Annotated in this window: 56 protein-coding genes, 3 pseudogenes and 1 riboswitch (2 of these 60 running past the window's edge); of the genes and pseudogenes, 31 read left to right on the top strand and 28 right to left on the bottom strand. The window is 63.2% G+C overall.

The window, feature by feature from the left end; all coding sequences use genetic code 11:
* From ACWTU7_RS09690 to ACWTU7_RS09680, 3 genes are all read left to right on the top strand, one after another.
* On the top strand, positions 1–982 hold the 3' portion of the coding sequence (locus tag ACWTU7_RS09690) for an ABC transporter ATP-binding protein (protein ID WP_455839651.1). Its footprint begins 671 nt before the window's first position; only the last 982 of its 1,653 coding nucleotides appear in the window; its start codon lies beyond the left edge, outside the window; its stop codon occupies positions 980–982.
* An 8-nt stretch (positions 983–990) separates the two neighbouring features.
* Positions 991–1,830, top strand: coding sequence for an alkaline phosphatase family protein (locus ACWTU7_RS09685; protein ID WP_029347542.1), 840 nt, complete (start codon positions 991–993; stop codon positions 1,828–1,830).
* 102 nt (positions 1,831–1,932) lie between these two features.
* The gene (locus tag ACWTU7_RS09680; RefSeq protein WP_455839652.1) at positions 1,933–2,061 is read left to right on the top strand and encodes a hypothetical protein; all 129 of its coding nucleotides are present in this window, start codon (positions 1,933–1,935) and stop codon (positions 2,059–2,061) included.
* A 55-nt stretch (positions 2,062–2,116) separates the two neighbouring features.
* On the opposite strand, the gene ACWTU7_RS09675 is transcribed toward ACWTU7_RS09680, so the two are convergent.
* A complete protein-coding gene (locus ACWTU7_RS09675) occupies positions 2,117–3,139 on the bottom strand; it encodes a substrate-binding domain-containing protein (RefSeq protein ID WP_455839653.1) in 1,023 nt (340 codons plus the stop codon).
* A 362-nt stretch (positions 3,140–3,501) separates the two neighbouring features.
* On the opposite strand from ACWTU7_RS09675, the gene ACWTU7_RS09670 reads away from it, so the two are divergent.
* The 5 genes from ACWTU7_RS09670 to ACWTU7_RS09650 all read left to right on the top strand — a co-directional run bounded on the left by ACWTU7_RS09670 (position 3,502) and on the right by ACWTU7_RS09650 (position 10,073).
* Positions 3,502–4,857: an ABC transporter substrate-binding protein gene (locus ACWTU7_RS09670; protein WP_029347540.1), complete on the top strand. Its 1,356-nt coding sequence runs from the start codon at positions 3,502–3,504 to the stop codon at positions 4,855–4,857.
* A 240-nt stretch (positions 4,858–5,097) separates the two neighbouring features.
* A complete protein-coding gene (locus ACWTU7_RS09665; RefSeq protein ID WP_455839654.1) occupies positions 5,098–6,111 on the top strand; it encodes a carbohydrate ABC transporter permease in 1,014 nt (337 codons plus the stop codon).
* A gap of 1 nt (position 6,112) precedes the next feature.
* Entirely contained in the window at positions 6,113–7,267 is a 1,155-nt protein-coding gene (locus tag ACWTU7_RS09660; RefSeq protein WP_127208617.1) for a carbohydrate ABC transporter permease, read from the top strand.
* A 4-nt stretch (positions 7,268–7,271) separates the two neighbouring features.
* A complete protein-coding gene (gene bglA / locus ACWTU7_RS09655) occupies positions 7,272–8,936 on the top strand; it encodes a beta-galactosidase BglA (RefSeq protein ID WP_455839655.1) in 1,665 nt (554 codons plus the stop codon).
* Between the two features lie 24 nt (positions 8,937–8,960).
* Entirely contained in the window at positions 8,961–10,073 is a 1,113-nt protein-coding gene (locus tag ACWTU7_RS09650) for an ABC transporter ATP-binding protein (protein WP_455839656.1), read from the top strand.
* 96 nt (positions 10,074–10,169) lie between these two features.
* Here the strand turns inward: ACWTU7_RS09650 and ACWTU7_RS09645 are convergent, their stop codons facing one another.
* The 3 genes from ACWTU7_RS09645 to ACWTU7_RS09635 all read right to left on the bottom strand — a co-directional run bounded on the left by ACWTU7_RS09645 (position 10,170) and on the right by ACWTU7_RS09635 (position 10,982).
* The gene (locus ACWTU7_RS09645; protein WP_095517407.1) at positions 10,170–10,388 is read right to left on the bottom strand and encodes a DUF680 domain-containing protein; all 219 of its coding nucleotides are present in this window, start codon (positions 10,386–10,388) and stop codon (positions 10,170–10,172) included.
* 72 nt (positions 10,389–10,460) lie between these two features.
* Positions 10,461–10,685, bottom strand: coding sequence for a DUF680 domain-containing protein (locus ACWTU7_RS09640; RefSeq protein WP_029347531.1), 225 nt, complete (start codon positions 10,683–10,685; stop codon positions 10,461–10,463).
* A gap of 90 nt (positions 10,686–10,775) precedes the next feature.
* Positions 10,776–10,982: a DUF680 domain-containing protein gene (locus ACWTU7_RS09635; RefSeq protein WP_455839657.1), complete on the bottom strand. Its 207-nt coding sequence runs from the start codon at positions 10,980–10,982 to the stop codon at positions 10,776–10,778.
* A 519-nt stretch (positions 10,983–11,501) separates the two neighbouring features.
* Positions 11,502–11,704: riboswitch (cobalamin riboswitch) on the top strand.
* Between the two features lie 214 nt (positions 11,705–11,918).
* Between ACWTU7_RS09635 and ACWTU7_RS09630 the strand changes: the two genes are divergently transcribed.
* Positions 11,919–13,166, top strand: coding sequence for an aromatic ring-hydroxylating oxygenase subunit alpha (locus tag ACWTU7_RS09630; RefSeq protein WP_455839658.1), 1,248 nt, complete (start codon positions 11,919–11,921; stop codon positions 13,164–13,166).
* A gap of 23 nt (positions 13,167–13,189) precedes the next feature.
* Positions 13,190–14,320 (top strand): hybrid-cluster NAD(P)-dependent oxidoreductase, encoded by a 1,131-nt coding sequence (locus ACWTU7_RS09625; protein WP_029347525.1) that lies wholly within the window; start codon positions 13,190–13,192, stop codon positions 14,318–14,320.
* A gap of 117 nt (positions 14,321–14,437) precedes the next feature.
* Here ACWTU7_RS09625 and ACWTU7_RS09620 read toward each other — a convergent pair whose 3' ends face one another.
* From ACWTU7_RS09620 to ACWTU7_RS09595, 6 genes are all read right to left on the bottom strand, one after another.
* Entirely contained in the window at positions 14,438–15,184 is a 747-nt protein-coding gene (locus tag ACWTU7_RS09620; protein WP_029347524.1) for an FAD-binding oxidoreductase, read from the bottom strand.
* Positions 15,181–15,792 carry a molybdopterin-dependent oxidoreductase gene (locus tag ACWTU7_RS09615; protein ID WP_095517706.1) on the bottom strand — a complete coding sequence of 204 codons (612 nt, stop codon included), beginning with the start codon at positions 15,790–15,792 and terminating at the stop codon, positions 15,181–15,183. Before ACWTU7_RS09615 ends, ACWTU7_RS09620 begins: the two co-directional genes overlap by 4 nt.
* A 108-nt stretch (positions 15,793–15,900) precedes the next feature.
* Positions 15,901–17,439 (bottom strand): DegQ family serine endoprotease, encoded by a 1,539-nt coding sequence (locus ACWTU7_RS09610; protein WP_455839659.1) that lies wholly within the window; start codon positions 17,437–17,439, stop codon positions 15,901–15,903.
* Between the two features lie 410 nt (positions 17,440–17,849).
* A complete protein-coding gene (locus ACWTU7_RS09605; RefSeq protein WP_455839660.1) occupies positions 17,850–18,575 on the bottom strand; it encodes an MBL fold metallo-hydrolase in 726 nt (241 codons plus the stop codon).
* A 32-nt stretch (positions 18,576–18,607) separates the two neighbouring features.
* Complete coding sequence (locus tag ACWTU7_RS09600) at positions 18,608–19,774, bottom strand: diphosphate--fructose-6-phosphate 1-phosphotransferase (RefSeq protein ID WP_455839661.1); 1,167 nt, start codon at positions 19,772–19,774, stop codon at positions 18,608–18,610.
* 120 nt (positions 19,775–19,894) lie between these two features.
* Complete coding sequence (locus ACWTU7_RS09595) at positions 19,895–20,668, bottom strand: L,D-transpeptidase (RefSeq protein ID WP_029347516.1); 774 nt, start codon at positions 20,666–20,668, stop codon at positions 19,895–19,897.
* A gap of 206 nt (positions 20,669–20,874) precedes the next feature.
* Between ACWTU7_RS09595 and ACWTU7_RS09590 the strand changes: the two genes are divergently transcribed.
* The 3 genes from ACWTU7_RS09590 to xylB all read left to right on the top strand — a co-directional run bounded on the left by ACWTU7_RS09590 (position 20,875) and on the right by xylB (position 24,362).
* Positions 20,875–21,498, top strand: coding sequence for a LysE family translocator (locus tag ACWTU7_RS09590; RefSeq protein ID WP_455839662.1), 624 nt, complete (start codon positions 20,875–20,877; stop codon positions 21,496–21,498).
* Positions 21,499–21,503: 5 nt separating this feature from the next.
* Positions 21,504–22,826: a tetratricopeptide repeat protein gene (locus ACWTU7_RS09585; RefSeq protein ID WP_455839663.1), complete on the top strand. Its 1,323-nt coding sequence runs from the start codon at positions 21,504–21,506 to the stop codon at positions 22,824–22,826.
* Between the two features lie 81 nt (positions 22,827–22,907).
* Complete coding sequence (gene xylB / locus ACWTU7_RS09580; protein ID WP_455839664.1) at positions 22,908–24,362, top strand: xylulokinase; 1,455 nt, start codon at positions 22,908–22,910, stop codon at positions 24,360–24,362.
* A 35-nt stretch (positions 24,363–24,397) separates the two neighbouring features.
* On the opposite strand, the gene ACWTU7_RS09575 is transcribed toward xylB, so the two are convergent.
* Positions 24,398–24,760: a nuclear transport factor 2 family protein gene (locus tag ACWTU7_RS09575; protein ID WP_095517416.1), complete on the bottom strand. Its 363-nt coding sequence runs from the start codon at positions 24,758–24,760 to the stop codon at positions 24,398–24,400.
* 113 nt (positions 24,761–24,873) lie between these two features.
* On the opposite strand from ACWTU7_RS09575, the gene xylA reads away from it, so the two are divergent.
* Together xylA and ACWTU7_RS09565 are read left to right on the top strand one after the other, a co-directional pair.
* Positions 24,874–26,199 carry a xylose isomerase gene (gene xylA / locus ACWTU7_RS09570; protein ID WP_455839665.1) on the top strand — a complete coding sequence of 442 codons (1,326 nt, stop codon included), beginning with the start codon at positions 24,874–24,876 and terminating at the stop codon, positions 26,197–26,199.
* Between the two features lie 184 nt (positions 26,200–26,383).
* On the top strand, positions 26,384–26,593 hold the full coding sequence (locus tag ACWTU7_RS09565) for a hypothetical protein (protein ID WP_029347507.1): 210 nt from the start codon (positions 26,384–26,386) through the stop codon (positions 26,591–26,593).
* A 6-nt stretch (positions 26,594–26,599) separates the two neighbouring features.
* Here the strand turns inward: ACWTU7_RS09565 and ACWTU7_RS09560 are convergent, their stop codons facing one another.
* Positions 26,600–27,580 (bottom strand): GlxA family transcriptional regulator, encoded by a 981-nt coding sequence (locus ACWTU7_RS09560; RefSeq protein WP_455839666.1) that lies wholly within the window; start codon positions 27,578–27,580, stop codon positions 26,600–26,602.
* A 110-nt stretch (positions 27,581–27,690) separates the two neighbouring features.
* Between ACWTU7_RS09560 and ACWTU7_RS09555 the strand changes: the two genes are divergently transcribed.
* The 7 genes from ACWTU7_RS09555 to ACWTU7_RS09525 all read left to right on the top strand — a co-directional run bounded on the left by ACWTU7_RS09555 (position 27,691) and on the right by ACWTU7_RS09525 (position 35,516).
* Positions 27,691–28,602: a BKACE family enzyme gene (locus ACWTU7_RS09555; RefSeq protein WP_029347504.1), complete on the top strand. Its 912-nt coding sequence runs from the start codon at positions 27,691–27,693 to the stop codon at positions 28,600–28,602.
* 28 nt (positions 28,603–28,630) lie between these two features.
* Complete coding sequence (locus ACWTU7_RS09550; RefSeq protein WP_455839667.1) at positions 28,631–29,260, top strand: HD domain-containing protein; 630 nt, start codon at positions 28,631–28,633, stop codon at positions 29,258–29,260.
* Positions 29,257–30,330, top strand: coding sequence for a 3-hydroxyacyl-CoA dehydrogenase NAD-binding domain-containing protein (locus tag ACWTU7_RS09545; protein WP_455839668.1), 1,074 nt, complete (start codon positions 29,257–29,259; stop codon positions 30,328–30,330). Before ACWTU7_RS09550 ends, ACWTU7_RS09545 begins: the two co-directional genes overlap by 4 nt.
* 4 nt (positions 30,331–30,334) lie before the next feature.
* On the top strand, positions 30,335–31,498 hold the full coding sequence (locus ACWTU7_RS09540; RefSeq protein ID WP_065011040.1) for an acyl-CoA dehydrogenase family protein: 1,164 nt from the start codon (positions 30,335–30,337) through the stop codon (positions 31,496–31,498).
* A 3-nt stretch (positions 31,499–31,501) separates the two neighbouring features.
* Positions 31,502–33,580, top strand: a complete 2,079-nt coding sequence (locus ACWTU7_RS09535; protein WP_455839669.1) for an acetate--CoA ligase family protein — start codon at positions 31,502–31,504, stop codon at positions 33,578–33,580.
* A complete protein-coding gene (locus ACWTU7_RS09530; RefSeq protein WP_029347500.1) occupies positions 33,573–34,355 on the top strand; it encodes a carnitinyl-CoA dehydratase in 783 nt (260 codons plus the stop codon). Before ACWTU7_RS09535 ends, ACWTU7_RS09530 begins: the two co-directional genes overlap by 8 nt.
* 219 nt (positions 34,356–34,574) lie before the next feature.
* Complete coding sequence (locus ACWTU7_RS09525; protein ID WP_455839670.1) at positions 34,575–35,516, top strand: alpha/beta hydrolase; 942 nt, start codon at positions 34,575–34,577, stop codon at positions 35,514–35,516.
* A gap of 52 nt (positions 35,517–35,568) precedes the next feature.
* On the opposite strand, the pseudogene ACWTU7_RS09520 reads toward ACWTU7_RS09525, so the two are convergent.
* The 13 genes and pseudogenes from ACWTU7_RS09520 to infC all read right to left on the bottom strand — a co-directional run.
* A pseudogene (locus ACWTU7_RS09520) lies at positions 35,569–35,763 on the bottom strand (FAD-dependent oxidoreductase); the annotation flags it as partial.
* A 40-nt stretch (positions 35,764–35,803) separates the two neighbouring features.
* On the bottom strand, positions 35,804–36,790 hold the full coding sequence (locus ACWTU7_RS09515; protein ID WP_455839671.1) for a Gfo/Idh/MocA family protein: 987 nt from the start codon (positions 36,788–36,790) through the stop codon (positions 35,804–35,806).
* 183 nt (positions 36,791–36,973) lie between these two features.
* On the bottom strand, positions 36,974–37,549 hold the full coding sequence (locus tag ACWTU7_RS09510; protein ID WP_455839672.1) for a YceI family protein: 576 nt from the start codon (positions 37,547–37,549) through the stop codon (positions 36,974–36,976).
* Between the two features lie 68 nt (positions 37,550–37,617).
* Positions 37,618–38,196 (bottom strand): cytochrome b, encoded by a 579-nt coding sequence (locus ACWTU7_RS09505; RefSeq protein WP_455839673.1) that lies wholly within the window; start codon positions 38,194–38,196, stop codon positions 37,618–37,620.
* Positions 38,197–38,388: 192 nt separating this feature from the next.
* Positions 38,389–38,583 (bottom strand): annotated as a pseudogene (locus ACWTU7_RS09500) (LysR substrate-binding domain-containing protein); the annotation flags it as partial.
* Positions 38,584–38,737: 154 nt separating this feature from the next.
* On the bottom strand, positions 38,738–41,146 hold the full coding sequence (gene pheT, locus ACWTU7_RS09495; RefSeq protein ID WP_455839674.1) for a phenylalanine--tRNA ligase subunit beta: 2,409 nt from the start codon (positions 41,144–41,146) through the stop codon (positions 38,738–38,740).
* Complete coding sequence (locus ACWTU7_RS09490; RefSeq protein WP_455839675.1) at positions 41,143–41,568, bottom strand: GFA family protein; 426 nt, start codon at positions 41,566–41,568, stop codon at positions 41,143–41,145. Before ACWTU7_RS09490 ends, pheT begins: the two co-directional genes overlap by 4 nt.
* Positions 41,565–42,650 (bottom strand): phenylalanine--tRNA ligase subunit alpha, encoded by a 1,086-nt coding sequence (pheS, locus tag ACWTU7_RS09485; RefSeq protein ID WP_095517428.1) that lies wholly within the window; start codon positions 42,648–42,650, stop codon positions 41,565–41,567. Before pheS ends, ACWTU7_RS09490 begins: the two co-directional genes overlap by 4 nt.
* 95 nt (positions 42,651–42,745) lie before the next feature.
* Positions 42,746–43,147 (bottom strand): 50S ribosomal protein L20, encoded by a 402-nt coding sequence (gene rplT / locus ACWTU7_RS09480; protein ID WP_455839676.1) that lies wholly within the window; start codon positions 43,145–43,147, stop codon positions 42,746–42,748.
* Between the two features lie 38 nt (positions 43,148–43,185).
* Entirely contained in the window at positions 43,186–43,389 is a 204-nt protein-coding gene (gene rpmI, locus ACWTU7_RS09475; RefSeq protein WP_006201248.1) for a 50S ribosomal protein L35, read from the bottom strand.
* A gap of 160 nt (positions 43,390–43,549) precedes the next feature.
* A complete protein-coding gene (locus ACWTU7_RS09470) occupies positions 43,550–44,206 on the bottom strand; it encodes a methyltransferase family protein (protein WP_455839677.1) in 657 nt (218 codons plus the stop codon).
* 144 nt (positions 44,207–44,350) lie between these two features.
* Complete coding sequence (locus ACWTU7_RS09465) at positions 44,351–44,995, bottom strand: methyltransferase family protein (protein WP_455839678.1); 645 nt, start codon at positions 44,993–44,995, stop codon at positions 44,351–44,353.
* Positions 44,996–45,121: 126 nt separating this feature from the next.
* Entirely contained in the window at positions 45,122–45,658 is a 537-nt protein-coding gene (gene infC, locus ACWTU7_RS09460; protein WP_077374810.1) for a translation initiation factor IF-3, read from the bottom strand.
* A 209-nt stretch (positions 45,659–45,867) separates the two neighbouring features.
* On the opposite strand from infC, the gene ACWTU7_RS09455 reads away from it, so the two are divergent.
* From ACWTU7_RS09455 to ACWTU7_RS09440, 4 genes are all read left to right on the top strand, one after another.
* Entirely contained in the window at positions 45,868–46,644 is a 777-nt protein-coding gene (locus ACWTU7_RS09455; protein WP_455839679.1) for an alpha/beta hydrolase, read from the top strand.
* Between the two features lie 4 nt (positions 46,645–46,648).
* Complete coding sequence (locus tag ACWTU7_RS09450; protein WP_455839680.1) at positions 46,649–47,791, top strand: benzoate/H(+) symporter BenE family transporter; 1,143 nt, start codon at positions 46,649–46,651, stop codon at positions 47,789–47,791.
* Between the two features lie 117 nt (positions 47,792–47,908).
* The gene (locus ACWTU7_RS09445; RefSeq protein ID WP_455839681.1) at positions 47,909–48,394 is read left to right on the top strand and encodes a DUF2852 domain-containing protein; all 486 of its coding nucleotides are present in this window, start codon (positions 47,909–47,911) and stop codon (positions 48,392–48,394) included.
* Between the two features lie 99 nt (positions 48,395–48,493).
* Positions 48,494–49,252 carry a M48 family metallopeptidase gene (locus ACWTU7_RS09440; RefSeq protein ID WP_455839682.1) on the top strand — a complete coding sequence of 253 codons (759 nt, stop codon included), beginning with the start codon at positions 48,494–48,496 and terminating at the stop codon, positions 49,250–49,252.
* A 9-nt stretch (positions 49,253–49,261) separates the two neighbouring features.
* Here the strand turns inward: ACWTU7_RS09440 and ACWTU7_RS09435 are convergent, their stop codons facing one another.
* Positions 49,262–49,480, bottom strand: coding sequence for a hypothetical protein (locus tag ACWTU7_RS09435; protein WP_065011512.1), 219 nt, complete (start codon positions 49,478–49,480; stop codon positions 49,262–49,264).
* 141 nt (positions 49,481–49,621) lie between these two features.
* Between ACWTU7_RS09435 and ACWTU7_RS09430 the strand changes: the two genes are divergently transcribed.
* The 5 genes from ACWTU7_RS09430 to ACWTU7_RS09410 all read left to right on the top strand — a co-directional run bounded on the left by ACWTU7_RS09430 (position 49,622) and on the right by ACWTU7_RS09410 (position 54,878).
* A complete protein-coding gene (locus ACWTU7_RS09430; protein WP_455839683.1) occupies positions 49,622–50,281 on the top strand; it encodes a phosphoribosylanthranilate isomerase in 660 nt (219 codons plus the stop codon).
* Between the two features lie 33 nt (positions 50,282–50,314).
* A complete protein-coding gene (gene trpB / locus ACWTU7_RS09425) occupies positions 50,315–51,565 on the top strand; it encodes a tryptophan synthase subunit beta (protein ID WP_065011514.1) in 1,251 nt (416 codons plus the stop codon).
* A gap of 2 nt (positions 51,566–51,567) precedes the next feature.
* Complete coding sequence (gene trpA, locus ACWTU7_RS09420; protein ID WP_127208923.1) at positions 51,568–52,407, top strand: tryptophan synthase subunit alpha; 840 nt, start codon at positions 51,568–51,570, stop codon at positions 52,405–52,407.
* A 95-nt stretch (positions 52,408–52,502) separates the two neighbouring features.
* Entirely contained in the window at positions 52,503–53,429 is a 927-nt protein-coding gene (gene accD, locus ACWTU7_RS09415) for an acetyl-CoA carboxylase, carboxyltransferase subunit beta (protein ID WP_455839684.1), read from the top strand.
* Positions 53,430–53,552: 123 nt separating this feature from the next.
* Positions 53,553–54,878, top strand: coding sequence for a bifunctional folylpolyglutamate synthase/dihydrofolate synthase (locus ACWTU7_RS09410; RefSeq protein ID WP_029347454.1), 1,326 nt, complete (start codon positions 53,553–53,555; stop codon positions 54,876–54,878).
* 153 nt (positions 54,879–55,031) lie between these two features.
* Here the strand turns inward: ACWTU7_RS09410 and ACWTU7_RS09405 are convergent.
* Positions 55,032–55,238, bottom strand: a pseudogene (locus ACWTU7_RS09405) (RES domain-containing protein); the annotation flags it as partial.
* A gap of 36 nt (positions 55,239–55,274) precedes the next feature.
* Positions 55,275–55,463, bottom strand: the 3' portion of a protein-coding gene (locus ACWTU7_RS09400) for a cupin domain-containing protein (RefSeq protein ID WP_065011517.1). It continues 93 nt past the right edge of the window; 189 of the gene's 282 nt are visible here — the last part of the coding sequence; its start codon lies off the right edge, out of view — the gene reads right to left on this strand; it ends in the stop codon at positions 55,275–55,277.

Below are 55,463 nucleotides of genomic sequence, written 5' to 3'. Positions count from 1 at the left end.
CGACCTTGCCGTCGTCGCGCAGGTCTCGGACGAGATCATGGTGCTGCGCCATGGCCGGCTGGTCGAATGGGGCGGCACCCGCCAGATCATCAAGGAGCCGCGCCAGGAGTACACCAATGCGCTGGTCTCGGTGCATGAGATCGAGCACCAGGAGCAGAAGCCCGGCACGACGCCGTTCCTGTCGGTCAAGAACATCACCGCCGCCTATGGCCGCAGCCATATCAAGGTGCTGAAGAACGTCTCGGTCGACATCTATCCGGGCCAGACGCTGGCCGTGGTCGGGGAGTCCGGGTCCGGCAAGTCGACACTGGCGCGCGCCATCACCGGCCTCCTGCCACCCGAAGAGGGCACCGTCACCTTCGATGGACGTCCGCTCGCCAACCGGCTCGCCGACCGGCCCAAGGAGGATCTGCGCCAGTTACAGATGATCTATCAGATGGCCGACGTGGCGATGAACCCGCGCCAGACCGTCGGCACCATCATCGGCCGGCCGCTCGAATTCTATTTCGGTCTGCGTGGAAGGCAACGTGACGCCCGCGTCGCCGAGCTGCTCGACAAGATCGAAATGGGCAAGGGTTTCATCGACCGCTACCCGGCCGAGCTTTCCGGCGGCCAGAAGCAGCGCGTCTGCATCGCCCGCTCGCTTGCGGCCAAGCCGAAGCTGATCATCTGCGACGAGGTGACCTCGGCGCTCGACCCGCTGGTGGCCAATGGCATCCTGAAGCTGCTGCTCGAGCTGCAGAAAGAGGAAAACGTCGCCTATCTGTTCATCACCCACGACCTCGCTACGGTGAAGTCGATCGCCGATTCGATCGCGGTGATGTATCGCGGCGAGGTGGTGCGCTACGGCGCGAAAAGCCAGGTGCTGGCGCCGCCGTTCGATGCCTACACCGACCTTCTCTTGTCCTCAGTCCCCGAAATGGAAATCGGCTGGCTGGAAAAGGCGATCAAGGGACGGCGCATGGCCAGCGCGGGCAATTAGACACCCCCGTGGCGCTGACGACAAAACTTCTGCTGATCATCCTCGACGGCGTGCCTTACCGCAACTGGCGCCGGCTGATGGGCAATCTCGAAGGCTGGGTGCAATCGGGCGAAGCGCGCATCTGGAAGATGCGTTCCGTGCTGCCGTCGACCTCGGCCTGCTGCTATGCCTCGATCCACACCGGCGTGGCGCCGCAGGTGCATGGTATCCTGACCAACGAGAACCGGTTTCGCGTCGAGCAACCGGATATCTTCTCCGAGGTCAGCAAGGCCGGTGGCAAGACCGGCGCGGTCACCCATTCCTACTGGTCCGAATTCTTCCGGGCCTATCCTTTCGATCTGGTCGAGGATATGGAATTCGACGAGCCGGGCGGGCCGATCACGTATGGCCGTTTCCACACGATGACCGGCTACAACGCCCGCAACCAGATGACGCCGAGCGACATCGACCTGTTCGCGACGCTGACCATGCTGACCAGGCGCCACGGCATCGACTACGGCATCCTGCATACCTGCACACTGGACTCGATGGGCCACCGCTTCGGCCACGACTGCCACGAGATGGACCATGCCGTTTATGCGATGGACGGCATGCTGGCCACCTTCCTGCCGCGCTGGCGGGAAGCCGGCTACGAGGTGATCGTCACCGCCGATCACGGCCAGACCGATCGCGGCCATCATGGCGGCCATGACGACGATATGCAGGATTTTGCTCTGTATTATTTCGGACAGGGCAAGGGTCCGGAGGCCGATACGCTGCTCGACCAGCTGCAGCTTGCGCCGACGGTGCTTGCGCGCCTTGGCGTACCGGTGCCCGCGACAATGAAGGCCAAGCCGTTCCTCGACTGATGCGCGTCTCCACTTCTCCCCCTTGTGCGAAAAGGAATCTGCGCGTCTTTGGCAAGGTTGCCGCTCTTCGGCTAGGCTCCGGAAAAATCCTGGGCGGAAGTGGTGAACCGTTTTGCCCCGATCAGCGCAGACAGAAGCGCCACGGCCGTGAATTTCGGCCCCAAGGGCAGGGACAAAGATTTCGACTACGGCCTGCTGGTCACCAAGTTGGCCGAGGCTGCGATGGTATAGCTCTGGCGCTTTGGGGTTGTGTTGGTTCAGGTCAGGTCGAGCCGAAACCAGTGCGCTAGGCCCGGGCTCCGGCGACCGATCCCCTTACCACCAGATCAACCGGCCAGACTTCGCCGCGGGCGCCCTCCTCCAATCCGGAAATCCGCGCCGCCAGCCGCTCGGCGACGCGCGCGCCGGCCAAACGGATCGACGAACGCGTCGTCGACAACGGCACCGAAAAATTTTCCGGCTTCAGCCAGGGGAAGACGTCGTCATGGGCGATCAGCGACAGGTCGCCGGGGATGGTCAGGCCGAGATCGCGCGCCGCCCGCACGACGCCGAGCGCCATGATCAGGCTGGAGCAGGCGATCGCGGTCGGCGCATCGCTGCGCTCGAGCAGCCGTCTGGCGGCGCGGTAGCCGTTCTCCTCGGTCATGGCGAGGGAACAGACATGGCCTTCGCCTAGGGCCAGACCGCTCGCCGCCAGCGCCCGGCGCACGCCACGCTCGCGGTGAATGGCGAAGGTCTCGCGGTGGTCGCCGTTGATCAGCGCCAGCCGCCGGTGACCGAGCTGGACGAGCAGCCGAGCCGCCTCGTGGAAGGCGCCCTCATTGTCGATGTCGGTGTAGGGGTAGTCGAAATCGAGCCCTTCGCTGCGGCCATGGACGATGAAGGGGATGCCGAGCGTGCTGACCAGCGCCACCCGCCGGTCGGCCGGCCTCGGCGACGAGATGTAGACGGCGTCGACCTGCCGGTTGGCGACGATGCGCCGGTAGGTCGTCTCCTGGTCGTCGGCATCGGCCGGGGACAGCACCAGGTCGAGTTCGTGCGAACGGGCGTAGTCGCCGAGACCGGACAGGAATTCGACGAAATGCGGGTCGATGTCGACGGTCGTCCCGGTCGGCAAGACATAACCGATCATCCCGGTCTTGCCGGTCGCCAGCCGGCGCGCGCTCGGGTTGGGGCGGTAGCCGTGGCGCTTGGCGGCGTCGATCACCCGCCGGCGCGTTTCCTCGTTGACTTCCGGGTAGCCGTTGAGCGCACGGCTTACCGTTGTCTGCGAAAGCGCCAGCATGTGGGAAAGCTGTTTGAGGTTCACCGGAGGCCTCCAAGCCTCAAAGCGCTTTTAACTATGGATTGTCGGCCCGGCCACGGCAGCGCTGCTGCATCTAAGACCATAAGCACTGTTTCCGACCGGTTTGAAGCAAAATTTGCTGCTGCTGCGCCAAAAAACCTACTGCATCGCATTTAGTTGCTCCTTATGTCGGCAGAATTAAATCGATTAGCTTATCTCCCTCTTGACTCCTGATCCATTCAGTGGCGTGATCGACAAGAACCAAAGCGCTTTGGAAGACTCTTCGAAAGGTTGCGGTTCCTTTCCGACTGAGTCACAGTCCTGCGGCGTCGGCGGACGGAATGGAGGTTCCGTCCAGTGTTTGTCACCACTGGGAGGGAATACCTATGACGAAAATGCTTCTGCTGAGCGCCGCTTTTGTCACGCTCGCCCTGGGCGCACCGGCGCAAGCCGAACTGAAGTTCAAGCCGGGTGAGGACCCCCGCTTCAACTGGGCGAACTACGAAGAGCTCAAGAAGGTCGACCTCAAGGGCGAGACGCTATCGATCTTCGGGCCATGGCGCGGCGAGGACGAGGGCCTTGTGCGCACCGTTCTCGACTATTTCTCGGAGGCCACCGGCGCTGAGATCAAATACTCGTCGTCGGAAAATTACGAGCAGCAGATCGTCATCGACACGCAGGCCGGCAGCCCGCCCAACATCGCGGTGCTGCCGCAGCCGGGCCTAATCCAGGATCTGGCGTCCAAGGGCCTGCTGACGCCGCTCGGCGACGACACCGCCAACTGGATCAAGGACAATTACGGCGCCGGCCAGTCATGGGTCGATCTCGGCACCTTCAACGACAAGGACGGCAAGCCGGGCTTCTTCGCCTTCCCCTACAAGGCCGACGTGAAATCGCTGGTCTGGTACTCGCCGGACAATTTCGAGGAAGCCGATTACGAGGTGCCGAGGACGCAGGAAGAGCTCGCCGAGCTTGAAAAGAAGATCATCGCCGACGGCGGCACGCCATGGTGCATCGGGCTCGGTTCGGGCGGCGCCACCGGCTGGCCGGCGACCGACTGGGTCGAGGACATCATGCTGCGCACGCAGACGCCCGAGACCTACGACAAGTGGGTGAAGAACGAGATCCCATTCAACGATCCCGCGGTGGTCAACGCCATCGACATTTTCGGCAAGATCGCGACCGATGACAAGATGGTCGACGGCGGCGCCAAGGCGGTGGCGGCGACCGACTTCCGCGACAGCCCGAAAGGCCTGTTCTCGGTGCCGCCGAAATGCTATTTGCACCATCAGGCGTCGTTCATCCCGACCTTCTTCCCGGAAGGCACTGAGATCGGCCAGGACGCCGACTTCTTCTACTTCCCACCTTATGCTTCCAAGCCCGACCTCGGCACCCCGGTGCTCGGCGCCGGCACGCTGGCCATGATCACCAAGGATAGCAAGAGTGCCCGCGCGTTCATCGAATTCCTGAAGATGCCGCTCGCCCATGAGATCTGGATGGCCCAGGGCGGTTTCGTGACGCCGTTCAAGTCGGTCAACAAGGAGGCCTATGCCAGCGACGCGCTGAAGAAGCAGGGCGAAATCCTTGCCGAGGCCTCGACCTTCCGCTTCGACGGGTCCGACCTGATGCCGGGCAAGATCGGCGCCGGCGCCTTCTGGACCGGCATGATCGATCTCGTCGGCGGCAAGTCCGCCCAGGATGTCGCCACTGACATCCAGAAGAGCTGGGACGCGATCAAGTAGGCGGTCCCGGCTGACGTGCGGACTGCCGATCCTGAATGGATCCGGGGCTCAGTGGCCCGGATCCGACCGGCGGCCCGCGCCGCAGCAATCTTTGTTATGAGCACATTCCGGCATGTCGCGCGACCAGCAAGACTAGAACCCCGCCTTGCATCCGGTCGCGTTCCAAACAACTGAATCGGCGCATGATCCGGTCGCCAAAGCCATTCTCGACTGGCGGATCATGCGCAGAGGGAGGGACCCGTGGCGGCTCAGATTTTCTCGGCCATATTCGTCATCATCGTCGGCGTCGGCGGCTGCGTCGCCTATTTCTGGGGCGCCAACAAGCTGGTGGACATCATCTTCCCGTCGCGCGGCGTTGCAGGTGCTGCGGCCATCGACAATCTGCGCCGGCAGGGGATGATCCGGCCGTGGCTGTTCGTCGGCCCGGCCATGATCATCCTCACCATCTACCTGATCTACCCGGTCGTGGAGACGCTCAGGCTGTCGTTCCTCGATCGCGGTGGCGCCAACTTCGTCGGCTTCGCCAATTATCAATGGGCGTTCGGCGACCGCGAGTTCCGCACCTCCATCCTCAACAACATCATGTGGCTGGCGGTGGTGCCGGCCGCCTGCACGTTCCTCGGGCTGATCATCGCCGTCCTCACCGACAAGATCTGGTGGGGCACCATCGCCAAGAGCCTAATCTTCCTGCCGCTGGCCATCTCCTTCGTCGGTGCCAGCGTCATCTGGAAATTCATCTACGAGTATCGCGGCGCCGGCCAGACGCAGATCGGCCTGCTCAACGCCATCATCCAGTATTTCGGCGGCCAGCCGCAGGTCTGGATATCGCTGCCGTTCTGGAACAATTTTTTCCTGATGATCATCCTGATCTGGATCCAGACCGGCTTTGCCATGGTCATCCTGTCCTCGGCCTTGCGGGGTATTCCCGAAGAGACGCTGGAAGCCGCCGTCATCGACGGCGCCAATCCGTTCCAGATCTTCTGGAAGATCATGGTGCCGCAGATCTGGGGCACGATCGCCGTCGTCTGGACCACCATCACCATCCTGGTGCTGAAGGTGTTCGACATCGTGCTGACCATGACCAACGGCCAATGGAACAGCCAGGTGCTGGCCAATCTGATGTTCGACTGGATGTTCCGCGGCGGCGGCGATTTCGGCCGCGGCGCCACCATCGCCATCATCATCATGATCGCGGTCATTCCGATCATGGTCTGGAACATCCGCCAGGCGAACAAAGAGACGGGAGGACATTGAGATGGCCGTGGCGACCGGAAAGTCCTTTGCCAGCCGTTTCGGCGTCCATATCGCTGTCTTCATCTTCGTCGCGATCTGGACCGTGCCGACGCTCGGCATTCTCGTCTCGTCGCTGCGCGACAAGGATCAGATCATCGCATCGGGCTGGTGGAACTCGTTCGCCAGTTCCACCCAGACGGAAGCGGGCCGGCTGCCACCCGCCTCGGCGCAAGTCGAGAAGGACGGCAAGTTCGTCCTCGAGGGCAACATCTTCGGCGACGATCCGGCCCGCGACATCAGCGCCTTCGGCGTCAAGTCGTCGGCGCCGACGCAATATCCCGCCGGCACGACAGCCGATCTCGGCGACGGCGAGACCTTGCAGCTCAACGCCGACGGCAGTTTCGTCATGACCTCAACGAAGCCCTTTGAGGGCGAGCGCGGCCAGCGCGTCTACTACGCCTCGTCGGCGCCGCCGAAATTCACCACCGAAAATTACAATACGGTGCTGTTTTCGGAAGGTATCGGCCGCTCCTTCATGAATTCGCTGACCGTCACCATTCCGGCGACGGTCATCCCGATCCTGATCGCGGCGTTCGCGGCCTATGCGCTGGCCTGGATGCGCTTTCCCGGCCGGGCGTTGCTCATCGCGGTGATCATCGGCCTCTTGGTCGTGCCGCTGCAGATGTCGCTGATCCCGCTGCTGAAGCTTTACAACGGCGTCGGCAGCTTCTTCGGCGTGCCGTCGAAAACCTATCTCGGCATCTGGCTGGCGCATACCGGCTTCGGCCTGCCCTTCGCCATCTATCTCCTCAGAAGCTACATTGCCGGCCTGCCGCGCGAAATCATGGAGTCGGCGCGCATCGACGGCGCCAGCGATTTCGAGATCTTCGTCAAGATCGTGCTGCCGCTGTCGTTCCCGGTGCTGGCCTCCTTCGCCATCTTCCAGTTCCTGTGGGTGTGGAACGATCTGCTGGTCGCGATGGTTTTCCTCGGCACCGAGGGCGACCAGATCGTGCTGACCGCCAAGCTCAACGCGTTGCTCGGCTCGCGCGGCGGCGACTGGGAGATCCTGACGACATCGGCTTTCATCACCATTGTCGTGCCGCTGATCGTGTTCTTTTCGCTGCAGCGCTATTTCGTCCGCGGGCTGCTCGCCGGCTCGGTCAAAGGGGGTTGAGATCATGCAATCCGCTGTGAAAGCAACGTTGAGCCCCGACCTCGCCGTCGACCGCGACTGGTGGCGAGGTGCCGTGATCTACCAGATCTATCCGCGCAGCTATCAGGACTCGAACGGCGACGGCATCGGCGACCTCAGGGGCATCATCCGCAGGCTGCCCTATATCGCGGCGCTCGGCGTCGATGCCATCTGGATCTCGCCGTTCTTCAAGTCGCCGATGAAGGATTTCGGCTACGACGTATCAGACTATTGCGACGTCGATCCGATGTTCGGCACGCTGGCCGATTTTGATGCCCTGACCGCCGAGGCGCACAGGCTCGGGCTCAAGGTGATGATCGACGAGGTGCTGTCGCATACCGCCGACATCCATCCGTGGTTTAGGGAAAGCCGCTCGAGCCGCACCAACCCGAAGGCGGACTGGTATGTCTGGGCCGACGCCAAGCCCGACGGCACGCCACCCAACAACTGGCTGTCGATCTTCGGCGGCTCGGCCTGGCAGTGGGACACCAGCCGCCAGCAATATTACCTGCATAATTTCCTGGCCGAGCAGCCCGATCTCAACTTCCACAGCCGCGCGGTCCAGGATGCGCTGCTCGATGTCACCCGCTTCTGGCTGGAGCGCGGCGTCGACGGCTTCCGCCTCGACACAATCAATTTCTACTTCCACAGCCAGGGCCTGGAGGACAATCCGCCGCTGCCGCCCGAAGAGCGCAACGACCAGACCGCTCCTTCCGTCAACCCTTACAACTACCAGGACCATCTCTACGACAAGAGCCGCCCCGAAAATCTCGGCTTCCTCGAACGCTTCCGCGCGCTACTCGACGAATATCCGGCGACGGCGGCGGTCGGCGAAGTCGGCGATTCGCAGCGCGGGCTCGAGGTGGTGGCGGCCTATACCGCCGGCAGCAAGCGCGTGCACATGTGCTATTCGTTCGACTTCCTGGCGCCCGAAAAGATCAGCGCGGCAAAGGTGCGTTCGGTGCTGGAAGCCTTCGGCAAGGTTGCCAGCGACGGCTGGTCGTGCTGGGCCTTCTCCAACCATGACGTGATGCGCACTGCCTCGCGCTGGGCGGCGGGCGAGGCCGACCAGACCGCTTATCTCAAGGTGATCTCGGCGCTGCTGATGTCGCTGCGCGGTTCGGTCTGCATCTATCAGGGCGAGGAACTTGGCCTTGGCGAAGCGGAATTGCAATTCGAGGACCTGCAGGACCCCTACGGCATCCGCTTCTGGCCGGAGTTCAAGGGCCGCGACGGCTGCCGCACGCCGATGGTCTGGAATGGCGCGGACGGCAATGGCGGCTTCTCCAAGGCGAGGCCTTGGCTGCCCGTGCCCGCCAAGCACCTTTCGCAAGCGGTCGATGTGCAGCAGGGCGACGACAGCTCGCTGCTCGAACACTACCGGCGCTTTCTCGCTTTCCGCCGTTTGCATCCGGCGCTGGCCAAGGGCGAAATAGACTTCATCGAAAGCCAGGGCGATACGGTCGCCTTCACGCGCCGCGAGGGCAACGAGCAGATCGTCTGCGCCTTCAATCTCGGCAGCCGACCGGCCGAAATCGATCTCGGCGGGCGCTCGCTGCAGCCCTTGCCGGGGCACGGGTTTTCGGGACAGACTGGCGTCGGCTCTATCCGCCTCGGTGGCTACGGCGCCTGGTTCGGGCGTGTCAACTGAATTTGCAATTCACTGGAGGGAATCATGGCCGATGTCACGCTAAGGCAAGTGAAGAAATCATACGGCAATCTTAACATTCTCCACGGCATCGACCTCGACATAAAGTCGGGCGAGTTTATCGTCTTTGTCGGCCCTTCCGGCTGTGGCAAGTCGACCTTGCTGCGGTCCATCGCCGGGCTTGAGGAAATCACCTCCGGGGAGCTCAGGATCGACGGCGAGGTGGTCAACGACGTGCCGCCCTCGAAGCGGGGCATCGCCATGGTGTTCCAGTCCTATGCGCTCTATCCGCACATGACCGTCTACGACAACATGGCGTTCTCTATGAAGATCGGCAAGGAGAGCAAGGCAGAGATCGACAAGCGAGTGCGCCAGGCCGCGGAAATCCTGCAGCTGACAAATTATCTCGACCGCCTGCCCAAGGCGATGTCGGGCGGCCAGCGCCAGCGCGTCGCCATCGGCCGCGCCATCGTGCGCAACCCGAAAGTTTTCCTGTTCGACGAGCCGCTGTCGAACCTCGACGCGGCACTGCGCGTCGCCACCCGCATCGAGATCGCCAAGCTCAAGGAGTCGATGCCGGCTACAACGATGATCTACGTCACCCACGACCAGGTGGAGGCGATGACGCTGGCGGACCGCATCGTGGTGCTCAAGGAGGGCCATATCGAGCAGGTCGGCACGCCGATGGATCTCTACAAGAAACCCGGCAATCTGTTCGTTGCTCAGTTCATCGGCTCGCCGGCAATGAACATCCTGCCGGCGACGATCGACAAATCAGGCGACCCGACCGTCGTCAGTCATGTCGGCGGGCGCAAGGCGACGGTGCCGATCGCCACGCCAGCGTCAGTGAAGGGCGCTTCGGTGAGCTTCGGCGTGCGGCCGGAGGATCTGATGATCGCAACCGGGACGGATTATCTTTTCGAGGGAACGGTGGACTATGTCGAGCAGCTCGGCGAGGTTCAGCTCGTCTATGTCGACATCGGCCGCTCCGAACTTCCGCTGGTGACCAAGCTGCCCGGCAATGTCGAGGTCAAGCGGGGTGCTGCGCTGCGGTTGAATGCCGATGCCGGCGACCTGCATATTTTCGATGCCGACGGACATTCCTTTACACTCCACAAAGCGGAAGCAAGGGCAGCCTGAGGCTGGCGGCCTAACTGCTGGATGCAGGCAGTTTGGCGAAGGCAAAAAACAAGATCGGCGGGCAAAGCCCGCCGCTCTTGTGCGTTCAGGTCGCTGTTAGCGGCCGAACAGGTTGCGGTCGCTGCCGTGGACAGGCTTCTCGTCAGCCGGAACCGGATTCTGCGCCGGGGCCGAATTCTGGGTCGAAGCCGTGTACGAGCTGTCGACCGCAACGGCCGGTTGGTTGGCGCCGTTCGATCCATAATTGTCGCTACCGGCAAATGCGCTGCCGGCGACGGCCAGAACGGCGGCGGTCGCAAGAACAATCTTCGTCATTTCAGTACTCCTGGATTTTTCGTGTTCCACCAGCGCGGCGGGCAAATGCCGCCGCTGCTGTTGGGATCGACACTAGTTGTTGCCGAAGAGGTTACGGTCGCTGCCGTGGACGGGCTTCTCGTCAGCCGGAACCGGCTTCTGCGCCGAAGCCGAATTCTGAATCGAAGCCGTGTACGAGCTGTTGTCGACCGCAGCGGCCGGCTGGTTGGCGCCGTTCGATCCAAAATTGTCGCTGCCGGCAAAAGCGCTGCCGGAGACGGCCAGAATGGCGGCGGCGGCAAGAATGATCTTCTTCATTTCTAGTACTCCTGAAGTGTCGTATCCCCTCAGCGCGGCGGCCACGGTCTTTATGAGAGACAACGCCGCTCTGCTGTTTGGGATCAGCTGTTAATTGTTGCCGAAAAGGTTGCGGTCAGCGCCCTGGACAACGGGCTTTTCAGCGTGAGGCGGCTTCTGAATGGAAGCCGTGTACGAGCTGTTGTCGACCGCAGCGGCCGGCTGGTTGGCGCCGTTGGACCCATAATGGTCGCTGCCAGCAAAGGCGCTGCCGGTGATGGCCAGAACGGCGACGGCAGTAAGAGCAATCTTTTTCATTTTTGGTACTCCAGTATCTTAATTTTCCGTCCGTCTAGCGGCGTGTCTTGGGAGGAATTCGCGTCGTTCGGACAGCCCCGATGTGGGAAGGCCATTCGGCGGATTCCAATCACTAAGTTGTTCCGTGTGGACCAAGAATCTACACCTTGAAATTGTACCAGATGCTTCCAATAGTGTTATTTTATGTTTTGTTTCAGAGGTTTATGCCAAAGGCGCCATTCGACCATTTGACGAATTGCCGGACCTGCGTTCACAGCGTCATGCACGCATTGTCAACAGAACGAACCGTTCGGTTCGATTTTAGAAGCGGCTTAAAAAGCCGGTGCTGAGTTGTTGTCGAATCGTTAACCATTTAGGCGCCCTGCAATGGTTAAATCCGGCGTGCTTTCAGAACCGGCAGCGCTCGCAGCCAGGTGCAAATTCATCCCCCTCAAATCCCGGCCCACAGGGTTTCGCCGCCGTGTCGCGCCGCATGGATACGATGTCGCTTTCATGCCGACAGTCGGCCAGCCGTCATGATTAGATCACGCCAACTCAGGTGCCGCTTGGTGACGACGAAGCGGAGAATTGGGAAGCCGGTCAGAACCCGGCGCTGCCCCCGCAACGGTGGTGGAGTTCAAGTCGCAACGGGAGACCACTGGGCCACAAGCCTGGGAAGGTGTCGCGATGAGTCCGCAAGGACACTCCAGAGCCCGGAAACCAGCCCGAGATTTCTAGACACGACTGATCGCGGTGGGCGGTCAAGAGGTGGATGATGCATGTCTGGCCTGTCGCCGGCCTGCGAGCGATCCTTCCTCCATCACCACCAGTTCAGTCTTTGGAGCGACGTGCGTCCATTTGGACGCACAAAACACGCTCCAAGACTTTGAATTGCGCATCGTGCTTTCCGAAATCGATTCCGATTTCGGGCCGATGCGACGGCTATAAGGACAGGACATGGATGCGCGCAACGACATGCTGAGGCTCTTGCACGGCCGCAGGGCAGGCTATTCGCTCGAGCAGCCCTTCTATACCGATGCCGATTTCTTCAAGCTCGACATGGAGCTGATCTGGTATCGCGACTGGCTGTTCATCGGCCACGATTGCGAGTTGCCGAAGCCGGGCAGCTACATCACTGCCCAGATAGGCGACTATCCGGTCGTGCTGGTCCGCGACCAGCAAGGCAGGATCAATGCCTTCCACAATTCCTGCCGGCATCGCGGCAGCCGCGTCTGCAACGCCGACAAAGGCACGGCGGCGAAGCTCGTCTGCCCCTATCACCAGTGGACCTACGAGCTGGATGGCCGGCTTTTGTTCGCAAGGCAGATGGCGGACGGCTTCGACAAGAGCCAGTTCAGCCTGAAGCCGGTGGCTTGCGAAAGCGTTGGCGGCTACATCTTCATCTGCCTGGCCAAGGAGCCCGCCGATTTCGCGCCGATGCGCGCCATGATCGAGCCTTACCTCCTGCCGCACCGGTTGCGCGAGGCAAAAATCGCCTTCGAATCGACCATCGTCGAGAAGGGCAACTGGAAGCTCGTCTGGGAAAACAACCGCGAGTGCTACCATTGCGCCGGCAACCATCCGGAACTGTGCAAGACATTCCCGGAAGCGCCGACCGTGACTGGCGTGCAGGGCGCCGATAGCGATCCGGAGATGCTCGTGCACTGGGCGAAATGCGAGGCGGCGGGCTTGCCGAGCAAGTTCCGCATCGATCCGGCCGGGCAGTATCGTGCCACCCGCGCGCCGCTCTTGCGCGATGCCGTCAGCTACACGATGACGGGAAGACGCGCGGTGAAGAAGAACCTTTCCGACAGCGTTTCGACCGAGCGCATCGGCTCGCTGCTGCTCTATCACTATCCGACGACCTGGAACCACGTCCTCGGCGACCATGCCGTCACCTTCCGCGTGCTGCCGATCAGCGCCACGGAAACGGCCGTCACAACCAAATGGCTCGTCCACAAGGACGCGGTCGAAGGCGTCGATTACGATCTCGCCGAACTCACCCATGTCTGGACCGAGACCAACGATCAGGACCGCCGCATCGTCGAGGAAAACGCCTTCGGCATCCTGTCGCCGGCCTATGAGCCCGGCCCCTATTCTGAACTGCATGAGGGCGGCGTCATCCAGTTCGTCGAATGGTACGCCTCCTTCATCGGGCCGCGCCTTGCCGAGGACGGCCGGCCGGCGTTGCGCAGCGTCGCCTGAGAAAGATCAAGGGTATGAATGCGATGACGGATCTCGGGCTCTACCGCCATCTCGACGAGATGGCGCCCTGGAACGACAGGCTTCAGGTGCTGGAAGTGATCGGTGTCAGCGACGAGGCGCCTGACGTGAAGACTTTCACCTTCCGCTCCGACAACCAGACCTGGTTCCGCTACAGACCGGGGCAGTTCGTGACACTGGAACTGCCGACCACTGACGGCCCGCTGATGCGGACCTATACGCTGTCGTCCTCGCCGTCGCGGCCGTTCTCGATCGCGGTGACGGTGAAAGCGCAGGCCGGCAGCCTCGGCACACGCTGGATGTTCGACAATCTCAAACCCGGCGTTCACGTGAAAGCCTATGGGCCGACCGGCGACTTTTCGCTGCACAGCCACCCCGCGGCCAAGTATCTGTTCATTTCGGCCGGCTCTGGCGTGACGCCGATGATGTCAATGCTGCGCTGGCTGAACGACTGCGCGCCATGGACAGATGTCGGCTTCGTTAACTGCGCACGAAAGCCCGAGGAGATCATCTTCCGCAAGGAGCTCGAACTGCTCGGCAGCCGCATGCCGGGCCTAACGCTTGGATTCATGATCGAGGAGCGCTCCAGCCGCGAGGGCTGGTTCGGCCATATGGGCCGGATCGACGCGATACGGCTGCCGCTGCTGGCGCCCGATTTTCGCGAGCGCGAAATTTTCTGCTGTGGTCCCGACCCGTTCATGCGCGCCGTGCGGCAGATGCTTGAGGCGGCGGGATTCGACATGGCCAACTATCATCAGGAGAGCTTTGCGGCCCCAGTGGTGGAGGAAATACTGGCCCCGTTCACATCACCGGCAAAGGGTGGGCCGGCAAAGGGTGGGCCGGCAGAGGGCGGGGTCGAGACACCTGCCGAGGCCGCAACGCCGATCCGCTTTTCGCTTTCGGATGTCGATGCCGACTGCGTTGCCGGCCAGACCGTGCTGCAGACGGCGCGCGCTTCGGGCGTGCGCATCCCAGCGGCTTGCGAGTTCGGCCTGTGTGGAACCTGCAAGGTGAAAAAGGTCTCGGGCACAGTCGAGATGAGCCACAATGGCGGCATCCTCGATCACGAGATCGATGACGGCTTCATCCTTGCCTGCTGTTCGAAGCCACTGACGGCGCTCGAAATCGACGCCTGACCGGCGAGGCGGCTAAAGCGCGTCGCGTTTGGCCGGCCTTATGCGACGCGCTTTACGTTGTCGTTTTCTACGCATGTCATTATCGCAAAACCGCTGCACACTTTTGCGCGACATGCATTAAACCCCGTAGCGCTCGGTGCGGATGAGGCCTGCCGGAACGCCGGCATCGATCAGCGCCTGAGCGGCGGCCGACACGAAGGCATTCGAGCCGCAGACAAAGGCGAACCTGGGCGGCGCGGGCAGCCGCACCATCGATTGCTCTATCATCGCGGCATCGACCCGCCGCGAATAGTCCGCCGGGCGCCGGGCGGCCTCGCGGGTCAGCGTCAGCACCAGATCGAAGCCGTCGCGACGATCGTCGAGGCCGATCAGCTCGTCGCGAAAGATCACCTCGTCCCAGACCCGTGCGGAAAACACCAGTGCCACGGGCACCGCCGATCTGCGCGCCGCGCGATGGCGGATCATCGCCATCAGCGGAACCACGCCGGACCCGCCGCCGACCAGCAGAAGCGGACCGCCGTCGCCGTCGTACCAGACGAAGTGGCCGCCGAGCGGTCCGCGCAATTCGACCTCGTCGCCAACAGCCGCGATATCGTGGAAGAACGGCGAGACCTCGCCATCATCGAGCCTTTCGATCGCCAGTTCGATCATCTCGCCGGCTTCCGGCCCCGAGGCGATCGAGTAGGAGCGACGCGCCTGATAGCCATCCGGCGCCGTCAGCCTGACATCGACATGCTGCCCGGCACGATAGGCGAAGGGCCGCGACGGCTCGAGGAAAAAGCTGGTGACGCGCGGCGTGCGCTTTTCGATGCGTCGGATGGTGACGGTCTGCCAGGGCGACTGCGCCGCCGGCCCGTCGCTCATGGATCGCCCGTATAGCGCTGCTCGCGCCACGGGTCGCCATAGATGTGATAGCCGCGCAACTCCCAGAACCCGGGCTCGTCGCGCTCGGTGAACTGCAGCCCGTTCAGCCATTTGGCCGATTTCCAGAAATAGAGATGCGGAACCAGCAGCCGCGCCGGGCCGCCATGGTCCGGCGTGATCGGCTTGCCTTCGTAAAGCAGCGCCACCATCGCCTTGCCGGCGGTGAGATCCTTCGTCGGCACGTTGGTGGTGTAGCCGTCGAAGGACAGCGCCAGAGTGAAGGGGCTCAGTGGCTCAATGCCGGCATCCGCCAGAATATCGTCGACCAGCACGCCCTGCCACGCTGTGTCGAACTTGGTCCATGCGGTCACGCAATGGATGTCGCGGGTCATCTTGGTCAACGGCAGCGCGTTGAACTCTGTCCAACTCCACTTCTTGACCGGCCGCGGCCCATGCTTGAGCGTGAACGACCACTCCTCGGTGCGCACGCGTGGCGTCGGCCCGGCCGACAGCACCGGGAACCCTTGCTCGAGATACTGCCCCGGCGGAATGCGCGCATCCGCATCCGTCGGGGGCTTTCGTCCTGAAGAGAAGCCGCGGGTGACCATCGAAACATCCGTGTGCATCAGGCCATCTGTCGGCCTTCACCAGTGTTCTCGAAGATGCTCTGGCGGGCAACCAGAATCTTGGCCGCGACCTCGCGGCAATGCGCCGCCTCAGCCATTAGCGAAGGGCACGGCGACGAACAGCTGCGCGTCGCCGCGTTCGACGAGCAGGAGCACGGACTTTTTGCCAGCCTTTCCGGCCTGCGCGATCGCCTGGTCTGCCTGCCTGGCGTCCCGCACCGGCGCCTGATTGACGGCGACGATGATGTCGCCCGGCTGGATACCGGAAGCCGAGGCCGCCCTGTCGGGATTGACGCTCTCGACCAGCGCGCCGCGCTGGTTGGGCGCCAGGTTCATCGCCTGTCGGACATCCGGGGTGACGTCCATCAGACCGAGGCCGATCGCAGGCGAACGAAGGCCCGGCTGTGCGGACGGTGCCTCTGGTCCGCCGCCCACCGATGCCGTCTGCACATCGTCTCCATTGCGCCCGACATCGACGGAAATTTCGACATTCTTTCCTTTGCGCCAGACATCGAGCGTTTCCGTGGCGCCGGGCGAGACGTCGGCAACGGCACGCGACAGGTCCTTGGGATCCTTTATCTGCTGACCGGCGAAGCTGGTGACGACGTCGCCGGTCTCGATCCCGGCTTTTGCTGCCGGCGAGCCGTCAGTGACCGCGGAAACCAGCGCACCGCTGGGTTGATCAAGGCCGACGGCGCTCGCCACATCAGGCGTCACCGGCTGGATCTGGACGCCGAGATAGCCGTATTGAATGGAGCCACCCTTCATCAGCTTGGCGACCACTTTTTGCGCCTGGTCCGACGGGATGGCGAAGCCGACGCCGACGCTGCCGCCATTCGGCGAAAAGATCGCCGTGTTGATGCCGACGACGTTGCCGCTCACATCCATCAGCGGACCGCCTGAATTGCCGTGGTTGATCGGTGCGTCGATCTGAATGAAATCGTCAAACGGCCCGCTGTGCAGATCGCGGCCGCGCGCCGAGACGATGCCGGATGTAACCGTGGTGCCGAGGCCGAACGGGTTGCCGAAAGCGAGCACCTGGTCGCCCGGCATGAGCTTGTCGGAGTCGCCCCATTTGACGGTCGGCAAAGTCTTGTCGGATTTGATCTTGAGGACGGCGAGGTCGTTCTTGGCGTCGCGACCAACCAGCTCGGCGGGAAGTTCGGTGCCGTCGTCGAGAGTGACCTTGATCGACGTGGCGCCGTCGATGACGTGATTGTTGGTGACGATGGTGCCATCGGCGGCGACGATGAAGCCGGAACCCAGCGCCTCTGCGCGGGGCGCCTGCTGCGGCGGCGGTGTCCTGGGGCCGGGCAGTCCCTGGTCGCCGAAGAACTGGCGGAAATAGTCGTCGAAGGGTGAGTTGTCGCCGAACGGAGCAGCGTCGCTCATGGTCTCCGACTGTGCCGTCATGACAGTGGTGATCGTCACCACTGCCGGTTTGTCGGCCGCCACGATCGGGGCAAACGATCCATTCGGCACCGTCATCCCAGTGACGGGAGGGGTCACTGTTTCTGCCAGAGCGCCATTCAGTCTGGGGGCGAGGGGCACGATGAAAGGGCTGACAATCAGTGCGGCGCCCAGCAAGGCGGCGACGCGATGTCTGCGAAGAATGTGGATGGGTGACATGGCCGTTGTCCGGGCGAGAAATTGGTCGGGCACCGTGGCGTTCCGGTTGGGGAATCGCCCATTCGGCGTGTCGAGGGTCGTCTTGCCTGTCTCGCCTGGCAGGCAGCCGACCGGATCGACAGCCCCCGCATCTAGGGCGGCGATTGCGGTTACCAGATGATATTACGAAGATTTAATTTATCGGGTCGGTGTCGCCCGCTCGCCAGATGCATGGCTGGGGTCGAACCCTTGATGAAGTGGAGTAGCGCCGACCTGAAACAAACAACCCGCCTTGCGGCGGGTTGTTGGCGCGATCAGCACCATGCGGAAATCGATAACATAGTTGCCGGCACAAAGCAAGAACAAATTGCCGACAGGGATCACGAGCTCGCATGTCTTCCCGGCTCTGTCCTGCCGGCCATCGAAGCCTCTTATGCGCCGATCCCGTCTGTCCGCCTGAGATAGCCGTTGGCGATCTCGCGCATCCGTTTGGCGTCGAAGCTCGGGCCGTGGCCGCCATGACCGATGCGGATCGGCAGATCGAGCAGCCGCTGCATCGTCCGGCGATAGGCTGATCGGTCGGAGTCCGGCAGGTCGTCGATCAGCATCGCGTCGTAGATTGCGTCGCCGGCGAAGAACAGGCCGTCGGCCTCGTCGAACAACACGATCGAATCGGGCGAATGGCCGGGCAGATGCAGCACGCGGAACAGCCGGTCACCGAGATCGACCGTGTCGCCCTCGTCAAGTGTTCGCATCAGCGGCGCCGGCGGAATCTTGTAATCGGCGGCTTTCCAGCCGGGCGCCGGCAACTTCGAGACGGCGTCTTCGAGATCGTGGAACATGTGCGCGTAGGTGACGGCGTCATCCATGCTGTTGAAATACGCGGCGCTGTGTCTCGGCCCGGCCCGCAGCGGGAATTCGTGCAGCGAGCCGACATGGTCGAGATGGATATGGGTGGCGACGACGAGCAGCGGCTTGCCCGCCGGCGTGTCGATCTCCGGCGCCAGCGGGCGGATGCCCATGCCGGTGTCGACAAGCAGGTCGATGTCGCGGCCGCGAAGATGCCAGATGTTGGCGCGCACGAAATCATGCACGAACGGCTCGGTCAGCATGGTTGTAACGGTGTCGACCTTCGTCTTGCTGAACCAGTCAAGCATCACAAGATATCCGGCATCAGAAGAGGCCGGCATCAGACGAACGGTTTTCCAACCTTGTATTTTTCTGGAACCAGTCGCTTCAGATAGGCCATGCCTGCATCGGAGAGCTGGTTGACCTCCGGCAGCATGAAATCGTCGGGCATGTGGCGGGTCTTGCCGGCGACGTTTTTCAGCGGCACCTTCTTCAGCACGGTTTTCTTCCCGTCATATTGCAGCGCCACCGAGCCGCCGCCCTGTTCGGCGACAGCGACGGCAAAAACGCCGGCATCGAAAGCTTCCTGCGCATCGACGGCGTTGATGGCGCCGACATAGCCGCGCGGCATGTAGCCGAGCGCATCGACACGCGCCCGCTTGCCCGGCAATCCTTCGGCTAGCGCGCGCTCGAGGGCGGCCGGCAGGTCGCTGCCCGACAGCTTGACGTTGCCGTGCGCATCGCGCTCCAGTTTCTCCGGCGGGACTAGGCTTTCGACCAGTGCCTTGCCGTCGGCGGTGCTGACGCCTTCGGACACGGCAACGATGCAGCGCTTGTGGCGGTCGAGCGTGGCGCGCACGTCGTCGATGAAGGCCTCAGCCGAGAACGGCCGCTCCGGCACATAGACGAGATGCGGGCCGCTGTCGGGGTCAAGCTGCCATGCGGCAGCGGCGGCGGTGAGGAAGCCGGCATGCCGCCCCATGACGATGCCGACATAGATACCCGGCAGAGCCCGGAAGTCGAGGTCGACCGAGAGGAAGGCGCCGGCGACGAACTCGGCTGCCGAAATGAAGCCGGGCGTGTGGTCGTTCTCCTCGAGATCGTTGTCGATGGTTTTCGGCGCATGGACGAAAGCCATCTTGCCGCCGGCGGCATCGGTCAGGATCTGCTGCGTGCCCGACGTGTCGTTGCCGCCGATATAGATGAACGCGTCGGCGCCGGCCTTCTTCAGACCATTGAGGATGATCTCGCAATAGGCGTCATCCGGCTTGTCGCGCGTCGAGCCAAGCGCGGCGCTCGGCGTTGCCGCAATCAGCCGCAGCCGATCCTCTGGAATCGCTGAGAGATCGATATAGTTGCCGTCACGAATGCCGCGCACGCCATGGATCGAGCCCAGGACCTTAGCGCCGGGATGCCGCTTGCGGATTTCGAGCGCAGCGCCCACCATCGTCTGGTTGATGACGGCGGTCGGACCGCCGCCTTGCGCGATCACAAAAGTTCCGGACATGCTTCACGTCTCCCGAGCAGTGGCTTTGCAGGCACATTCGCCTGTCTTGCGAGATCACGCAACGGGAGAGTCGAGCGGCCGCGCCGGCCACGCTATCAGATCACACGACGACCGGGAGGGTCAGACGACGACGACCGGGTTCTTCCTGGAGACGCGACTGTAGAGGTCGATGATGTCCTGGTTGATCAGGCGAACGCAGCCCGACGACATCGCCTGGCCGATGCTCCACCATTCGGGCGAACCATGGATGCGGTAGCCGGTGTCGTGGCCGTTCTGGTAGATGTACAGCGCGCGCGCGCCGAGCGGGTTGTCGAGGCCGCCGGGTTGCCCGGCCTGCCATTTCACCAGTTCCGGCTTGCGGGCGATCATCTCGGCCGGCGGCGTCCAGGTCGGCCATTCCTTGCCGTACTGAATATTGGCGCGGCCGGACCAGCGGAAGCCTTCCTTGCCGATGCCGACGCCGTAGCGGATCGCGTCACCGCCGGGCTGCACTAGGTAGAGCAGCCGCTCCTGCGAATGGACGACGATGGTGCCGGGCTGCTCGCCGGTCGGGTCGACGACGATCTGGCGACGGAACTCCGGCTTGACTTTGAGGTAGGGCACTTCCGGCAGCGTGAAGCCGCCGTCGGTGACGGAGGCATACATCACATCGGGACTGGTGATGTTCTTGTCGACGCTGATGCTCGGGCGGATGGGGGTGATCGCGCCGGTGGTGACGCCGTCGAGTTGCAGCGCCGACAAATCGAGCGTCTGGCTGCAGCCGGCGACGCCGAGCAGTGCCAGCGCACCGGCGCCGGACAACACTGCGCGGCGGGAAAGCTGGATTTCGGAAATTTCGATTTCGATTTCGTCGCCATTGTACGGCGGCGTCAGACCTTGCGGCAACTCACGCATCTACCCAAACCCTACGCTGTCGCCGGGAAACACGGTCCGGCCGGATAGAGTGCATTTTCACCAATCATGGTTGAAAAAGCGTGAAGACGTCTTACCCTTCCTTAACCTCCCGGCCGAGCCGTCGCGCCGCACATTTTCGATGCTGCCCCTTTACATCTTTGCCAGCCCAAGGATTTATCCTTTTCTTTGAGCTCAAGGAGACGAACATGTCTTTCGAAAACTGGGCCGCCTTTGCCGCCGCCTCGACGATCCTTCTTGTCATTCCCGGCCCGACCATCCTTCTGGTCGTGTCCTATGCCCTCGGCCAGGGCTGGCGCACCGCGCTGCCGATGGCGGTCGGCGTGGCGCTCGGCGACTTCACGGCGATGACGCTGTCGATGCTGGGCATCGGCGCGCTGCTGGCGGCGTCGGCCACCGTATTCACGCTGCTGAAGGTGATCGGCGCCGGTTATCTGATCTATCTCGGCGTAAAGCTGTTTCGCGCCGGTGGTACGCTCAAGGCCGAGCCGCGCCTAGACGCGGTGTCGTCGGCCAAGATGATGGCGCATGCCTGGCTGGTCACTGCGCTCAACCCGAAAAGCATCACCTTCTTCGTCGCCTTCCTGCCGCAGTTCCTCGACCGGCATGCCGACTTCTGGACGCAGATGCTGATCTTCGAAACGACCTTCCTGGCGCTCGCCTTCGCCAATGCCTTCGGCTACGCGTTAATCGCGGCAAGGGCGCGCAACGTCGTGCGTAATCCCCTGGCGGTCCGCATCTTCAACCGCACCGGCGGCACGCTGCTGGTCGGCGCCGGCATCGCCACGGTGGCGATGCGCTCGGGCAATTGAATGACATGGCAGTCAGGGATGCATTCGGCCTGACATTTTCGGGTGCGACCGAGGCCGGGTTCTCGTCCTACAGCCAGGCTGTCCGCGAACTGCAATGCTTCATCGGCGATCCGGTCGGCTCGGTCGATCGCGCCATCGCCGAGGATCCCGGCCTCGTCATGGCGTATGTGTTCAAGGGCTATCTCTTCGGCCTCGCCACCGAGCGTGAGGCGACAGCCGTGGCCAGGACTTGCTATGAGGCGTCGCTGCCGCTTGCGGCGACGCCGCGTGAGCAGGCGCATGTCGCTGCGCTCGGCCGTCTTGCCGCAGGACGCTGGCATGAAGCCGCCCGCCTGCTCGAGGATATCGCCATCGAGTTTCCGCTCGATGCGCTGGCGCTGCAGACCGGGCACCAGATCGATTTCTTCACCGGCAATGCCCGCATGCTGCGCGACCGCATCGGCCGCGCGCTGCCGTCGTGGCAAAGCGGCATGCCAGGCTACCACGCCATACTCGGCATGCAGGCGTTCGGGCTGGAGGAAATGGGCGACTATGCGCGCGCCGAAAAGCTTGGCCGCATGGCAGTCGACATCGAGCCGCGCGACGGCTGGGCACAGCACGCGGTCGCCCACGTCATGGAAATGCAAAGCCGCCAGAAGGAGGGCATCGCATGGATGCTCGCCAACCCGGAAGCGTGGACGAAGGAAAGCTTCCTGCAAGTGCACAATTGGTGGCATCTCGCGCTGTTTCATTACGATCTCGGCGAGACCGAACAGGTGCTGGCGCTCTATGACGGGCCGATCTACGGCGAACGCTCGACGCTGGCGCTCAACATGGTCGACGCTTCGGCGATCCTGTGGCGGCTGCATCTCGGCGGCGTCGATGTCGGCCCCCGCTGGGCGGCGCTCGCCGCCAACTGGACCAAGGCCAGCGCCGGCAACTATGCCTTCAACGATGCCCACGCGATGATGGCCTTCGTCGGCGCCGGCCAAGAAGCGCCGGTTCGCGCCTTGCTCGAGGCGCAGAGCGAGGCCATGCACGGCAACGACGACAACGCCGCCTTCACCCGCGATGTCGGCCATCCCTTGACGCTCGCCATCAAGGCATTCGGCGACGGCAATTATGCCGAGACGCTACGCCTGATCCGGCCAATCCGGGCGATCGCCCACCGGTTCGGGGGCAGCCACGCGCAACGCGACGTCATCGACCTGACGCTGATCGAAGCGGCGTTGCGTTCCGGCGATCATGCGCTGGCAACGGCGCTTGCCGCGGAACGCGCGCTGGCGCGGCCGGACAGTCTGCTCTCGGCGCTGTTCTCGCGGCGCGCCGCCGATTTGTCGGAGAATTGACCGGAGGCGGATCTTGTCTTAAAAACTGCCAAGTCAAATTTTTTCGAGGTCCGAAAAAATTAATGGCATTGGGAGGATACCATGTATCTCGGCCTCGATCTGGGCACGTCGGGCGTCAAGGCGCTTTTGATCGATGCCGGGCAGACTGTCATCGGCTCCGGCCATGCTTCACTCGACGTGTCGCGGCCGCATCCCGGCTGGTCGGAGCAGAACCCCGCCGACTGGATCCGCGCCTGCGAGGAAGCAATTGCCGAGCTCAACGCCTCGTATCCAGGACAACTCGCCGCCGTGAAGGGCATCGGCCTTTCCGGCCAGATGCACGGCGCCACCTTGCTCGACGCCGGCGACCAGGTGCTGCGCCCCTGCATCCTGTGGAACGATACGCGCAGCCATGCCGAGGCGGCCAAGCTCGACGCCGACCCGCGCTTTCGCAATCTGACCGGCAACATTGTCTTCCCCGGTTTCACCGCGCCAAAGCTGGTCTGGGTGAAAAACAACGAGCCGGATGTTTTCGCCAAAGTGGCAAAGGTCTTGCTACCGAAGGATTTCCTGCGGCTCTGGCTCACCGGCGAACATATTTCGGAGATGTCGGACTCGGCAGGCACGTCCTGGCTCGATGTCGGCAAGCGAGGCTGGTCATCCGACCTGCTTTCCGCCACGTCGCTCGACGAGAAGCAGATGCCGTCACTGTTCGAAGGCACTGAGAAGGCCGGGGCCCTGCGCAGCGAACTGGCCTCGAAATGGGGAATGCAGGCCGGCATCCCGATCGCCGGCGGCGCCGGCGACAATGCGGCGTCGGCCTGCGGCATGGGCACGGTCGCAGCCGGCCAGGCCTTCGTCTCGCTTGGCACGTCAGGCGTGCTGTTTGCCGCCAACGCTGCCTATCTGCCAAACCCGGAAAGCGCGGTGCATACGTTCTGCCACGCGCTGCCCGACACCTGGCACCAGATGGGCGTCATCCTGTCGGCAACCGATTCGCTCAACTGGCTGTCGGAGATATCAGGGAAAGGCGCCGGCGAGCTGACCGCCGAACTCGGCGATACGCTGAAGGCGCCGACCGGCGTGTCCTTCCTGCCCTATCTCTCCGGCGAGCGCACGCCGCACAATGACTCGGCCATCCGCGGCGCGTTCACCGGGCTTGCGCATGAATCGAGCCGCGCTGTGCTGACCCAGGCGGTAGTCGAAGGTGTGGCTTTCGCCTTCCGCGACAGTCTCGAGGCTTTGGCCACGGCCGGCACGACGCTGACGCGCGTGACGGCGATCGGCGGCGGCTCGCGCTCGCGCTATTGGCTGAAGGCAATCGCCACCGCGCTCGGCCTGCCCGTCGACATCCCGGCCGATGGCGATTTCGGCGCTGCCTTCGGTGCGGCGCGACTCGGCATGATCGCGGCTACGGGCGCAGATCCGCTCAGAGTGTGCACGGCGCCGGCCACCGATGCCACCATCGAGCCGGTCGCCGCACTAAGCAATGCCTATGCGGATGCCTATCAGCGCTACCGCTTGCTTTACCCAGCCATCAAGGCCGCCACGGCGTGAGTGGTTTCCCATCCCCGCCGAGGCCTGAGATGACGTCACTGTGCCGGAACCTTGTCGAGAAAGCCGGTGACGCTTTTCAGGCGGCCATTCTCGATGACGCCGATGTCGGTGCCTTCGATGACGGAATCCGTGCCTTCCGGCCCGAGGTTCCACGAGAAGCGGATCGTGTCGCCAAATCCATCCGGCTTGCCCTTCAGCGAAAACCGGAAGCCGGCAAAACGCTGCTGGACGCCTTCGATCAGTGCGTCGACGCCGTCATGGCCGTCGCCCTGCATGATCGGATCGCGGTAGCTGACGTCCTCGGTGAAGGCCGCCTTGAGCAAGGCTTGCCGGCGCACGGCGTCGCTCTCGTTCCAGGCAGTGATGTAGTTTTCGGCGATCGTGTTGAGGTCGGTCATAGTCTGTCTCCTTTGTTGAGGGGCTTTGACATGACCGTTTTCATCCAACGCCAACGCGAAACCAATTACGCCTGAGGTAATCAGGACAGAACCATGCGAGAGGACAGACAATCATGACCAGCGGCTTTTTCGGCGACATCCAGAAGATCAAATATGAGGGGCCGGATTCGACCAATCCGCTGGCCTACCGGTTCTACAATCCCGACGAAATTGTCGCCGGCAAGCGGCTGGAAGACCATCTGCGCTTTGCCGTCGCCTACTGGCATTCGTTCGCCTGGCCGGGCGGCGATCCGTTCGGCGGCCAGACCTTTGAGCGGCCATGGTTCGCCAAGGCCGGCGGCACCGACACGATGGAGCTGGCCAAGCTCAAGGCCGATGTCGCCTTCGACATGTTTGCGCTGCTCGGTGCCCCCTACTTCTGCTTCCACGATGCCGATGTGCGGCAGGAAGGAAAAGATTTTTCCGAAAGTGCCGCGCGCCTCGATGAGATCGCCGATTACTTTGCGTCGAAGATGAAGCAGACTGGGGTCAAGCTGCTTTGGGGCACGGCCAACCTGTTCTCCAACCGCCGCTTCATGTCGGGTGCCGCCACCAATCCCGACCCGGATGTGTTTGCCTATGCGGCAGCGACGGTGAAACACTGCATCGATGTCACCAAGCGGTTGAAGGGCGAGAACTATGTGCTGTGGGGCGGCCGCGAGGGCTATGAGACGCTGCTCAACACCGACCTTGCCCGCGAACAGGAACAGGCCGGCCGCTTCCTCAACCTGGTCATCGATTACAAGCACCGCATCGGCTTCAAGGGCACCATTCTGATCGAGCCGAAGCCGCAGGAGCCGACAAAACACCAGTACGACTATGACGTCGCCACGGTCTACGGCTTCCTGAAACGCTTCGGGCTGGAGAAGGAGGTCAAGCTCAACATCGAGCAGGGCCATGCCATCCTGGCCGGCCATTCCTTCGAGCATGAACTGGCGCTGGCCAGTGCGCTCGGCATCTTCGGCTCGATCGACATGAACCGCAACGACTACCAGTCGGGCTGGGACACCGACCAGTTCCCCAACAATGTGCCGGAGATGGCGCTGGCCTATTACCAGGTCCTGCAGGCTGGCGGCTTCAAGTCCGGCGGCACCAATTTCGACGCCAAGTTGCGGCGCCAGTCGCTCGACCCGCAGGATCTGCTGATTGGCCATATCGGCGGCATGGATTGCTGTGCACGCGGCCTCAAGGCTGCGGCGCGCATGGTCGAGGACAAGGCGCTGTCGGGACCGCTGGCCGAGCGCTATGCCGGCTGGAACTCGGCCGAGGCCAAGGCGATGCTTGCCGGCAAGAGGACGCTGGAGGAGATCACCGAACGCGTCGTCAAGAAGAAGATCGAGCCGCAGCCGAGATCCGGCCGCCAGGAACTGCTCGAGAATATCGTCAACCGGTATGTCTGAGGTGTCGCACCGGCGGGTCTCTTGACCGACCCGCCGTCCGGAACAGCTTTGCGCGGGGACGGAACCGACGACAAGGTTTTGCCTCGCACCGCCCCTCAATCGCCTCGCTCTTGCCTTCAAACAGCCGTCACGAATCTCGTATATGTGGTCCGTGGCGGGAACAGAAAGAAGGAGGCGAAACGATATGCAGCACGAACGCGAAATCGACGCCCTGCTCTCATCTGGCGAGGCCGGATCGATCATCGACCGGCTGATGGCGCTGCCGCATCCGAAGCACGGTGCGCGCAGTGCAAACGAATGGGATCGCGCGGTCGCCAGCCGCTTTGAGACCCATCTTGCGAGACAGATGCGCTCGCACATCGACGGCAAAAGCGACCGCCAGGACGCTGCCTAATCCCGACTACCCCTTACGCAGCCTGACCGGCGCTTCGCCGAAAGCCCTTGAAAACGCCCTGGAAAATGCCGCGGCGGACGAGAATCCTGTTCGCCCGGCAATATCGGCCATGGCCACCCGCGTGTCGATCACCAGCCGGCGCGCGGCACCCAGCCGCAGCCTGAGATAATAGGCGCCCGGCGTCTCGCCGATCGACTTGCGAAAGATGCTCTCCAGCGTTCGCGCCGTCACCCCGGCGCGCTTTGCCACCGCGGCAATGGTCAAGGGCTGGTCGACATGGGCTTCCATCAGCCGGATGGCTTGCGCCAGCCTGGGATCGTAGCCGTCGAGTCGGCCGAGCGAGACAAGCGGCTGCGCGTCGGTCGCGGCGCGCGCCTGATCGTAGATGAAGACACTTGCCACATCGAGCGCGACAGCCATGCCGAGCCGCGTGCGGATCAGATGCAGCATCAGGTCGAAGGTCGGCGAAGCGCCGCCCGAGGTGAAGACCGGCCCGTCGATGACATAGCGGTCGGGGCGCACATCGACGCCTGGAAAGGCCGACGAAAAATCTTCCATGTCCTCCCAATGCGTGGTGGCGCTGCGTCCTTCCAGCAGGCCGGCGCGCGCCACCAGCCAGGTGCCGGCTTCGACACCGCCGCAGGCGCGTGCGGCGCGCGCCGCCCGGCGCAGGCCGGCAAGCAGAGCCGATGTGGCATAGTTCTGCGTACCGAAACCGGCGATGACGACAAGCATATCGGTTATATCCGCCGCATCGAAGCGGCCACTGACCGCAACCGGCAGGCCGCATGTGGTGACCGGCGCTTCGCCGGTCACCGAAACCAGCCTGAAATCGAACAGCGTCTCGCCGGCAATACGGTTGGCGGCGCGCAGCGGATCGACCGCCGATGCCACGCACATGATCGACGACCCGGAAAATATCAGAAGCGTTACCTTGAGCGTCGAGCGTTCGGCGCGAAAGATCGAAGGCTTTTCGTTTTTCATCATGCGATCTTCGTAAAACGCAAAACAGTTTCCGGCAAGTCAGGCATTGTTGCCGTCTGTTCGATCAGGCCCATGTTTGATTGGGCCGTCTGTGCTGGTTGGGAGGAAAGTCCATGCCGCTAACGATGAACCGTGAGGTTTTCATTACCTGTGCCGTGACCGGGTCCGGCAGCTCGCAGGACCGTAGCCCGCATGTGCCCCGTTCGCCCAAGCAGATTGCCGATTCGGCCATCGATGCGGCAAAAGCGGGTGCGGCGATCGTCCACTGCCATGTGCGCGACCCCGAAACCGGCAAGCCACGGCGCGACGTGCAGCTCTATCGCGAAGTAACCGAGCGCATCCGTGCTGCAGATGTCGACGTGGTGCTGAACCTGACCGCCGGCATGGGCGGCGACATGGTGTTCGGTTCGCCGGAGAATCCGCTACCGCTCAACGAGAAAGGCACCGATATGGGCGGCGCGACCAACCGCGTGGAACATGTGCGCCAGTGCCTGCCGGAAATCTGCACGCTCGACTGCGGGACGATGAATTTCGCCGAAGCCGACTATGTCATGACCAATACGCCCGGCATGCTGCGCGCCATGGGCGGCATGATGACGGCGCTCGGCGTCAAGCCGGAGATCGAGGCCTTCGACACCGGGCATCTCTGGTTTGCCAAGCAGCTCGTCGAGGAAAAGGTGCTGGATCCGGATGCTCTCGTGCAATTGTGCATGGGCGTGCCATGGGGCGCGCCCGATGATCTCAACACCTTCATGGCGATGGTCAACAATGTGCCGTCGAGCTGGAATTGGTCGGCGTTTTCCATCGGCCGCAACCAGATGGCCTATGCCGCCGCCGCGGTGCTGGCCGGCGGCAATGTCCGCGTCGGGCTCGAGGATAATCTCTGGCTCGACAAGGGCGTGCTGGCGACCAATGCGCAGCTGGTCGAGCGGGCGGTCAGCATCGTGTCGAACATGGGCGCAAGGGTCATCGGCCCGGACGAGGTGCGTAAGAAGCTCAATTTGACGAAGCGCGCGCCGCTTTGAACAGGGTATCGGTAGGGAGGAGCCGCCGATGAAGACCGTGAAATTCACCGCCATGAAGGACGGCGACCGCGACGACTACGCCTTCCTCACCGAGCACGAGATCGACTATGCGGCGAAGACCGGGGAACGGCTGCTTGATGCGCTTGTCCAGCTCGACGAAGGCTTGTCCGGCTACAAGATCACTCGGCTCGGCCATTCGCTCCAGGCGGCGACGCGCGCATGGCGCGACGGCGCCGACACCGACTGGATCGCCTGCGCGCTGCTGCACGACATCGGCGACATCTACGCACCCTACAATCACGACGAATATGCAGCTTCGATCCTAAAACCCTTCGTGCGCGAGCAATGCACCTGGGTGGTGGAAAAGCACGGTGACTTCCAGCACCTCTATTACGCCCACCATCTCGGCGGCAATCCCCATGCCCGCGACCGTTTCGCCGGCCATCTTTATTTCGACGACTGCGACCAGTTCTGCGAGCGCTGGGACCAGTCGAGCTTCGATCCGGATTACGAGACGCTGCCGATCGATTTCTTCCGGCCCATCGTGCTCGAAGTGTTTGCCCGCAGGGCCTATGACCCCACCGTGATCCGCGCCGGCGAGCGCGTGCCCCTGATCGATTCCAAAGTAGCCAGGACAAGAACCGGAGCCTCCGCATGAGCATCATCACCAAGGCAGCTGCAATCGGCGGCGGCGTCATCGGCGCCGGCTGGGTAGCGCGGCTGCTCTTGAATGGCATCGACGTGTCGATTTTCGATCCCGACCCGGAAGCTTCGCGCAAGGTCGGCGAAGTGATGAAAGGCGCGCGCCGCGCCTACAAACAGATGCTGCCTGACGGCCTCCCAAAAGAGGGCAAACTGACCTTTGCCAAGACCATCGCCGATGCCGTCGCCGATGCCGATTTCATCCAGGAAAGCGTACCGGAACGGCTCGAACTGAAACACCGCGTGCTGGCCGAGATCGACCTTTATGCGCCGGCCAATGCCATCGTCGGCTCCTCGACCTCAGGCATCAAGCCGACCGACATGCAGGTGGCGATGAAGAAGCATCCGGAGCGGCTGGTCGTCGGCCATCCGTTCAACCCGGTCTACCTCCTGCCGCTGGTCGAGATCGTCGGCGGCGAACAGACCTTTCCCGAGGCGATCGAAGTCGCCAAGGAGATGTACGCCTCGATCGGCATGAAGCCGGTGGTGATCCGCAAGGAGATCGAGGCTTTCGTCGGCGACCGCCTGCTGGAGGCGGCATGGCGCGAGGCGCTGTGGCTGATCAAGGACGGCATCTGCACGGTCGAGGAACTCGACGACATCATGCGCTATGGCTTCGGCCTGCGCTGGGCGCAGATGGGCATGTTCCAGGTCTATCGCGTCGCCGGCGGCGAGGAGGGCATGCGCCATTTCATGGCGCAGTTCGGGCCGTGCCTGAAATGGCCATGGACCAAGCTGATGGATGTGCCGGAGTTCAACGACGAACTGGTCGACCTGATCGCCACCCAGTCGGACGACCAGGCGCATGGCCTGTCGATCCGTGAGCTCGAAAAGATCCGCGACGAGAATCTGGTGGCCATCATGGAGGCGCTGTCGAAGCAGAACAAAGGCAAGGGCTGGGGCGCCGGCGCCCTGCACAAGGACTATACCAAGCAGCTCGCCAGGCTTGCGGCGAAGAAGCCCACCGCTTCCAAGGCGGCCGAAAAAGCCAAGGCTGAAAAGCCGAAGAAAAAGAAGAAAGGCTAATACTATGGAATTTGGCCTCTCCGAAGAACAGAAACTGATCGTCGAGACGACGCGCGCCTTCGTCGAGAATGAGCTCTACCCGCATGAGCGCGAAGTCGAGCGCACCGGCGTGCTGCGCCGTGAGCTGATCGAGGAGATCAAGGCCAAGGCAATCGAAGCCGGGCTCTATGCCGCCAACATGCCGACGGAAGTCGGCGGCGCCGGGCTCGACACGGTGACCTGGCTGCTTTACGAAAAAGAGCTGGGCCGTGCCAATTACGCGCTGCACTGGACCTGCGTGGCGCGGCCTTCCAACATCCTGTTGGCCGGCACGCCGGAGCAGCGCGAGAAATACCTTTATCCCTGCATTCGCGGCGAGAAATGGGACTGCCTGGCGATGACCGAGCCAGGTGCCGGCTCCGACCTGCGCGGCATGAAGGCGACCGCCGTGCAGGACGGCGACGACTGGGTGCTGAACGGCACCAAGCATTTCATCAGCCATGCCGACCTTGCCGATTTTGCCATCGTCTTCATGGCCTCGGGCGAAGAGGAGACGCCGCGCGGCAAACGCAAGAAGATCACCGCCTTTTTCGTCGACAAGGGCACCAAGGGTTTTACGGTGCGCGACGGCTATCGCAACGTCTCGCATCGCGGCTACACCAACGCCATCCTCGAATTCGACGATTGCCGCTTGCCCGGAGCCCAAGTGCTCGGCGAGGTCCACAAGGGCTTCGACGTCGCCAATTCATGGCTTGGCGCAACCCGCCTGCAGGTCGGCGCCACCTGTCTCGGCCGGGCCGAGCGGGCGCTTGGCCATGCCGTCGAATACGCCGCGCAGCGGCAGCAATTCGGCCAGCAGATCGGCAAGTTCCAGGGCGTGTCGTTCAAGCTCGCCGACATGGCGACCGAACTGAAGGCGGCCGACCTGATGGTGTTCGAAGCCGGCTGGAAGTACGATCAGGGCACCGTCACTGATCAGGACATGGCCATGGCCAAGTTGAAGGCCACCGAAATGCTCGCCTTCGTCGCCGATGAAGCAATCCAGATCCATGGCGGCATGGGGCTGATGGACGACCTGCCGCTGGAGCGCATCTGGCGCGACGCCCGCGTCGAGCGCATCTGGGAAGGCACCTCGGAAATCCAGCGCCACATTATCTCGCGGGCGCTGTTGCGCCCGTTCGGGGGCTGATCGATGCACAAACTTGAGCGCCTTTTGCGCCCGCGAACGATTGCCGTCTTCGGCGGCGCGCAGGCTGCCGCCGTCGTCGCGCAGTCGATCAAGATGGGCTTTGCCGGCGAGATCTGGCCGGTGCACCCGATCAAGGAGGAGGTCGCCGGCCGCAAGGCCTATCGCTCGGTGGCCGATCTGCCTGCAGCGCCGGACGCTGCCTTTGTCGGCGTCAACCGGCATTTGACCATCGAAGTGGTCAAGGCGTTGGCCGAGCGCGGTGCCGGCGGCGCCGTCTGCTTTGCCGCCGGCTTTCTCGAGACCGAGGCCTATGACGAGGACGGCGAGCGGCTGCAGGCCGAACTAGTCGCAGCGGCCGGCCAGATGCCGATCATCGGGCCGAACTGCTACGGCCTGATCAATTATGCCGACGGCGCGCTTTTATGGCCCGACCAGCATGGCGGCATCAGGCTGGCCGAGGGTGGCCGCGGGGTCGCCATCATCACCCAATCGTCGAACATCGCCATCAACATGACTATGCAGAAGCGCGGCCTGCCGATCGCCTTTCTGATGACCGCCGGCAACCAGGCACAGACCGGCCTTTCCGAAATGGCGCTCGGCCTGATCGAGGACGATCGCGTCACTTCGCTCGGCCTGCATATCGAGGCCTTCGATTCAGTAGCCGGCTTCGAAAGGCTGGCCGCGCGGGCGCGAGAGCTGAAGAAACCGATCATCGCCATGAAGGTCGGCCGCTCCGAGCAGGCGCGGCAAGCGACCGTCTCGCATACCGCGTCGCTGGCCGGCTCGGACGCTGCCTCGGGCGCCTTCCTGAAGCGGCTCGGCATCGCCCGCGTCGATTCCATCCCTGCCTTCATCGAGGCGCTCAAGCTGCTGCACGTCACCGGTCCCCTGCCCGGCTACCGGCTGTCGTCGATGAGCTGTTCGGGCGGCGAAGCGTCTGTCATGGCCGACAGCGCAGAAGGCCGCTGGGTGAATTTCCCGGCGCTGACCGACACGCATCGCGCCCACGTCAAATCGACGCTCGGGCCGCTGGTTGCGGTGGCCAACCCGCTCGACTACCACACCTTCATCTGGAACAACGAGCCGGCGATGACCGCCACCTTCACCGCCATGGTGTCGGGCGGCTTCGACCTCAACATGCTGGTGCTCGATTTCCCGCGCCCCGACCGCTGCTCCGATACCGACTGGTGGACGACGCTGCGCGCCTTCGAATCGGCGCTGACGTCCAACAAGGCGCAGGGCGCGATCGTCTCCTCGCTGCCGGAGAACCTGCCCGAGGAATACACCGCCGGGCTGATGGCACGCGGCATGGTGCCGTTGTTCGGCATTTCCGAGGCAATGGACGCCGCCCAGGCGGCCGCCTTCATCGGCTGGGCCTGGCGCGAGCCGCAGGCGCAGCCGATCGACACCTCCGCGTCAGGTGCGCCGGCCAGCGACCATGTCACGCCTGACGAGGCCGAGGCGAAAGCGCGGCTGATCGAGGCCGGGCTTCCCGTGCCGAGGGGCGAACGCGCCGGCAATGCGGTCGAGGCGGTGATCTCCTCGATGGCGCTCGGTTTTCCGGTTGCGCTGAAGGCTTTGGGGGTCACTCACAAATCCGAGCTCGGCGCGGTGCGGCTTAACCTCAGGGATGCCGAATCCGTCAGCACCGCCGCTCATGATCTCTATGCGCTCGGCACCGGCCTCTATGTCGAGCGCATGGTGCGCGACGGCGTCGCCGAACTGCTCGTCGGCTTCACCCGCGACCCGATGTTCGGCGCGGTTATGACGCTCGGCACCGGTGGTGTGCTGGTCGAACTGCTGCGCGACAGCGTCACGCTGATGCTGCCGGCGACACGCGACGACATCGAGGCGGCATTGCGCGGGCTCAAATTGTTCCCGCTGCTCGAAGGCTATCGCGGCCGGCCCAAGGCCGATGTCGCGGCCGCCATCGATGCGATATCAGGCATCGCCGCCTTCGTGCAGGAAAATGCCGTCGAGATCGAGGAACTCGACATCAATCCGCTGATCGTCTGCGCGCAAGGCAAAGGCGCCTGGATCGCCGACGCGCTGCTGGTGCTTGGAGAGAAAAAGAATGTCTGACGTCATCACCACCCGCCGCGAGGGCACCATTCTCGAAGTCACGCTCGACCGGCCCAAGGCCAATGCCATCGACCTGAAGACCTCGCGCCTGATGGGCGAAACGTTCAAGGCGTTCCGCGACGATCCGGGTCTGCGGGTCGCCATTGTCACGACCGCCGGCGATAAGTTCTTCTGCGCCGGCTGGGATCTGAAGGCCGCGGCCGGCGGCGATGCGGTCGACGGCGACTATGGCGTTGGCGGGTTCGGCGGGCTGCAGGAATTGCGCGACCTCAACAAGCCGGTCATCGCCTGCGTCAACGGCATGGCGGTCGGCGGCGGTTTCGAGCTGGCGCTATCCTGCGACCTCATCTACGCGTCGGATCATTCCTCCTTTGCGCTGCCCGAAATCCGTGCCGGCACTTTGGCTGACGCAGCGACGATCAAGCTGCCGAAGCGCATTCCCTATCACGTCGCCATGGATCTTTTGCTCACCGGCCGCTGGATGGATGTCGCCGAGGCGCATCGCTGGGGCCTGGTCAACGAGGTGCTGCCCAAGGACAGGCTCGAAGACCGCGTCTGGGAGATCGCACGGCTGCTGGCCGACGGTCCGCCGCTGGTCTTCGCCGCGATCAAGGAGACGGCGCGGATAGCCGAATCGCTCACCTTCCAGGACGCGATGAACCGGGTGACGCGCCGCCAATTGCCGACGGTTGACGCACTGTACGGCTCGGAGGACAATCTCGAGGGTTTTCGCGCCTTTGCCGAAAAGCGAGACCCGGTGTGGAAGGGAAAATGATCCTGCGGAGATGATGGCTTTTCTTCCCACCCCCCTCTGGCCTGCCGGGCATCTCCCCCTCAAGCGGGGAGATTGGCAGCTTCGGCCCATTCACCCTTCCTGCCGCGCTGGAGATTGGCGAAAGCCGACGCGACATCCGATCTCCCCCCTTGAGGGGGAGATGGCCGGCAGGACAGAGGGGGGTGCCCAGGCGGATTCGTTACGATCCGTTCAGTTCCCATGACCGACTACAAAAAGCTGATCGACGCCGAGACCTGGGCCTTCATCGAGCGGACCAATTCCTATTATCCACCGGATACGATCGACTACACGATCGACCAGCAGCGGGAAATCTACGGCCGCATGTGCCGCGAGTTCTCTGCCGGCTATCCGCAAGGGGTTACGGCGGAAACCACCGCCATTGTCACGCCTTCGCATCCGATCCCGATCCGCATCTATCGGACCCCGGCTCCGGAAGCGGCGGCGATGGTGCTTTATTTCCACGGCGGCGGTTTTATTCTCGGCGGGCTCGACAGCCATGACGACGTCTGCGCCGAGCTTTGCGCCCGCACCGGCTATGAAGTGGTTTCGGTCGACTACCGGCTGGCGCCGGAACATCTTCATCCGGCCGCCTTCGACGATGCCATCAGCGCCTTCGAATGGGCGGCGACGATTTACAAGCGTCCGATCCTGCTTTGCGGCGACAGCGCCGGCGGCAATCTCGCCGCTGCGCTCAGCCACGCAACACGCGGCCATGCGCGAAGGCCGATCGGCCAGGTACTGATCTATCCCGGCCTTGGCGGCGACCGCTCGCAAGGTTCTTACGTGACCCATGCCGAGGCGCCGATGCTGACAGTGCGCGACCTCGATTTCTACACGAATATCAGGACCGGCGGCGAAGACCGCACCGGCGATCTCACGCTGTCGCCGCTGGCCGACGCCGATTTTGCCAATCTGCCGCCGACCGTGCTGATCACAGCTCAATGCGACCCGCTGTCGTCGGACGGCGAGGCCTATCGCGACCGCATCGTCGCGGCCGACGGCCACGCCTTCTGGCTCGAAGAGCCGGGGCTGGTACATGGTTATCTCAGAGCCCGGCATACGGTCGGCCGCGCGCGCTCGAGCTTTACCCGGATCGTCGACGCGGTAGCGGTTCTGGGACGCGGCGAGTGGATCTGGTAAGGGGTCTAGCCCACCCCGCGTGACGCCGCGCGGCCGGCGCTGCGGCCCGGAAAAGATGCAGCCGCCGAGAAACGTGCCTTCCAGCGCCGCGTACCATGAGCGAATCGACGAGGAAGATGCCGCCGAGCGACTGGCCCGGCTCCTGGTCGACGACGACGATCTTCTTGCCGGCCTCGGCCAGTTCCGCCGCGGCGACGAGGCCGGCAAGGCCGGCGCCGACAATGATCACATCGGCATCGTCAGCCATTCTCTCCTCCCCCGGCTCTCCTCCCGGCTTTGACGGATCGTCAGACCGTCTCCCAGCCTTCCTTCTCGCCGGCGCGGAAGATGGCGTCGATGACCTTCTGGTTGAGCACCGACTCTTCCAGCGTAAAGACGCGGTCGGTGCCGCCCTGTGCCGCCCGCGCGAAGGCCTCGACCTCCAGCCGGTATTGCTGCATGCCGGGGAAGCGGAACACTTGCGCCTCGCTGTGGTTCTGGTTGTGCAGCTCGATGCGATGATGGTCGTAGATGCCGGCGTTGAACGGCGAAAGCACCTCGATGAAGCCCTTCTCGCCGTGGAATACCATCACCTGCCGCGCCGCCATCTGCGTCGACAGGTAGAACGACAGTTCGAAGTCGCCGAAATCGGCGCGGATCGAGGAGTAGATGTCGGTGCCGAACGTCTTGTCGCGCTCGATCGTCGCCTGGACGCGCAGCGGCTCCTTGCCCGTCGAAAAACGCGTCGATACCGTCGGGTAAACGCCGATGTCGGGCAGCGCGCCGCCGCCGAGATCGAGCTGGTTGCGCATGTTCTTGGGATCGACATTGTAGTAGGAGAACGCGCCCTGCACATGGCGCAGCCGGCCGATGGCGCCGTTGGCGATAAGTTCGCGCACCTTGATCCATTGCAGGTGGTAGACGACCATGAAGGCTTCGCAGACGAGCACGTTTTTGGCGTCGCGCAGCTTGATCAGCGGCGGAATGTCCTTGGCATCGAGCGCCAGCGGCTTTTCGACCAGAACATGCTTGCCGGCCTCGATCGCCTTGGCGGTCCATTCGACATGCTGCGCGGTCGGCAGCGGGATGTAGACGCCGTCGACGTCCTTGGATGCGAGCAGCTCGTCATAGGAACCGAAGGCATGGGGCGCGCCAAAACGATCGGCCAGGGCACGGGCCCTCGACATGTCGCGGCTGGCGATCGCGGACAGCACGCCGTTCTCCGCCTCGACTATTGCGGGCAAAAGATGCTCGCGGCCGATCTTGGCCGTCGACAAAACACCCCATCGGAACATCAGGCTTCTCCATCTTTAAATTGCAGACGTCGAGGTGTGCCTGAAATCGGCGGAAAAGCCAATGCGAAGCATGGCAGGGAGCAAGGCGATCGTCTGCGGCTTGTTCGGGTGCCGGCGCTGCCCTCCGCAGAGCTTGGGTTCCTCGTGCCACGAAGTCGGAGAGGAACCCAGGTCCTGCAAAGGCTATCCCCTTCTACCTGTAAGCGTCATGTCGAAGTCGACGACGTTCGAATAGATCGGCGTGCCGACATCCATGCCGTAGCGCGACCGCAGCACCTTGCCGGTGACATGGAATTTTATCGTGCCTGCCTTGAGGCCGGCGAGCTCGGCTGTGAACTTCTCCGGAAAAGTCTTGCCGCGCGCCGTCAGCCGGCCGGTGACAAGGGCTGACGTGTCGCCGGTGCGTTTCACGCTGGTCGAGCGGAACTGGATTTCCGGATTGTTGGCTGTGTCGAACACCGCGTCGGAGCGAAGGAAGGCGTCGACGCGGCGCTGGCCGGTGCCGACGCTTTCGGGAAAGATCGTGATATTGACCTGGGAGCGCCCGACATTGCTGTTGTCGATGCGGATGCTGCCCTTGAAGCGGGCGAAGGCGCCGGCGAGCCCGCCGCCGCCGGCCTTGCCGACGGAGAAACGGATGCTGGAACCGGCCGGGCTGATCGTGTAGCTGCCGGCAGCGTCGCTGAGCGCCACCGCCGCGAAAACAGGCACGGCAAGGCAAGCGGCGACCGCCGCAAATCCGAAGATGCGCGCAACCATGGGCGTGATCCTTTTTGGAGGCAACGCTTTTTAGCGCCCTCGTCCCACCAACGAATGAGCCGCTCACTCTATTCCGCGTTGTGATCCGACGAAGGCGTGATCATGCGCGTCAGCACCGTGTCCTTCAGCCAAAAATGATGGCGCAGCGCCGCGGCGAAATGCAGGGCGACAAGTCCGATGCCGGCATAGGCGAGATACCAATGCGCCGACGTCCAGAAGCTTTCCGCCGGGTCCGATTCCGCGAGTGGCAGGTCCGGCATAACGAACAGGTTGAACGGCACGCTCGGGATCTCCAGCATCGACACCGACACCAGGGCCCAGCCGGACAGGGGCAGCGCGAGCTGAAACGCGTAGAGCGCGAAATGGACGAGCGGCGCTGTCCGGCGCTCGAAGCGTCCGACCGAGCGTGGCAGCGCCGGCACCGCATTGCCGAGCCGCCAGGCGATGCGCAGGATCACCAGGCCGAGCAGCAGGAAACCGAAAGATTTGTGCAGTTGGATCAGCTCGAAGGCGGTGCGCTGGCTGGATACCCGCATCATGACTAAGCCGAGCGCGAACTGGCCGATGAAGATCGCCGCGATCAACCAGTGAAGGACGATTGCCGCCCAGCCATAGCGGGTGGTAGTGTTTGTGATCCATGCCGGCATTGTCGGTGAACGAATGCCGGGGCCGCGTTCTTCCACCCTCCCCCTGGTGGGGAGCGTCGCGCAGCAAATGCCGCCAGGCGGCTTTTGCGAAGCGGGGTGGGGGTTCTCGTAGGGCGCTACCCCCACCCCGTCTCGCAGCCTCCGCTTTGCTCCGACTGCGAGCCGACCCTCCCCACAAAGGGGGAGGGTGGCCTACCCGCTCATCTTGAAGAAATCGACAAAGGCCCTGAGCGACGGCCGCATCTGGCGGCGGCTCGGATAGTAGACGAAGAAACCGTTGAAGGGCGGGCACCAGTCCTCCAGCACGCGAATGAGCTTGCCGTCTGCAATGCCATCGCGAACATAATCCTCGAACACGAAGGCAAGGCCGGCGCCGTCGATCGAGGCGGAAGTGGCGGCGATCGGCGACGCCCTGTCGCCGGAAAAAGTCGTCGGAAAGCGCTATACCGAAGAAATGCTGGCGCTGGTCAACGGCTAGACACCGGCCGAATGAAAATTAGAAGGGGCGCTCCAGCGCCCCTTCTTTGTTTCCAAATCCGATTTATGCCCGCAGCACTCCGCCGGTCTGCTTGTGCACATTCTCGACGATGCGCTTTGCCAAGGCCTCGAAATCCTCGTCGGTCAGCGTCTTATCGACCGGCTGGATCGACACTTCGATGGCGATCGATTTCTTGGCCGCGCCGAGCGATGCCCCTTCGAACACGTCGAAGACCGAGACATTGGTGATCAGCTTCCTGTCGGCGGCAAGGGCGGCGCGGGTCAGCGTGCCGGCTTCGACCGCTTTGTCGACGACGAAGGCGAAATCGCGCTTGACCGCCTGGAAGGCAGACAGTTCCAGCTTCGGTTTCGTCCGCGTCGGCTTGGCCTTCGGCTCGGGTACGGCGTCGACGAAGACCTCGAAGCCGCAGAGCGGCCCGGAGACGTCCAGTTCCTCCAGCGTCTTAGGGTGGAATTCGCCGAACGTTCCCAAGATGACTTTAGGTCCGAGCTTGATCGTGCCGGAACGGCCGGGATGATACCAGGCCGGGCCGCCGGCCTCGATCTGCAGCCGCTCGACCGGCGCGCCGCAGGCTTCAAGTGCTGCGATCGCGTCGGCCTTGGCGTCGAAAACGCCGACCGGACCGGCATTGCCGGCCCAATGACGGCCGGAGCCTTCGAGCTTGGCCGTGCCGCGCCGAACGCCGGCGGCGACGCGTCGCTGCTGGTCGGCCGCATCGCCCTCATAGGTGCCCGATACTTCGAACAGCGCGACATCGCCGATGCCCTTGTCGGCATTGCGCTGGGCAGCGGCGATCAGGCCCGGCAGCAGCGACGGCCGCATGTCGGACATGTCGGCGGCGATCGGATTGGCGAGCTTGAGTGCTGTCTCGCCGCCGCCGAACAGTTCGGCATGTTTTGCCGGAATGAACGACCAGGTGACCGCCTCCATCATGCCGCGCACCGCCAGCGCCCGCTTGGCGGCGCGGGTGCGGATCTGCAGCGTGGTCAGGATCTTGGCATTGACGGCATCATGCGCGCCGAGCGGCTGCGGCGCGATATTGTCGATGCCGTGGATGCGCATGACTTCCTCGACGAGGTCGGCCTTGCCGTCGACATCCGGCCGCCAGGATGGCACGGCGACATTGATGACATCACCCACGCCCTCCGGTTTGAAGCCGAGGCGCGAAAGGATGGCGAGACTCCCGTCCCTGGGCACCTCGATGCCGGTCAGCCGCTTCACTTCCGACAACGGGAAGGAAACGATCTTCTCGACATGGCCGGCATAGCCGACGACTTCGGTTTCGGTCGGCGTCCCGCCGCAGAAATCCAGCACCAGCTTGGTGGCCAGTTCCACCCCGGGCACCATGAATTCAGGGTCGACGCCGCGCTCGAACCGGTAACGCGCATCGCTGATGATGCCTAGCGTCCTGCCGGTGCGCGCGGTGGTGATCGGATCCCAAAGTGCGGATTCGATCAGCACGTCGGTGGTGTTCTCGTCGCAGCCGGAATGCTCGCCGCCCATGATGCCGGCGATCGATTCGACGCCGTCCTGGTCTGCTATGACGCACATGTCAGGCGTGAGCGTGTATTCGCGCCCGTCGAGGGCGAGTACCTTTTCGCCATCGCTGGCCCGCCGCACGGTGAGGTTGCCGGCGACCTTGTTGGCGTCGAACACATGCAGGGGCCGGCCGCGGTCGAAGGTGACGTAGTTGGTGATGTCAACCAGCGCGCTGATCGGTCTCAGCCCAATGGCGATCAGCCGCTGCTGCAGCCATTTCGGCGACGGGCCGTTTTTCACGCCGCGCACCAGCCTGAGCGCGAAACCCGGGCAGAGCTCCGGTGCTTCGATCTTCACCTTGACCGGGCACATGCCGTCGCCGGCATGCGGCATGATCGCGCCGCCGACGAGGCGGCCGAGCCCGCTCGCTGCCAGATCGCGGGCGATGCCATAGACGCTGGTCGCGTCCGGACGGTTCGGCGTCAAATTGATCTCTATGACCGGATCGTCGAGATGCGCATAGGCGGCGTAGCTGGTGCCAACAGGCGCGTCGGCGGGCAGGTCGATGATGCCGTCATGCTCTTCGGAAAGCTCCAACTCGCGCTCGGAGCACATCATGCCATGACTTTCGACACCCCTGATCTTGCCGACCGCCAGCGTCACGTCGATCCCGGGAATATAGGTGCCGGGTGCTGCAAAGGCGCCGATCAGGCCAGCGCGGGCGTTGGGCGCACCGCAGACGACCTGCACAGGGGCCTTGCCGTCGCCGGTATCGACCGTCAGCACGCGCAGCCGGTCGGCGTCGGGATGCTGCACCGCCGTCAGCACCTTGGCGATGACGAACGGCTTCAGGCTCGACCTGTCGTCGACATGCTCGACTTCGAGGCCGATCGAGGTCAACCGCTCGACGATCTCGGCCAGCGAGGCGTCGGTCTCGAGATGATCCTTGAGCCAGGAGAGGGTGAGTTTCATGACTGTTTTCCGTCTGATGGTCTGGGCACGCTGGTCTTCAAATGGCGCGGCAAATCGTCCGGCATGTGCAGGAAGAGCAGTTGCTCGCGCACATGGGCATGGTGCGTCGGTTTGAAATAGGCCGGCATGTCCATGGCGCCGAGCACGAAATAGATATGGTCGGCCAGCCGCTCGTCGACATAGGCGATCGGCGAGCCGCAGACGCCGCAAAAGGAGCGCGTCACCGACCCGTTCTCGAACATCTTCAGCGCCTTGCCCGTGAAGGCGACCTGCTCGGTCATGAAGCCGACGAAAGCCGACACCGGCGCGCCGCTGGCCCGCCGGCAATCGCCGCAATGGCAATAGCTGACATGGTGCGGTTCGGCCGAAGCCTCGAACCGCACGGCGCCGCAACGGCAGCCGCCGGTGTGGGCCGCTGTCATGCGCTCAAGCCCCCGAATAGCGTCGGCATGTCGAGCGGGCGGAAGCCGTAATGCGACAGCCAGCGCACATCGGCGTCGAAGAAGGCGCGCAGGTCCGGCATGCCGTATTTCAGCATGGCGATGCGGTCGATGCCCATGCCCCAGGCAAAGCCCTGATACTCGTCGGGATCGAGCCCGCCGTAGCGGAGCACGTTGGGGTGGACCATGCCGCAGCCGAGGATCTCCATCCAGTCGGAGCCTTCGCCGAAGCGCACCTCGCCCGGCCGCGAACGGTCGCACTGGATGTCCACCTCCATGCTGGGTTCGGTGAACGGGAAGAATGACGGCCGGAAGCGCATCTTGACCTGCGGCACCTCGAAGAAGGCCTTGCAGAACTCCTCCAGCACCCATTTCATGTTGGCGACATTGGCCGTCTTGTCGATCACCAGTCCCTCGACCTGATGGAACATCGGCGAATGGGTGGCATCGGAGTCCTGCCGGTAGGTTTTTCCGGGGATGACGATGCGGATCGGCGGCTTCTGCACCTCCATGGTGCGGATCTGCACCGGAGAGGTGTGGGTGCGTAAAAGCTTGCGCTCGCCCTTCTCGTCCGGCTGGAAGAAGAAGGTGTCGTGCATCTCGCGCGCCGGATGGCCTTCCGGGAAATTCAGCGCGGTGAAATTGTAATAGTCGGTCTCGATATCGGGGCCTTCGGCGATGGCAAAGCCGAGGTCGCCGAAGATCGCGGCAATCTCGTCGCTGACCTGGCTAATCGGATGGATGCGGCCGCGCTCGGCCGGCGATTGCCGCACCGGCAGCGTCACATCGACCTTTTCCGCCGCGAGCCGTGCCGCGATCGCCACGTCCTTCAGCTCGGCGCGGCGCGCGGTAAGCGCCTCGGTGACGCGGGTCTTGAGGCCGTTGATAGCCGGGCCTTTTATCTGGCGCTCTTCTGCGCTCATCGAGCCGAGCGTCTTCAGCATTTCTGAGACCGAGCCCTTCTTGCCGAGCGCTGAAACACGCACGGCTTCGATCGCGGCCTCGTCGGCGGCCGACGCGATGTCGTTCATCAGGGAATTTTCGAGGGTTTCCATGTCACTCATGTTTCAGGCCCGATTGGAGGCAAAGAAAAACCCGCGCCAGCCCTGCCAGCGCGGGTTTCCCAAATCAAGTGTCGAAGTGCTTGGGAAGGCGCTGGTTAGGCTACAGCGCTTTCAAAAGCGTTCGGCGTGGTTTTCTTGAGGTATTCGAGCGCGACCTTGGCCTTGGCCACAAGTGCGGCAAATGCCTGCGGCTCGTGGATGGCCATGTCCGACAGGATCTTGCGATCGATCTCGATGCCGGCCTTGTTGAGACCGTCGATGAAGCGGCCATAGGTCAGGCCATGCTCGTGGGTAGCGGCATTGATGCGCTGGATCCAGAGAGCGCGGAACGAACGCTTGCGGTTCTTGCGGTCGCGGTAGGCGTACTGCAGCGACTTTTCCACCGCCTGCTTGGCGATGCGAATCGTGTTCTTGCGGCGGCCATAAAAACCCTTGGCGGCTTTCAGGACCTTCTTGTGCTTGGCGTGCGAAGTGACGCCTCTTTTTACGCGTGCCATGTCATGATCTCCTTAAAACGTTGTCCAGACCGAATGCCTTAGAGGCCGTTCGGCAGAAAATTCTTGATGACCTTCTTGCCATCCGGTTCAGCCAGAACCATCGTGCCGCGGGCATTTCGAATGAACTTGTTGGAACGCTTGATCATGCCGTGACGCTTGCCGGCCGCAGCCGACAGGACTTTACCCGTACCTGTGATCTTGAACCGCTTCTTGGCGGCTGACTTGGTCTTCATCTTGGGCATTTTGCTACTCCGTTTATGTGCGCATCATCGCGCTTTTTGTTCGCTTCAGGCCGACCAAACCCCGAAAAGCAAATGAAACCGCCACGGCATGCCCTGCCGGGCGGTTTTTGGGAACGGCGGTGCTATACGTCAAAGCGGGCCGGCGCGCAACACCCTGTGCCTATGGGAAACGGAACAGCACCGGCAGTATGCCCGATTGCTGGGCGCCGTCGATCGATTCGAAAAACGGCAGAGCAACGAGGAATACCAGTCCGTCGAGCAGCGTCGTCCGCAGCAGGCGCGGCTTGAAGCTGCCGGTGTCGCCTTCCTGATACAGCGAAAGCTTCGGAAAGAAGCGCGGCACCCGCGCCATATACGCCTGGAATGGAGTACCGAAGGCCTCCTTCAGGAACTTCTCTTCGCGCAGGATGACGACATGAAAGGCGGCGGCGCAAATCACCGCGAAGCCGATCGCCGCAGTGATCGAGCCCATCTGCGCGCCGACGCCGGCGGCAGCTATCGAGGAGAAGACATAGAGCGGATTGCGCGTGATCGAATAGGGTCCGCCGGTAACCACCTCGGAGGATTTGCGTCCGCCGATATAGAGCGTTGACCACAGGCGCCCGACAATGCCGAGAAAGATCAGCAGGACGCCGACCATTTCGATCGTTTCGTGCGGCACGCTTTCGGGAGGAAAAGCAGACTGGCCAAACAGCAGCGCTGCGAACATGACGACCACGAGGGCGGCAAGCACCATCCTTCGTGCGTGCTGATACCTGCCCAGCGCACGCTTGGCCTGCGCTTGTTCGGCCCGCGCCGATTTAACTTCATTAAGCATGTCGGGAATCCGATCGTCGAGGAACTTCGCCAGCGATCGCAGCGCCTGGCCAAGAAAACAGGCGCCCCCACCGATCGCGGGACGCCTTTGCAGGATGATTCAGGCGTATTTAATGCATGTCGCCTCTTTTGCCATCATCCGCAACTAATACAGCCAGAAGAGGACGGGAATTACACCGCTTTCCTGTCCGGACTCGATGAGTTCGAAAAACGGTATAGAAGCCAGCAACATCAAGCCGTCGCGCAGCGTGTGATTGAAGATGCGCGGTGTGAAGGTGACCTCGGCCTGATCGCGAAAAAGCAGCGGATTGGGAAAAAACCGCGGCACCCGTGCGATGTAGGCCTTGTACGGCGCCCCGAGCACGGTCGTCAAATGCCGTTCCTCGCGCAGCGTGACGATGTAGAACGCGGCCGCGCACAAAACCGCCGACGCCACCGAGACGATCACGCTGCCGGTCTGGGCGCCGATGCCGGCGGCCGCTACGGTGGAGAAAAAATACAGCGGGTTGCGCATCACCGAATATGGCCCGGTGGCAACCACTTCGGCCGACTTGCGGCCGCCGATATAGAGGATCGACCAGAGCCGGCCGCCGATCCCGATCAGTATCAGGGCGATCCCGTACTGCCCCTCTATGCGTTCGTGGCCTAGTTCATCGTGCGTGGAGCCGCCGAAGATCAGCAAAGCGCAAAAAGCACCGATCAGCAGCGCCAGCAGGACGCGCCGGCGCCGCTGATAGCGGCCCATTTCGTCAAACGACTGTTCAATCGGAGAACGTGCCGCAGCGGCCATGGACAATCCTTTCGCCGCGAGGACCGGCAACCCGAATCCTTGTCGATGCAACTTGCGGAGAAATCATGGCGAAGACAAAACAAAACAAAAGGCCGCCGAAGCGGCCTTTGCTTTCGACGGGATCGCCTAGCGGGGCGCCAGCACCATCATCATCTGGCGGCCTTCGAGTTTCGGTTCGGCTTCGACCTTGGCGATGGGCGCCACTTCCTCACGAACTTTATTCAGAAGCTGCATGCCGAGTTCCATATGCGCCATCTCGCGGCCGCGAAAGCGCAATGTCAGCTTGACCTTGTCACCTTCTTCGAAAAACCGCCGGACCGCTTTCATCTTGGTCTCGTAGTCATGGCTGTCGATGTTCGGGCGCATCTTGATCTCCTTGATCTCGATGACCTTCTGGTTCTTGCGCGCCTCGGCCGCCTTCTTCTGGTTGGCGTATTTCAACTTGCCGAGATCGAGAATTTTTACGACGGGCGGCACCGCGTTGGGCGATATCTCGACCAGATCGAGCCCAGCCTCTTCGGCGAGCAGCAATGCGTCATTGATGGAGACATCGCCATGGTTGTGGCCTTCGGCGTCGATAAGTTGGACCCGGGGAACCCGGATGTCACGGTTGGAGCGCGGGCCCTCCTTGGTGGGCGCCGTTGCTTTGAAAGGTCTGCGAATGGTCGTGGTCTCCTTGAGCCGTTTCGTTCAGGATTTCAATTCAGATTGCGAACGCGCCAATGTGGTGAGCGCGCGGCCGGAGTCAATAGCACAGCGTTCACAGGAAATCACCTGTTGCCTGACTCCTGCCTGTACCAAACGAAGAAACTTGCCGAGCACTTTTCGTTGAACCGCCAGCTGTGTCAAAAGACTTGCGTGAGGAGTTCGCCGTGACCGCACCGGTTTTTCTCGATGTCGACGGAACCAGCATCGCTGTCAGGCGCGCTGGGGGTGCCGCGCCAGGCATTGTCTGGCTCGGCGGCTACAAGTCGGACATGCTGGGCACCAAAGCCGAGAAGCTGGCGGAATGGGCGAGCGGGCAAGGCCGGGCATTCCTGCGCCACGACTATTCCGGTCATGGCGAATCGGGCGGCGCCTTTGCCGACGGCACCGTCTCGAAATGGCTTTCGCAAAGCCTCGCTGTCTTCCGCCATTTCACGCAAGGCAGGCAAATCCTGGTCGGCTCGTCGATGGGCGCATGGATCGCGCTGCGCATGATCCAGGAATTGCGCCAAGAATTGCACAAGGAAGGCCAGAACCGCATCGCCGGCCTGGTGCTGCTGGCGCCGGCGCCGGATTTCACCGCAGAGCTGGTCGAGCCGGCGCTGACGAAAGCGCAGGAGCGCGATCTTGCCAAGAAGGGCTTTTTCGCGGAGCCGTCGGACTATTCGGCCGAGCCTTACATCTACACGCGAGCGCTGATCGAGGACGGCCGCAACAACCTGACAATGAACGGGCCGATCGACACCCATTGCCCTGTCCACATATTGCAAGGGCTGGCCGATGCCGACGTGCCGCCGAGCCATGCGCTGAAACTGGTCGGCCTGCTGCCGGCCGACGACGTCACGCTGTCGCTGATCCCCGACGGCGACCACCGCCTGTCGCGGCCTCAGGATCTCGACATGCTGGTGCGGGCGGTCGACGCCATGGTGCGGCAGGCAGGCTAGGGACATGCGCATCTCCATTCCGGTATCCGCCTTCGTCGCGGCGATTGTCGGCTTCGGCGGCACGCTGGCCATCGTCATCGCCGCCGCCAAGGCGGTCGGCGCGACGCAGGTCGAAACCGCGAGCTGGGTGACGGCGATCTGCCTCGCCATGGCGATCGAGAGCCTGTGGCTGTCATGGCGCACCAGGATGCCGGTCATCGCCGCATGGTCGACGCCGGGGGTGGCGCTGATCGCGGCATCGAGCGGCTTTTCGATCGGCGAAGCCGTCGGCGCCTTCATCGTCACCGGGATTTTGCTGATTGCCACCGGCCTGTTCAGGCCTCTGACCAAGCTGATCGCCAGGATACCGGCCTCGGTCGCGTCGGGGATGCTGGCCGGAATCGTCGTCACCTTCGCCATCAATGCGGTGAAGGCCATTCCCGTCGACCCGTGGCTGATCCTGCCGCTGATCGCCGCCTTCTTTGTCATCCGCCTGTTCAATCCGGCGCTCTCTGTGCTGGCGGTGCTGGTCGGCGGCGGCGCTGCCGCCTTCCTCACCGGCCGGGTCGGTGGCCTGCCGACCCCAGAACTTTCGACGTTGACGCTGATTGCGCCGCAGTTCACCGTCACGGCGATCATTGGCCTGGCGCTGCCGCTTTATCTCGTCACCATGGCCTCGCAGAACCTGTCCGGCCTCGCCGTGCTGAGGGCCGCAGGCTATCACCCGGAACCTAGCCCGCTGATCGGCGTCACCGGCCTGCTTTCGCTGCTGTCGGCGCCGTTCGGGGCCTCAACCACCAATCTGGCGGCGATCTCGGCGGCGATCTGCACCGGCCCCGATGTGCATCCCGATCCGGGCGAGCGCTGGAAGACCGGCCCCTTCTACGCGCTTGCCTATCTCGTCTTCGCCATTTTCGGCGCCTCGCTGGTGGCGATCTTCGCCGTGCTGCCGCAGAGCCTGATCGTGCTGGTGGCCGGGCTGGCGCTGATGGCGCCGCTCACCAACGCGCTGTCCATTGCCTTGAAGGAGGAGAGCGAACGCATGGCCGCCACCGTCACCTTTGCCGTCACTGCCTCGGGCCTGACGCTTTTCGGCGTCGGCGCGGCATTCTGGGGGCTGATCGCCGGTTTGGTCGTGCTTTTCCTCGAAACCCTCAAAAAGCGATAATCATTTCAGCCGCTTGTCCGGTTTTGGCCGGCACTGTCTTGAATCGCCGTTTTTCCCATCCCATTTCGATTCCACGCAGCCGGGATTGGCTGTCTCCAACTGAAGGATTGGGAGAAAATGAACACATCTGCATTGATCCGTCCGGCCTGGACGCCGGCGACCATCGCACTGATGGTGATCGGCTTCATGGTGTTCTGGCCGCTCGGCCTCGCCATGCTCGCCTACATCATCTGGGGCGACCGGCTTGACGGCTTCAAGCGCGACGTCAACCGCGCGACCGATGGCATCTTCGCCGGCTGCCGCCGCGGTTCCGACAGAGCGGCGCGCTGGGGCCACGGCTCCGCCCGCACCGGCAACGTCGCTTTCGACGACTGGCGCGAAAAAGAACTCGAGCGGCTCAAAGAAGAGCGCCGCAAGCTCGACGAGATGCTGAGCGAATTCGACGAATATGCCAGGGAATTGCGTCGCGCCAAGGACCAGGAAGAGTTCGATCGCTTCATGGCGAACCGCAACAAGCCGACATCTCCTACAACTGGTGGATCGACCGGCTCGACGGGGACTGGCAACGGTGGCAAATCCACGCCAGGGCTACTGGACGAGTAAGGCACTTGGCCTGATATAAATAATCAGAACGGCGTCGCGTCAGCGGCGCCGTTTCTTTTATGTTCTATTCGTTTTCCTCGAATCACGTATCGTCCCGCCATGTCATTCGGCTTCTTCCGCAACCTGACCAAACCCAGGCCCGCCCCCGTCGTGGAGCGGGAGCATTGTGTTGCCGGCCGCACGCTGCCGCTCAAGATCGTCGAGAGCGACCGGGCACGGCGCCTGACGCTGCGCATCGATTCCGGCGGCCGTGGTCTGCGCATTACCGTGCCGCCGGGCCTGCGCCGAGGCGAAGTGGAAAAATTTCTTGATCGCCATCAGGACTGGCTGGAGCAGCGGCTGGCCAAGGTGCCCAACCGGCCGCAGGTGCGGCCGGGCATCAAGATACCGGTGCGCGGCGTGCCGCATCGCATCGTTCATGAGCCTTCGAAACGCGGGACCGTCACGCTGTCGCGCGACGAACGCGGTCCGCTGATGATCGTGCATGGCGATCGTCTGCACCTGCCGCGCCGCATCGCCGATTTTCTCAAGCGCGAAGCCAAGCGCGAAATCGAGGCGCTGGTGGTCAAGCATACCGGGGCGGTCGGCAAGCGCGCCAAGGCAATCCGCTTCAAGGACACGTCGAGCCGCTGGGGATCGTGCACGTCGGACGGCAACCTGTCGTTCTCCTGGCGCATCATGATGGCGCCGCGACCGGTCATAAACTACCTCGTCGCGCATGAGGTGGCACATCTCAAGGAGATGAACCACGGCCCAAAATTCTGGAAATTGTGCGAGCAGCTCTGCCCCGACACCGAGCGCTGCAAGGATTGGCTCAAGCGCAATGGCGGCGCGCTGCAAGCGATCATGTTCGAGTAGATCGCCCGATCAGTCGTCGTTGGCAGCGTTGAGCTCTTCAGGACGCAAGCCCTCGTCGGTATGGCGCGGCCACGGCAAGAAATTCTTCTCGAAGGCATCGTTGCTGAAATAGTCGAGCGCGCGGTGTGCCTCGGCGCCATTGAAGGCGGCCTTGTCCATCAGATGCGCGATGACCTCGCGGGCCTGCGCGAGCTTTTGCCTGAGTTGGGCGACGGTTTGGTCTGCCATGCTTGTTTGCTCCCGCCTGTGCTGTCTGAAGTAAGGTAGCGCGTTCCGCATTCTTATCTAGATAGGTAGCGCGTTCCGCGCTGGCGGCAAACAGGATGCTTTTTCTCGACTCTTTTGCCGTTTCGTGCCAATCCCCGCGTCATGGCGCTCGACATCAAGATATGCGGATTGAAGGCCGACAAGGCGTTGGCCGCGGCATTGGCCGGCGGCGCCAGCCATGTCGGCTTTATTTTCTTTGCCAAAAGCCCGCGCTATGTCGAGCCGGCGGAAGCCGGCCGCTTGCGCGAAGCGGCAATCGGCAAGGCCAAGGCGGTTGCCGTGACGGTCGACGCCGGCGATGCGTTTCTGGATGAAATCGTCGAAAAAATGCGCCCGGACATGCTGCAGCTGCATGGATCGGAGACGCCGGAGCGGGTGGCCGAGATCAAGGCCCGCTATGGCCTGCCGGTGATGAAGGCGCTGCCGGTCAGCGAGACTGCCGACCTGGAGCGGATAAGACCCCTCGTCGGCATTGCCGACCGTTTCCTGTTCGACGCCAAGCCGCCGAAGGGTTCGGAACTGCCGGGCGGCAACGGCATTGCCTTCGACTGGCGCGTTCTGGCCGACCTTGACGCAGGCGTCGATTACATGCTTTCCGGTGGACTCAACGCCGCCAATATCGGCGATGCCCTTCGGCTTGCCAACCCGCCCGGACTAGACATTTCCTCGGGCGTGGAAAGCGCACCGGGCGTCAAGGATCCGGCGCTGATCGAACAGTTTTTCCGAGCCGTCAGGGCAGCACGCGACAACCGCGCCGCCTGACCGTGCTTCAAACCACAAGCTAGGAGATCGGCGATGAACAGGCCGGCGACACCCAATTCCTTCCGCACCGGACCCGACGAGCAGGGCATGTTCGGCATCTTCGGCGGTCGTTTCGTTGCCGAAACGTTGATGCCGCTGATCCTCGACCTGGAGCGGCACTGGAACGAGGTTAAGGACGACCCGGATTTCAAGGCCGAGCTGACGGACCTTTCGACCCACTATGCCGGGCGGCCCTCGAAGCTTTATTTCGCCGAAGGCCTGACCAGGCATCTTCGCGAGGTTTCCTCGGCGAAGGGCCTGGGCGGCGGCGCGAAGGTCTACTTCAAGCGCGAGGATTTGAACCACACCGGCTCGCACAAGATCAACAACTGCCTCGGCCAGATTCTGCTGGCCAAGCGCATGGGCAAGAAGCGTATCATCGCCGAGACCGGCGCCGGCCAGCATGGCGTGGCGTCGGCCACCGTTGCGGCGCGTTTCGGCTTTCCGTGTGTCGTCTACATGGGCGCTACCGACGTCGCCCGGCAAAGCCCGAACGTCTTCCGCATGAAGCTGCTCGGCGCCGAGGTGCGGCCGGTGACCGCCGGCCACGGCACGCTCAAGGACGCCATGAACGAAGCTCTCCGGGATTGGGTGACCAATGTCGAGGACACCTATTACCTGATCGGCACCGCCGCCGGCCCGCACCCCTATCCGGAGCTGGTGCGCGACTTCCAGTCGGTGATCGGCACCGAGGCGCGCGCCCAGATCCTGGAGCAGGAAGGCCGGCTGCCGGACACGATCATCGCCGCCGTCGGCGGCGGCTCGAACGCCATCGGCTTGTTCCATCCCTTCCTCGACGACAAAGAGGTTCGCATCATCGGCATCGAGGCCGGCGGCCGCGGCCTCGATGGCATCGAGCATTGCGCCTCGATGAGCGCCGGCGCGCCCGGCGTGCTGCACGGCAACCGCACCTACCTCCTGCAGAACGCCGACGGGCAGATCATGGACGGGCATTCGATCTCGGCCGGCCTCGATTATCCGGGCGTCGGACCGGAGCATTCCTGGCTGCGCGACAGTGGCCGCGTCGACTATGTGCCGATCCTCGATGACGAGGCGCTGGAGGCATTCCAGCTGACGACACGTGTCGAAGGCATCATCCCGGCGCTCGAATCCGCCCATGCCATCGCGCATGCGGTGAAGATCGTACCCGCCATGGACAAGGACCAGATCGTCATCGTCAATTTGTCCGGCCGCGGCGACAAGGACGTGCATACGGTGGCCAATATGCTGGGCATGGAGATCTGATCATGACCACCCGAATCGACCGCCGCATGGCCAAGCTGAAGGCCGAGGGCCGCCCGGCGCTCGTCACCTATTTCATGAGCGGCGACCCGGACTACGACACCGCCTTGTCGATCATGAAGGCACTGCCCAAGGCAGGCGCCGACATCATCGAAATGGGCATGCCGTTTTCCGATCCGATGGCCGACGGCCCGGCGATCCAGGCCGCCGGCCTGCGCGCGTTGAAAGGCGGCCAGACCCTGGTCAAGACGTTGAAGATGGCGTCGGAATTCCGTGCCGCCGACAATGAAACGCCGATCGTATTGATGGGCTACTACAATCCGATCTACATCCACGGCGTCGACCGCTTTCTCAGGGATGCGCTGGCCAGCGGCATAGACGGGCTGATCGTCGTCGACCTGCCGCCGGAGATGGACGAGGAATTGTGCATTCCGGCGCTCAAGGCCGGCATCAATTTCATCCGGCTGGCGACGCCGACCACCGACGACAAGCGCCTGCCCAAAGTGCTGCAGAACACCTCCGGCTTCGTTTATTACGTGTCGATGACCGGCATCACCGGCTCGGCACTTGCCGACACCGGCAAGGTGGCGGCGGCGGTCACGCGCATCAAGGGGCATACCGACCTGCCGGTCTGCGTCGGCTTCGGCGTAAAGACCGCCGAGCAGGCACGCATCATCGGGGCGTCGGCCGACGGCGTCGTCGTCGGCACCGCGATCGTCAATGCGGTCGCCAATGTTCTGGGGCCGAAGGGCGAAAAAACCGCCGATCCGGCCGAGGCGGTCGCCACGCTGGTCAGCGGGCTTTCGCAAGGCGTGCGTACCGCTCGCCTTGCTGCCGCCGAATAGTCTTGATCTTCTGGTTGACCATGATCTCCACCGAAAACCGGTTGCCCCTTTTTGAGACCATGGTCTAACTCTTCGTCAGGACAGGAGCCGAAGCGATGAACTGGATCACCAACTACGTTCGCCCGAAGATCAATTCGATGCTCGGCCGGCGCACCGACATGCCTGAGAACCTCTGGATCAAGGATCCGGAGACCGGCGAGATGGTCTTCCACAAGGACCTGGAGCAGAACCAGTTCGTCATCCCGTCCTCCGGCCATCACATGAAGATTTCGGCCAAGGAGCGGCTGAGATTCTTCTTCGACGACGGCAAGTACGAGATGCTCGAAAACCCCAAGGTGGTGCAGGATCCACTGAAATTCCGCGACGAGAAGCGCTACACCGACCGGCTGAAAGAGGCCAAGACCAAGACCGGGCTGGAGGACGCCATCATCAATGCGCTGGGGACCGTCGAGGGCCTGCCGGTGGTGGTGACCGTGCAGGACTTCGCCTTCATGGGCGGCTCGCTCGGCATGGCAGCCGGCGATGCCATCGTTCGTGGCTTTGAGGTCGCTGTGCAACGCAAGCGGCCGCTGATCCTGTTCGCGGCCTCCGGCGGCGCCCGCATGCAGGAAGGCATCCTGTCGCTGATGCAATTGCCGAGAACCACGATCGGCGTCGATCGGCTGAAGGAAGCCGGTCTTCCCTATATTGTCGTCCTGACCAACCCGACCACCGGCGGCGTCACCGCCTCTTACGCCATGCTGGGCGACGTGCACATCGCCGAGCCCGGCGCGCTGATCGGTTTTGCCGGGCCGCGCGTCATCGAGCAGACCATCAGGGAAAAACTGCCCGACGGCTTCCAGCGCGCCGAGTATCTGATGGAGCACGGCATGGTCGACATGGTGGTGTCGCGGCTGGAGATGCGCCAGACGATCGCGCGGCTCCTGAAAATGCTGCTCAAGCTGCCGGAAGAAGAAAAGCCGCTGGAACCGGAAATTCTGCCGCCGGTGGCGCTCCCGGCGGAAGCACGCCCGCAAGCCTGACGCGACATCCGTCGTCGCGAACCGCGATTGCGCGCCATCTGTGGCGCTGTAGCATCTTGATTCGCGCATGATCCTTTCCGAAAATCGATTTCGATTTTCGGGGTCATGCGCTAGGATTCTCCCATGACCACGCTTGCCGCCGACCGCGAAATCGAAAGCCTGATGTCGCTTCATCCGAAGGGCTTCGATCTTTCGCTCGACCGCATTTCGCGGCTGCTGGAGCGGCTGGGCAATCCGCAGGACCATCTGCCGCCGGTCATCCACATCGCCGGCACCAACGGCAAGGGCTCCTGCGCCGCGTTTTCGCGGGCGCTGCTGGAAGCATCCGGCCACCGCGTCCATGTCCACACATCGCCGCATCTGGTGAACTGGCATGAGCGCTACCGGCTGGCCGCCGACGGCGGCGGCAGGCTGGTCGAGGATAAGGTCTTCGCCGACGCCATCGCCCGCGTCGCCAAAGCCAATGAAGGCCAGAAGATCACCGTTTTCGAAATCCTCACCGCCGTCACCTTCCTGCTGTTTTCCGAATATCCGGCAGATGCCGTCATCATCGAGGTCGGCCTTGGCGGCCGCTTCGATGCCACCAATGTCATCAGCGAGCCGGCGGTGTCGGTGATCATGCCGGTCTCGCTCGACCACGAATCCTTTCTCGGCGACCGTGTCGAACTGATCGCCGCCGAAAAAGCCGGCATCATCAAGGGCGGTTGCCCGGTGGTCATCGGCGCGCAGGAAAGCGAAACGGCGCTGCAGGTGCTTATCGAAACCGCCGAGCGGCTCGACTGTCCCGCCTTCGTCTATGGCCAGGATTTCCTCGCCTTCGAGGAAAACGGCCGGATGGTCTATCAGGACGAAGACGGGCTGATGGACCTGTCGCCGCCGCGGCTGCCAGGGCGCCACCAGTTCGCCAATGCGGCGGCGGCGATTGCGGCGGTCAAGGCGGCGGGCTTCGAGATCAGCCATCGCGTCGCCGACAAGGCGATGGCCAATGTCACCTGGCCGGGGCGGATGCAGAAATTGCCGCAGGGCAGGTTGACGGAACTGGCGCCGAAGGGCGCCGACATCTGGCTCGACGGCGGCCACAATCCGGGCGCCGGCGTGGTCGTCGCCGAAGCACTTGCCGAGCAGGAGGAAAAGAACCCGCGGCCGCTGTTCCTGATTTCCGGCATGATCAACACCAAAGACCAGAGCGGCTATTTCAGCGCCTTCAAGGGGCTGGTGCGGCATGTCTACACGGTGCCGGTGAGCCTCAGCGAGGCCAGCGTGCCGAATGACGAACTGGCGATCCGCGCCGTCGAGGCCGGCCTGTCGGCCGAACCGGTGAGCTCCGTCGCCAATGCGCTGATGCTGCTGCGCGACACATGGGACGGACCGCCGCCGCGCATCCTGATCAGCGGTTCGCTCTATCTGGCCGGCGCGGTGCTGGCCGAAAACGGCACACCGCCGACCTGATCTATTCTGCCGGACCTCCGGTACCAAGAGGCCAGAACAATTCCAGGAAAAGTGTGTCGGAATTGCGTAAAACAAATACTTAGAGCGGTTCGGTGGTTCTATCGAAAGCTGAACGCTCTCGAACGCGGGAGCGATTGCCAAGTCATGCGCTTCTCACGACAGTCTGCCTTCGTCGTCGATCGGCGCGAGCCGCCACGGACGATCATCGCCCCATTTCCATAGAACGAGGTTGAGATCCGTCTCGACAGCGCCGGCCGCAAAGCTGCGAACAAGCATGGCTGGATAGCCCTTCGCGATCAATCGGCGCGTCAAAGCCTGCGTTCTTGATTGTCCGCTTGCCTGCATCTGATCCCGCCATGCGCTGTCGGCAAGATGTTGCGAGGGCCTGCTCCCGCGTTACTTCAGCTCGATCTCGATGAAGGCATACTCGCCCTCATTGGCATTGATGACGTCATGCTCCACGCCCTCCTTGCGGAAATAGGGCGCCCCCTTCTTCATTTCGGCGAAGGATTCGCCGTCCTTGGTCAGGAGCTTGAGCTTGCCGTCCATCAGGGGCACGATCACGTAATCATGGCCATGACGATG

It is taken from the genome of Mesorhizobium sp. BHscii (assembly GCF_053848065.1).
Note: the sequence above shows the minus strand (reverse complement) of the source record. Positions and strands in the feature narration are given on the sequence as shown.

What these genes read in the sequence shown, in the direction of transcription:
- ACWTU7_RS09535 (WP_455839669.1), top strand. Translation starts at nt 31,502, where the DNA reads ATGCACAAACTTGAGCGCCTTTTGCGCCCGCGAACGATTGCCGTCTTC.
- ACWTU7_RS09550 (WP_455839667.1), top strand. Translation starts at nt 28,631, where the DNA reads ATGAAGACCGTGAAATTCACCGCCATGAAGGACGGCGACCGCGACGAC.
- ACWTU7_RS09555 (WP_029347504.1), top strand. Translation starts at nt 27,691, where the DNA reads ATGCCGCTAACGATGAACCGTGAGGTTTTCATTACCTGTGCCGTGACC.
- bglA (WP_455839655.1), top strand. Translation starts at nt 7,272, where the DNA reads ATGCAATCCGCTGTGAAAGCAACGTTGAGCCCCGACCTCGCCGTCGAC.
- ACWTU7_RS09445 (WP_455839681.1), top strand. Translation starts at nt 47,909, where the DNA reads ATGAACACATCTGCATTGATCCGTCCGGCCTGGACGCCGGCGACCATC.
- ACWTU7_RS09585 (WP_455839663.1), top strand. Translation starts at nt 21,504, where the DNA reads ATGGCAGTCAGGGATGCATTCGGCCTGACATTTTCGGGTGCGACCGAG.
- ACWTU7_RS09435 (WP_065011512.1), bottom strand. Translation starts at nt 49,480, where the DNA reads ATGGCAGACCAAACCGTCGCCCAACTCAGGCAAAAGCTCGCGCAGGCC.
- ACWTU7_RS09590 (WP_455839662.1), top strand. Translation starts at nt 20,875, where the DNA reads ATGTCTTTCGAAAACTGGGCCGCCTTTGCCGCCGCCTCGACGATCCTT.
- xylB (WP_455839664.1), top strand. Translation starts at nt 22,908, where the DNA reads ATGTATCTCGGCCTCGATCTGGGCACGTCGGGCGTCAAGGCGCTTTTG.
- pheS (WP_095517428.1), bottom strand. Translation starts at nt 42,650, where the DNA reads ATGAGTGACATGGAAACCCTCGAAAATTCCCTGATGAACGACATCGCG.
- ACWTU7_RS09510 (WP_455839672.1), bottom strand. Translation starts at nt 37,549, where the DNA reads ATGGTTGCGCGCATCTTCGGATTTGCGGCGGTCGCCGCTTGCCTTGCC.
- ACWTU7_RS09635 (WP_455839657.1), bottom strand. Translation starts at nt 10,982, where the DNA reads ATGAAAAAGATTGCTCTTACTGCCGTCGCCGTTCTGGCCATCACCGGC.
- ACWTU7_RS09650 (WP_455839656.1), top strand. Translation starts at nt 8,961, where the DNA reads ATGGCCGATGTCACGCTAAGGCAAGTGAAGAAATCATACGGCAATCTT.
- ACWTU7_RS09595 (WP_029347516.1), bottom strand. Translation starts at nt 20,668, where the DNA reads ATGCGTGAGTTGCCGCAAGGTCTGACGCCGCCGTACAATGGCGACGAA.
- ACWTU7_RS09645 (WP_095517407.1), bottom strand. Translation starts at nt 10,388, where the DNA reads ATGACGAAGATTGTTCTTGCGACCGCCGCCGTTCTGGCCGTCGCCGGC.
- ACWTU7_RS09625 (WP_029347525.1), top strand. Translation starts at nt 13,190, where the DNA reads ATGACGGATCTCGGGCTCTACCGCCATCTCGACGAGATGGCGCCCTGG.
- ACWTU7_RS09505 (WP_455839673.1), bottom strand. Translation starts at nt 38,196, where the DNA reads ATGCCGGCATGGATCACAAACACTACCACCCGCTATGGCTGGGCGGCA.
- ACWTU7_RS09540 (WP_065011040.1), top strand. Translation starts at nt 30,335, where the DNA reads ATGGAATTTGGCCTCTCCGAAGAACAGAAACTGATCGTCGAGACGACG.
- xylA (WP_455839665.1), top strand. Translation starts at nt 24,874, where the DNA reads ATGACCAGCGGCTTTTTCGGCGACATCCAGAAGATCAAATATGAGGGG.
- ACWTU7_RS09630 (WP_455839658.1), top strand. Translation starts at nt 11,919, where the DNA reads ATGGATGCGCGCAACGACATGCTGAGGCTCTTGCACGGCCGCAGGGCA.
- ACWTU7_RS09605 (WP_455839660.1), bottom strand. Translation starts at nt 18,575, where the DNA reads ATGCTTGACTGGTTCAGCAAGACGAAGGTCGACACCGTTACAACCATG.
- pheT (WP_455839674.1), bottom strand. Translation starts at nt 41,146, where the DNA reads ATGAAACTCACCCTCTCCTGGCTCAAGGATCATCTCGAGACCGACGCC.
- rpmI (WP_006201248.1), bottom strand. Translation starts at nt 43,389, where the DNA reads ATGCCCAAGATGAAGACCAAGTCAGCCGCCAAGAAGCGGTTCAAGATC.
- ACWTU7_RS09615 (WP_095517706.1), bottom strand. Translation starts at nt 15,792, where the DNA reads ATGGTCACCCGCGGCTTCTCTTCAGGACGAAAGCCCCCGACGGATGCG.
- ACWTU7_RS09490 (WP_455839675.1), bottom strand. Translation starts at nt 41,568, where the DNA reads ATGACAGCGGCCCACACCGGCGGCTGCCGTTGCGGCGCCGTGCGGTTC.
- ACWTU7_RS09450 (WP_455839680.1), top strand. Translation starts at nt 46,649, where the DNA reads ATGCGCATCTCCATTCCGGTATCCGCCTTCGTCGCGGCGATTGTCGGC.
- trpB (WP_065011514.1), top strand. Translation starts at nt 50,315, where the DNA reads ATGAACAGGCCGGCGACACCCAATTCCTTCCGCACCGGACCCGACGAG.
- ACWTU7_RS09600 (WP_455839661.1), bottom strand. Translation starts at nt 19,774, where the DNA reads ATGTCCGGAACTTTTGTGATCGCGCAAGGCGGCGGTCCGACCGCCGTC.
- ACWTU7_RS09640 (WP_029347531.1), bottom strand. Translation starts at nt 10,685, where the DNA reads ATGAAGAAGATCATTCTTGCCGCCGCCGCCATTCTGGCCGTCTCCGGC.
- ACWTU7_RS09565 (WP_029347507.1), top strand. Translation starts at nt 26,384, where the DNA reads ATGCAGCACGAACGCGAAATCGACGCCCTGCTCTCATCTGGCGAGGCC.
- ACWTU7_RS09410 (WP_029347454.1), top strand. Translation starts at nt 53,553, where the DNA reads ATGACCACGCTTGCCGCCGACCGCGAAATCGAAAGCCTGATGTCGCTT.
- trpA (WP_127208923.1), top strand. Translation starts at nt 51,568, where the DNA reads ATGACCACCCGAATCGACCGCCGCATGGCCAAGCTGAAGGCCGAGGGC.
- ACWTU7_RS09560 (WP_455839666.1), bottom strand. Translation starts at nt 27,580, where the DNA reads ATGATGAAAAACGAAAAGCCTTCGATCTTTCGCGCCGAACGCTCGACG.
- ACWTU7_RS09660 (WP_127208617.1), top strand. Translation starts at nt 6,113, where the DNA reads ATGGCCGTGGCGACCGGAAAGTCCTTTGCCAGCCGTTTCGGCGTCCAT.
- ACWTU7_RS09530 (WP_029347500.1), top strand. Translation starts at nt 33,573, where the DNA reads ATGTCTGACGTCATCACCACCCGCCGCGAGGGCACCATTCTCGAAGTC.
- ACWTU7_RS09515 (WP_455839671.1), bottom strand. Translation starts at nt 36,790, where the DNA reads ATGTTCCGATGGGGTGTTTTGTCGACGGCCAAGATCGGCCGCGAGCAT.
- ACWTU7_RS09430 (WP_455839683.1), top strand. Translation starts at nt 49,622, where the DNA reads ATGGCGCTCGACATCAAGATATGCGGATTGAAGGCCGACAAGGCGTTG.
- ACWTU7_RS09545 (WP_455839668.1), top strand. Translation starts at nt 29,257, where the DNA reads ATGAGCATCATCACCAAGGCAGCTGCAATCGGCGGCGGCGTCATCGGC.
- ACWTU7_RS09575 (WP_095517416.1), bottom strand. Translation starts at nt 24,760, where the DNA reads ATGACCGACCTCAACACGATCGCCGAAAACTACATCACTGCCTGGAAC.
- ACWTU7_RS09620 (WP_029347524.1), bottom strand. Translation starts at nt 15,184, where the DNA reads ATGAGCGACGGGCCGGCGGCGCAGTCGCCCTGGCAGACCGTCACCATC.
- ACWTU7_RS09670 (WP_029347540.1), top strand. Translation starts at nt 3,502, where the DNA reads ATGACGAAAATGCTTCTGCTGAGCGCCGCTTTTGTCACGCTCGCCCTG.
- rplT (WP_455839676.1), bottom strand. Translation starts at nt 43,147, where the DNA reads ATGGCACGCGTAAAAAGAGGCGTCACTTCGCACGCCAAGCACAAGAAG.
- ACWTU7_RS09440 (WP_455839682.1), top strand. Translation starts at nt 48,494, where the DNA reads ATGTCATTCGGCTTCTTCCGCAACCTGACCAAACCCAGGCCCGCCCCC.
- accD (WP_455839684.1), top strand. Translation starts at nt 52,503, where the DNA reads ATGAACTGGATCACCAACTACGTTCGCCCGAAGATCAATTCGATGCTC.
- ACWTU7_RS09470 (WP_455839677.1), bottom strand. Translation starts at nt 44,206, where the DNA reads ATGCTTAATGAAGTTAAATCGGCGCGGGCCGAACAAGCGCAGGCCAAG.
- ACWTU7_RS09610 (WP_455839659.1), bottom strand. Translation starts at nt 17,439, where the DNA reads ATGTCACCCATCCACATTCTTCGCAGACATCGCGTCGCCGCCTTGCTG.
- ACWTU7_RS09465 (WP_455839678.1), bottom strand. Translation starts at nt 44,995, where the DNA reads ATGGCCGCTGCGGCACGTTCTCCGATTGAACAGTCGTTTGACGAAATG.
- ACWTU7_RS09525 (WP_455839670.1), top strand. Translation starts at nt 34,575, where the DNA reads ATGACCGACTACAAAAAGCTGATCGACGCCGAGACCTGGGCCTTCATC.